This is a genomic window from Photorhabdus aballayi (assembly GCF_026153155.1).
Lineage (GTDB): Bacteria > Pseudomonadota > Gammaproteobacteria > Enterobacterales > Enterobacteriaceae > Photorhabdus > Photorhabdus luminescens.
This window is the reverse complement of record NZ_JAPFCD010000013.1, coordinates 1-57671: the sequence shown is the minus strand read 5'-3', so window position 1 is coordinate 57671 and position 57671 is coordinate 1. Positions and strand designations below refer to the sequence as shown.

Below are 57671 nucleotides of genomic sequence, written 5' to 3'. Positions count from 1 at the left end.
TGCTAATACTTTCTAAATCGATATCGATATGAGTACCAAATTGTTCAACAATTTCTTCGAGACAAAGACTAAGAACTTTTATCATGTTCAACTCTTTATGAGCTTTACCAGGCGCCGCGCTGTCAAACAAGAATAGCTTAGATACTTCATGACCATTTAACTCAAGTTGCCTCGCCATCTCAAAAGCAATAATTCCCCCGAAAGACCATCCCCCAAGCACGAAAGGGCCTCGCTCTTGAACTTTTAGCATTTCATCAATATACATCGAAGCCAGAGTTTCAACGCTATCTATCGATTCATGCCCCCTTTGCTTGTAAAGTAACGGTGATTGGAAAGCATAAAGCGGATTAGCTAACATTGTGGCTAATGGGATATAGCACATTGCGCTACCACTTAGAGGATGAACGATAAATACAGGCTTATCATTAAATTTATTTTTTACAAGCGGTATTAAAATACGGTTTTCATTGTCTATATCATTACTCTTTATTTTTAATGCCAAAGATTCAATATTTCCTCCATCATATAACGTATCTAAAGATAAATTCTTGCCAAAAGTTTTATTAATCTCGGAAATTAAACGGACTGCTCGAAGGGAGTCACCACCACTTTCAAAGAAATTTATATCTAATGTTGGTTTTTTAAATCCGACAATCTCTTCCCAAATAAGACAAAGTGATAGTTCTACATAGTCTCGCGGATAGCGTAAACCGCCACCTTCATCACCCAGATCTATTTCAATCTGATTAAGTTTATTCCTATCTATCTTACCATTGTTATTTAATGGCAAAACATTTAACGCCTTAATTACCGAAGGAACCATATAGGCTGGTAGATTTTCTAATAGATATTTTCTTATGGTATTTATTGGTGTATTGTGATGACCTTCGTAAAACTCAAAAAATGCGACTAAACGTTTATTTCCTGGTGATTCCTCCTGAACCAAAACAATAGCAGCTTTTATCAATGGATGTTTTCTTAATATATTTTCTATCTCTCCAATTTCTATTCTAAACCCCCGGATCTTGACTTGATGATCCGTTCTCCCCATGAACTCTAAATTACCATCAGGTAAGTATCTAACGATATCTCCAGTACGATAAAGTTTGTCAAATCTTATATCAGAACCTAATCTGTTTTTTAGAAAGTGACGTTCCGTAAGTTCTGGACTCTTCCTATAACCTTTTGACACACCAGCGCCACCAATATATAGCTCACCTTTAGCTCCGATTGGGAGAATTCTTTGTTCGCTATTTAAAACATAAAACTGCGTATTTGTGATCGGCTTACCAATTGGAACCCTCTTTGCCTCTTTACTGAGTTTTTTAACATCAAACCACGCAGATGAGCATGTCACTTCTGTTGGACCATAAGCATTGATAAAGCCTTTTGGTGGAGTTTTACTTTCCAAAACACATCGTGCTTTTGTCGGATCAAGCGCTTCACCACCAACAATGAGTAACTTAAGCCCACCAAAACTTTCCGGCAACTCGGTAGCGATCGTATGATAAAGCGCAGTAGGAAGATAAAGCATGGTAATTTTCTGTTGTTTAATAAAAGCGGAAAATTCCTGTGGGACTAGCTTTATAGCATCAGGAACCACCGTAATAGATGCTCCATGTAATAGCGGCGTCCAAATTTCCCATGTAGAAATATCAAATGCAAAGTTATTAACTTTTGCAAAAACATCTTCTTTATCGCACTCCATATGATTAGTGTCACAAACCAGTGCTGCAACATTATAGTGCTGAGTCTGGACGCCTTTCGGGATACCTGTCGAGCCTGATGTAAAAATCATATATAAAATGCTATCAGCCGGAATCGAGTGCGAAGGGTTTGTCTCCTTATACTCATTGAATAACTGATATTCTTCATCCAGCAATATTAAATCAATGCCACAATGTGCAACTGTTTTCGCAAGCGTTGATTGAGTTAGAATTACGACTGAATCACTGTTTTTCACTATAAAATCAATTCTAGCGGCAGGAAGTGCAGGATCTAATGGCACATACCCGGCACCGGCCTTTACAATTCCTAGCAAACCTACAAACATTTCAATAGATGGCTGAACACAAAGACCAACCAAATCAGTAGGATTAACGCCAGAATTATTTAAATAGTGTGCTAACCTATTAGCTTTTTTATTTAATTCTTCGTAAGTTAAATATTTATCTTCAAACTTAATTGCAATATTATCAGGATATAGTTTAACCTGCTGTTCAAAAATTTCACATAAAGATTTATTTGTTGCTACAGGCCCTCGCTCATTATTCCAATCTTTAATAAGATTATTTCTTTCTTCACCATCAACTAATTCAATATAATCAATATTGCGATCTGGGTTCATCAAAATATAGTTAATCGTTTTTATATAATAACAAAAAAGTCGACTTACTGTACCTTTATCAAAGAGATCGATTTTATATTCTATATATCCATTAATAGAACCTACATCCGAAAATAAAGCCAAACTCAGGTCAAATTGAGAATAACCTGGATTTAATAACAGTTCTTGAGGTACTGCCCCATCGATATTAAAGTGATTTCTTTTTCCATTGTAAAGAGAAAAGAAAGTATTAAATAATGGGTTTTTATTTTTTTTACGATTATGGCATGTTGCTGCAACAACTTCATCAAAGGGAATATCAGAGTTTTCAAATATATCAGCTAATTTATTTCGTATTGATTCAAGATAATTTAAAATTGTTGTCTGTTTAAAACCATTATGTCTTGTCACCACAACATTGGCAAAGTTTCCTATGATATTTTCAATAATACTATGATGTCGCCCAGCTACAACGGTTCCAATAGTGAAGTCATCTTCACCGCTGACAATATAAATAAGGACCGAAAAGGCAGTCATCATAATCTCAAATTGGGTAAATCCATTATTCTTTGAAAATTCATCAAGTTGGGTCACAATTTTTTCTGGTAATTGAAAATAGAACCTACAACCTTTATCACTAATATTAGTTGGAAAAGAACTTCCGAGTGTGATGTCAACTTCGGAAGGTGCCCCTTCTAGAATATTACGCCAAAAATCCAGTTTTCCGCCACGCCTCGATTCATCCATAAAAGTGTTATACCAGCGCATATAGTCAATAGGTTGGATCTCTATCTCAGGTAGAGATATACTTTCTCCTGTTGAATAATAAGCATAAAGTTGGTTAAGTTCATTGGTAAATATATTGGCAGAAGAAGTGCCATCAGCAATAATATGGTGAAAATTCCAGAAAATAACATGTTCATCATAATTACTAATGAATAACACCCTAAATAGACAATCTTCCTCTAAATTAAATGGTCTGGTCGCCTCCTTCTCTATGATTTTTTTAGATTCCTTTGAAAACTGTTGTTCAGATATATGATCAAAATACCAGACATTGAGTTTAAATTCTGAAATCGGTACAATTTTTTGATAAGGAATACCATTCAATTCATAAAATGTAGTTCTTAAAGACTCGTGACGTTTGAAAATATCATTTAATGCCTTCTCCAAACTACTTAAGCAAACTTTTCCTGACAACCGAAATGCTTCAGGGCAATTATAAGCCGAAGAGTGCGGATTAAGCTTATAGAGATACCAAAGGTTTTCCTGTGTTCCCGACAAAGGAATAGCACCTTCCCTTGATGTTGAAGTAGGCTTTTCTACATGGATATTGATACCTTTCTCTTCAATAATCCTTGCTAATCCTTGTACTGTTGAGTTTTCCAGGAAATCGCTCATTTTAATATCTGTTGAAACAGTCTCTCTCAACTGAGTAAGTACCTTCACAGCAGTCAAAGAGTGACCGCCAATTTCAAAAAAATCAGCATTTTCATCGTTGACTGGTCTATCAAGCACCTCTTGCCATATATAGCGCACCTTACCTATAGTTGAAGAAAGGTCAATTTCTGAAGCGTCTATTTTATGCAAATCAGCAACTTCTGGCAGGGCTCGGATATCCAATTTACCAGTTGAAGTTAAGGGAAGAGCTTTTAATTCGACAAATAAACTTGGCACCATCTCCTTTGGCAAACGTTTTTTTGCAAATTGTCTAAGCTCACTTTTATCGACTGTCGAACCTTCAAATGATACATAATAAGCAACCAGGAATTGATTAACCTTATCTTGCCCCTGATTTCTTAATGCAACCCTTAGTTGCATAATAGATGCATGACTTTCTAATACATTTTCTATCTCACCAGGTTCTACTCTAATACCATTGATCTTAATCTGCTGATCAACTCGACCTAAAAATTCCAACCCACCTCCAGATATAAAGCGAGCTTTATCACCGCTTTTATACATGAATGAATCTTTATCCTCTCCCTCGGTAAACGGGTTTCTAATAAACCGAGATTCTGTCATTTGCGGCCCTGATAGATATCCATTTGCAAGAGGCTTTCCAGCAATATACATTTCCCCAGGTACACCAATTGGGACTTGTTGCATATCATGGTCAAGTATATATACCTGCCTGTGTGGGCAAGGGAGACCAATATAAGTAGAGGATTGTTGTTCACCTATTCTGCATTGCCAGTAACTGGTATCAATAACTGCCTCTGTTGGCCCGTAAAAGTGATACAGGTTTACCTTTATCTTCGAATGTATACTTTCTCTTACGTTGTTTGGTAATAGCTCCCCGCCAGTAATAATGCAAGTTAAAGAACAACATTTTTCAATATTTTTCTCATTAATGAGTAGACCAAGCTGAGTAGGTGGAATTTGAAGATGAGTAACACCATAATGAATAACTGTATTTATGGCTTCCTTTGGATCCCAATTAAATTGATTGTCACCATTGACAATCAATGCACAGCCCACGGAAAAAGCACCAAAAAGCTCCCATATAGCAACATCAAAATTCGGGGCGGCTGAATATAGCAATCTATCACTTTCACAAAGATTCAAAATTGCCCTACGGTTTTCAAGTTGCAAACAAAGCGCACGGTGACTAACCATTACCCCTTTAGGCTCACCCGTTGAACCAGAGGTAAAAGAGATATATGCAATAGAATCAGGTGTAGCTTGGTTACTAACCAAGATAGAACGCAAATTACCAGATTCTAATTCGCTATCAATCTCAATAACATACTCGCCAAATTCCTGTACAATATTTGCTAGTGAACTCTCACTCAAGATGACTGAACACCCCGTATTAGAAATTATCTTCCGATTTCTCTCCACAGGGTGCCTTGCGTTAAGCACAACAAAAGCGGCCCCCATCTTAGCAATCGCCAATAAACCAGCTATAAAGTAGGGAGATCTCCCCATACAGAGACACACAACATCACAAACCTTTACACCAGCCTCTTGCATAATAGCCACTATCTGATTCGTTTTTTCCTCTAATTGCCGATATGTCAGGTTTTCATTAGGGCCGACTAATGCTATACCCTCTGGATTTAACGCCAGACATTGATAAAACAACTCAGGTAACGTTTTATCTCTACTTTTAGCAATACTCTCTATACCACTATATTTTCTAATTTCCTCTTTTTCACTATCAGGAATAATCGATAAATTCGCTACTGATCTATTCGGTGTCTCAATTGAATCAATTAATTCAATTAAGTTATTTGCCCTTCTCTTGATCGTATCTTGACTAAAAGTAGCAGAATGAATCCATGAAATGGATTGATCAGTATTTTTATCTGCTAAAGCAATACAAATATCAATACCATCCAGATCTTTGTATTGCAGTGGAAGTCCAATACAAAAACAAACTGTCGTTGTAGCCAAACTCATTAATGGAGAATCATTTTTTGATTTCTCAATGACATCCATAATCGCTTCACTCGGAGTCGACCACTGTTTTACTTTACCGATTAGGGTCACTAAGTTACTTTCAATTGAATCGTTGGGTTTATATTGATAAGTGAACAGATATGTTGAATTTTCCTTGACATTGAAAACAAGTATCGAGATAGATTCTTGATTAGAAATTCTGGCTAATAATACAGAAAGCGAAGTCAATATGACTTCTACTATAGATCTTTTATTTAGTTTAGCTATTCTTTTGACTTTACTTTTTATTTTTTCATTAAGTAAAATCGTCGTACTACTTTTCGTCAATGTAAACTCTGAAGATAATAATGAGTCTTTTATAAGATTTGTTAATGGCACTTCATCTTCTTTATTATCATTATAGAATTCAGTAGCTCCATTAGTAAATCGGCTTTCTTTATTATTGATGCATTCCTTGGAAAAAAAGAGAGTGGTCTTATTGAGATCTGTCACAATCGTTTCATCTAAAGAACCAATATCAAAATCATAAGCATTAATCTTTTCCAAAATATAATCTATCTGATTTCCAGGTCTTATTCTATTTAAATCATTTTTAATTAGAATCAATTCTTGGTTATAATTATCCTTTATCCAGTCAATTATAGTATCCTGCTCTAAAGGATATCGATGTTCTATACAAGCATGTAAAATAGCCCAAACTCCAACTCTACCAGCATAATAGTAGGTTGCTTCGAGTCCTTTCTCTTTGGTTTTGCATAATCTTGTGATCTCATTTATTGATGAATACAATTTGCTCCAAACTTTCTTAGCACCGAGTTTTTCAACAAAATAAAATTCATTTTCTGGATCTTTAGTTGCTAATATCGCACCTATCTCCATTAACAATGTTTCCGTTGGTCCTTCGCCTATTCTCAAAAATCGACTATCTCTCAATAAACTGGAGGCCAAATTTCTTTCATCTAACCCTCTTGCCCCCATCAATTGGACTAAATTATCTGTCGCTTTCCAGACAAATTCAGATCCTAAAACTTTTGCCGCAATACATAAACTCGCAGGAACAAATACGCCATGATCGAAATCACCACATGCTTGATCAGATATTGCCGTCACACTTGTTATCGCATTAGTTAACCAATTCAATTGTAATTCTGTCACTGGGTTATTTATCAGTAGCCCTGTACTGATTTGACGCAGGGAAGCAAATCTATACATCAATTGGACACACCGCTTCATTACCCCAATAGCTAAAGAACTCGCTAGTGTACGCCCAAAAAGCAAACTACTTGCAGCAACTTGCATGCCTTTTCCCAATTCACCTAATCGCTGAGTATTTCGAACCACAACGTTATTAAAAGTGACGGTACGTAAATCAAGACCTTGGACTCCCAGATAATTCTGTTCACCGCCAACTTCTATACCTGAGGCAGATGCTGGAACGACAAAGCAGCTAATTCCTGATTCATCAGCAGATTGATGTTTTGCAAATACAATAAATACACCAGCAATAGAAGCCCCGCCCAGCCAACATTTACTACCATTCAGCACCCAGGAATCATCGCTATGCTTCGTCAGAGTGGATTCCATATTTCGCGGATTCGAACCCGCTGCCAGTTCACTCAATGCAAAACATCCAATCATCTCGCCTGTTGACACTTTCGATAGATATTCCTGCTTTATTTCCGGACTAGCATGTTTGAATAGCAAATAGCTACATGAATGTTGGAGTATAGTAAAAGCTGCAAGGGTAATATCTATAGCCGCTAGTTGTTGGATGATTTGAGAGGCCTCTGAAACAGAAATATCGATGCCATTGAACTCTATAGGTATTTGCATGCCAAAAAGCCCAAGTTTCCCTGATTGATAAATAAATTGCTTCGATATTTCTTTGCCTTTGATTATCTCATCATCTGATTTAGCAGTTAATCTAATCCAATCTAATAACTCTTTCACTTTGGGATTAATCTGGGTCTTATTATTATCTGGGCATTTTTTATTGCTACCTTTTTCTATCAGAGACTCTTTTTGACAGTTTAGTTCAATAACATCTTCTCTTACTTTCATTTTTCACCTAACTCCTATTAATATTTAACTCCTAAGATACGGACAATAATAAAATCAGCAAACATTCAAAGAGTATTAACAGTTAAATAATCAAGGTATCTCCTGTATATAGGCTAAAAAAGATAATGTTATTTTTTATTCCAACTAACATTACCTTAATTGCCTTTTCTATTTTAATTATCTGGATGAATGATAAACCCCATTTCTTCCATTAAAGGAACCATTTGCCATTCAAATATTTCAACGCCAGAAAAATCTAATGTTCTCACATCTATATTAGATATTTCCGCATTCCTTAAATCAGCTTTAAATATGGATAACCCATCATACCGTGATGGAGAAAAAATAGTATTCGTTAGATTTGAACCTTCAAGGTTTACTCCTGACAATACAACTGAAACTAAATTGCTTTCTGATAAATCACACTTTTCAAGATATACTCCTTCAAAATCTGAATATTTAAAGTTTGATTTTATTAATGTTGCTGAACTGAATATAACTTTTCGACTGACTACTTTTGTAAAATCGGCAAGCTCAAAATGGCACCCTAGCGCCTGACACCTATCAATTGTTATATCAAATAGCTCAGCACGATAAAAATTACTTGTTGAAATATCACAGCAAACAAACTTTGAACTACGTAAGTCCGCACTATGAAAATCACAACCTTTTTGACTGTCTTTATTATAAAATAATGTATTTTCAAACTCACCATTTGAAATATTGGCTTCACTAAAGTCACAGTTAAATACTTGACAATTTATTAAACGTAAACCACTTAAATTTGCACCTGAAAATTTCGAATCAGTGATAACACAGCCTTTAAACACTAAATCTGGCTGATGCTCATTACTCCAGTCCAAATTATTAAATTTTCTACCTTCAATTATATCTGTTTCTTCTGAAATATCTAAACTAGACTCAAACATAAAGCTTCTCACAATACAATGATTCATACTGGCTATCACGCTATCTAAACCATAAATTGTATGATAGAAACGAATTTCGGCAAATGATTTTCCAATGAGATCTTCAATTCTGTACCCATTACCTTACCTCCCCTTTAAATTTGTATATACACATCAATTTAGATAGTATTTGTTGAATAGGTCACGGAAATTTCGAAGAAGACAAATGGAAGGTTGAAATATACAACATCAGTAAAGTGTAAGTTCTGACGAAAACTTCACATTTCTATTAATATTGCCTCTCAAAATATTACCTGTATAAACAAGTTAGCAGGAAAACCACCTCCTTTCCTCTCTACCCAGAACAACAAGGTTTTTTAATGATAAACTCACCCGGTAGCTTACCTTGACTCTGGTAAGCTACCGCCCTTAGATTACTGGCGATCTAAATGCCATATATACCCGTTATCTTTCAAATTGCCTCTTTGTTGGCTGCACTCACTCACCCCGGCCACATCGTTCTCTATGCTCCCGGGGATTCGCTCCCTTGCCGTCTTGATGCATCTTGAAATCCATAGGGTATAAATACTTTACGAATAACTTTTCAGTCTTATATAGATTATTTAGGCAATCGAGCTTAATTTAATACAACGCATCTTAAGTAAAGTTTCAAACTTACTTAATTCAATTAGGCACCAATTTTTTATCTGTTATCAATCTTTATTTTGTAAATTATGTAGATGTTGTAAATATTCATGGCATGTTGGTAAGCTATTTATCATATTTTCTGCTTTCATATAATGGTGCAATAACATTTCATCCGCTTCATCAGGCATCATTAATGACAATGCCGGTTTGCTCCTTATTGGACCTGAACTCAAACCCAGAATCATGGTATTCCACGAATATTCTTCAAAACCATGATAGAAAGGATAAATAGTTTCTTTATCCAGCAAATGATCTTCCGCTAACATTATTTTTTTTAAAAGCTCTTTAGGTAATTCAACATTTTTCCATTCTTTCCAGTACACGGTATCATTACGCTGAGCTAATGAGAAATGGAGCAATAAAAACTCTTTAACTCCATCAACGACACGATTAACTCGCGTATTGTACTCTTCAATGAGTAGCTCATTATCGCTACTTCTTGGAAAAAATCTAACGAGCTGCTCAATTCCATGTTGAATGAAGAAAATTCCCGTTGATTCTAAAGGTTCAACAAATGCGCTTGATAACCCAATCGCTACGCAATTCTTTACCCAAGAACGATTGCTACGACCAATTCTCATTCTAATATGATTTGCGACACACTCTGCATTTTCATATGGAATGGATTTTCTTAATTCAGTTTCAGCTTCTTCAGGACTTTGATATTTATCACAATATACGTACCCATAACCATTCCTCTTATATAAAGGAATCGTCCAACGCCATCCATTGGACATCGTACGAGCTGTTGTATATGGCTCAATATCACTCGTATCCTCTCTAGGTACTCGTAATGCTACTGCTCGGTTATTTTTTAGCACATCTGAAAAACTGACAAATGGCTCGTTCAATGCCTGGTTAATCAATAATCCTTTGAATCCAGTACAATCAATATAGAGATCAGCTTTAAGTTTTCCGTGTATTTTTGTTTCCAGATATCCTATATTTCCATTCTCATCAATTTCTATATGAGTCACATCATCTTCTATATGGCTAACACCTCGATTCATTGCATAACGTTTTAGAAAACTCGCAACGCCATCCGCATCAAAATGATAGGCATATGGGAACTGAGCCCTCTGTTCTGCTAATGTTGATTGCCCAAGCGACGCATCGGAATTTTGCGCAAAAAGCGAACCATCTAACTTCCTGGGAGACCGCTTTGCCTCACAAAGATGAGGTGTCAAAAAAGTCGCATAGTCAAAATTTTGGTCTGTAACGCCTTTCCTTAACCACCATTCAGAGATAGGAAAACCCTTAACAACTTCCCAGCGTTCAAAGGGATGATAGAAATGATTACCTTTCCCATCCCAATTCTCGAATCTAATACCTAATTTATAACTTCCCGCACATTCAGCTAACCATTCACTTTCATCTAATCCAAGATAATCAAAGTAATGACGGACTGTACTGAATGTAGCTTCTCCTACACCTATTTTCTTTACCTTTTTCGATTCTACGACTGTAATATTGACATTTTCAGCAAATGCTTTTACTAAATAAGCCGCAGTCATCCAACCAGCCGTACCACCGCCGACTATTAATACTGATTTTACCATGTTACCTCTACTTATAAATATATTAAGATAAAAGCACACGAATGAATAATAAATTCAATTACCTGAATTTATACCCATAATTAATTTAGCAATAGAGATTAAATCTATTTTACATAAGATTCTTTGAAATTTATTATTTAAACATTATAGTTCCCTTTTACATGATAACTTAACTTTATTGGACAATATCAGCCTTGTACCAAAACTGTAAACCTTATTAAGTTGATTTTGTGATCATTATTGTAACAAAATATTATAAATTATCGTTATTTTTCTTTATGATTTACATTGAAATCAAAGATGATATTTTATAACACATTGATATTAATATACTATTAATAAGAAAACCAATAATCATGCAAAACCATTATAAACATCATATTTTTCGTTTTTTATCGAATTACACTACCCAAATTTTAAACAAATCAATAGTAACTTGTTGCATGACATTATTATTTCGGAACTACATTTTATTTTACCATAAAGTAATCATCATTACTGAAAATATACTAACGAATCGTTTTTTAGCTATTATATAGAATTTTACAAAAACAACATTAATATTAGAGGACATCTTTCAATGGAACATTTTATTCATTATTTATCATCTATCGAAAGCCTAAAAATATTTTACCTTTCATTTTTTCTATTAGTTATGCCAGGACCAACAAATATATTGATATTATCTTCTGGGTTGAAGAAAAACTGGAAAAAATTACAGAAAATAATAACTATTGTAATGTTGGGTTATTTGATTTCCGTTAGCATCTTAGGTTTTACCTTAGCATTTATCTATTTATATATCCCCTGGATTACTGTTTTACTGAAAATTTTATCTGCAATTTATATTGCCTTTTTATCAATAAAAGTTTGGAAATCTTCATTAACCACTAGTTGCTCAGATGAAATAACTCTCAAAGACATATTTATAACAACATTACTTAGCCCAAAAGCATTCGTACTAGCCTCTTATATTATTCCCTCTCATGCTTTCGAATTACCTATTATATACTTCTCCTCAATGATAATTTTACTTTCAATTCTATATCCAATTTCCTGTTTATGGGCATTATTAGGAAAGACTTTACATTTTTCTCATACGCAAAATAGTTATATACAACCTAATTATTTCTTTAAAATCGCATCACTAACTTTAATGGCTTTTTCCATATCACTACTTTATTCATCAAATTTAGAGTATATTTCTAAATAACTTTGTTTAGTTCAAGTCGTATTTTTCCTACTAGTATAATTAGAGAAAAATATACACTAAAAAGAACAAAAAAATTAAAGCCGGAGAATATCCGGCCTTAACTCTTTATTCCTTAACCACACACAAAATTACTTTAACTGCATCGCATCACGTATCGTGAAGAACAGATCTGTCTGGTCAGTCAGGCCCACAACATTAGCTGCCTGAGGACCATAAGCGGCCACCCTGAGTTGAGTACCAGTATGTTCCTGTTCCTTACCCTCAGAAGTACCATAGTTAACCGCCATCACCCCACCATCTTTAGTGATTAGTGCCTGAGTCAGCCCCGGAGATTTTATATGGGCTTCAATAATCTGACTGGCGTGAGCATGATCGGCGGTGACAATCACTAATGTATCACCGTGTTTACGCGCATATTGCAAGCCAATTTGTACCGCCTTATCCAATTCGACCGTTTCACCAATCTGACCACAAGGATTAGCTTCGTGATCCTGCTTATCAATAGAAGCGCTCTCCACTTGTAAGAAGAAACCATTCTTATGTTCTTTTAACAGGTCAATGGCTTTCCCCGTCATCTGCGCCAACGTCGGCGCATCAGGATTCCGTTTCGAGTTGACTTTACAAGTCACTGGAGGATTATCAATATTACCGTGATGAACTGCTTTAGGTCCTTCCCAGGCAATGTCCATATTGTCTTCATGGAACAGGCCCAATAACGGTTTTTTCTGATCCGCTCTAGTAACGGATGCCAGTGATTTAGCATCCCTAACTAACTGATAACCCTGTTCCTGAGCCTGCTGTTCCAGCGTTTTATCCTTACCAGCGCCAGCAACCGATTTCTGGGCGAAAACCTTGGCGCCTCCACCTAATGTGACATCAGCACGAGCCGCTAATAATTGCTCTGTAATAGAACCACGCCCGCCATTTTCTAGCGCATTAGTTGGACATTTTTTTATTGTCTCTTGTGGGCCGTAACAGTAACGGTCAGTGACATGCGCATACTGTGCCGCTGGCGTTGCATCCTGTATCCTAGCCGTCGTTATGTTGCCTGTTGCTTTACCATTCGCTTTTGCCAGCTCAATCAGGGTCTGATGATCTTTACCAAATACATCGACACTCAACGCGCCATTATAGGTTTTTATACCAGAAGCCCAAGCGGTGGCAGAAGCGGCTGAATCCGTCGCATAGTTGGGTTTACGCGTCTCTTTATCCAGAGAATAGTGAGTGTATTGGCCAGTAAATGGCAAGGCATCAATTCCTTTGAAAAATCCACCCGCACCTTCCGCATAGTTACGGGCAATAGTAATCTCAGAATCCCCCATACCATCACCAATAAACAAAATAACGTTCTTAGCTTTATGATTATTTATTGCTGCTTTTAATGCCTCAGTCTGGTTTTGAGTCATACGGCGAGCGCCGCCAAATTCCGTAATATTACCTTTTACCGCCCGGCTTTCCGCCATAATTTGATTAGCATTTTGATCACCAGCCGCCGACACCGGTAAGCTAACACCTGAAATTAAGGCAGAAACCATAACTGCAACCAAACTTTTCGTATACTTGTTAGACATTAAGATTTCCTTATTAAAACGCAATCGGAATAAAAATCATCGTTATCTGATAAAGGGATACTAAATAAACTATGTGACAGTTATGTGAAGAAAATAGAATTCATTCACCATTTTGCTACCAACGACCGGGTTCCGTGGTACAAGGTTTCACACCACGAAATATAATTATGACCACTAGAAATTTCACTAGATTCAACTGGATAGCCTTTCTGTAATAACGTCTCTTTCAGGCGACGATTATGATATAAAATGCCCTCCAATTCCCCCACACGGGTTTCAAACAATCCCGCTTGTAAATAGAAACGCAGTGGTTTTTTCTCCGCTTTGGCAAATTCACGGGTCAACCATTCAGGCTTTTCTCCCTGAGGCGCCCACCAATACGAACCAGACATACTGAGAACATTGCCAAACAACTCAGGATGATTAAACGCCACCCATGAAGATGCCAATCCACCATAACTGGAACCTGAAATAATGGTACGTTCTGCTGGCACTTTAATACCCTGAGCAGCCAGCCACGGTATCAACTCACTCGCCATAAATTCAGCAAAATTAGGATTGGGCGGCAATTCCTGACCTCGACGCGCACTATCCAGGCTATCAATAAACACCACATACATCGGCGGGATCTTTCCCTGTTCAATCAGGGAATCGAAAAATCTATCAATATAATACTGTTTACGGTAAATCTTCCCATCAAACAGCACCAACATGGCAGGCTGTTTCATCGGAGTAACCGGTTGATAAATCGCAATTTCCCGACTATTACCCAAAATCTTGCTCTCAAGCTGATGAAGTTTAGTGACTCCTTGAAAAGGCAATTGTTTGAATTGTGCGATATCACACAGAGTCGGTCTTAATGCCAGCAATGAATCATGGTTAAATGCATCTTCTGATACCGCCGGTACGACATTTTTATTCAACGGATCGGCTTGGGCAGTAATTAAAATCGACCTACGCTGTTCGTCAACCGTGCCTTCAACCTGCGGTAAATCCGGCGCCAATTTATATTGCATCAAAGTATCTGATGGAATGATATAACTGTGAAACCAAACATCAGTACCGGCCAAATGCGACATCGGATCATGATCGCCACTCGGCGCCCCCAGAATAAAGACATTCGCTTTTGCTCCACGCCACAGGAAAGTGACGCGCTTATTCTTATCATCATAATCTTCAATCAACGGAGCGCCCTTGCGGGTTATTTCTCGCCAGAAGGCATGGGTACTTTTTCCTTGTGCGACTTCAACTTGGAGTTGTTTCAAACGCGGGCTTTCTGGTTGTTGTCTGGCGTCATTATCCCTTGGGATATAAGGTGGAAATGACAATGTAAGCTGCCACGGCGCTCCTGCTTTGCCCTTGGCTGCCAACCGATATTTTCCCGTCCGAGGAACAGTAAAACCAATTGACTGACGAGCATCTATCGGATTATCAGTAAACAACGTGCGAATATGTTGTTGGCGCCTCTTCTGCACCACCAATTCTTGCATACCCAATGCCGATCCCCGGACATAATATTCAGGCTGCATTTTAAATTCAATACACGATACTCCCTGAGTATTAAAATTCCCGCTTATTGCTTGCTGGTCTTGCTGAAATTTTATTTGGTAACACTCAGAGGCAAAGACATTAAAGGAAGCCATAAGAGCACATATCATTATGTTTATTTTCATTTTTTCTCTCTTTTAATGGTTGATTATTGATATTCAATTTTTTGACGCGGCAAATCATGCACTAAATCCTTATTTAAGAATAAGAACAATTACTATTATTAATAGAATAAATTGTGTATTAACTTCCATTAATAATATATAAACATGTTAAAACCTTTCAGAGAAATGATTCTCTAACATGATGAAATAATTTACGGATGGATATATACCCTATGGATTTCAAGATGCATCGCGACGGCAAGGGAACGAATCCCCGGGAGCATAGATAACTATGTGACCGGGGTGAGTGAGTGCAGCCAACAAAGAGTCAACTTGAAAGATAACGGGTATATAAATAACCCCATATATTGAGATGATATTGGTTAAATCTCCCATATTTTAAAAGATTAAATAACAAAAAAACGGGATGTAATCTATCCCGCTCCTTCAAATCTTATAAAAATAAAACAAGTTAGTTGCATCTAAATTAAATACAAAACTCAGCTCACATCTATAGAATCTAAAATCCCTCTGCTCATACTCTTAGCAAAATCCCAATCATATTCATCATAAAGGCGAGACAAAGCAACATGATGCGCTCCTGAATAGAACATCTCATATTGAGTATGACGTGATGCAAATTCAGACCCGATAGCATCCCACACTAATTTCAGTAATTTCACTCGTTCAATAGGCGCCAGTAAAGTTGAATATTGTGTTTTTTCTATTAAGTCACGAATTTCTGGGTTTGCTAAGTCAATATAATTTGACGGTAACATAATCACGCCACCACCTGAAAGATTTCTGATGCTTTCTATCACCTTTGGATAAGTTGACTGCAATACAACCTGGCAAGCATATAGTTGTAATCGATTGGGAATATAATACTCATTATGTCGATCAGGATTACTAATCAAACCACGAAAGAGCCCTTCAATATTAGCGGCATAGCAAGCAAGTTCAGCTAATGACTCACGAACCGCGGGAAACTCATTGATGCCTGTAGCTTCAGTAAGTTGATGGGCCAAACCCGTTAAAAAATGCAGCTTAACGGCATACCGAGCCATACCCTGAACATCCATTAAAACGTCAGCGCCAGTTGCCTGAAATTGTCGGCGGCACATATCCGTATTTTTATAAACAAAAACTCTTTCCCACGGAACAAAAACATCATCGAAATAAACGACAGCATCATTCTCGTCAAACTGATGCGCTAAAGGGGAATCAAATTTATTACTGCCTGTTTCATAGGATTTTCTGGAAAGAATTTTTATTCCCTTAGTATTCAACGGTAATGCAAAAGACAGAGCATATTTATCATCAACACCCTCTTTGAGTGGATTAAATACGCCAACAACAACTTCTTCCGCAAGGACGGCTGCTGTTCCTAACATCTTTGCCCCGCGAACAATTATTCCTTGCGGTTTTTCCTCCAACACACCAAGAGTATGAAATACGTTTTTTATATGTTCACTGGGCGTTTTGGATCGATCGCCTTGTGGATTGACTAATGTAAAAGCCAAATAAATATCTTTATCACGGGCATATGAATAGTAATTTTTTAACGCCTCGGCCCTATCCTTGGAATATTCCTCAAATACTTCCAGATAAGTCATCATTCCGGTAAGAGCGGCAGAAACATGATCTGGACTTCTACCTAACCAACCACAACTTCGCATCGCCCAGGCATACGCAGCCTCACCTCTGGCAATTAATTTCTCTCGAGTGGTAGGAAGTTCCCAATATAAACCAACGCGTTTACCGACAGAAGTTTCGAACGTCATTCGATCAGCGTGTTCTGCCTGATAATCATAAAGTGAAGCTACCGTTCTAATTGCATTCCGAAAAGCAGGGTGATCCACGTGATTAGTGATCTTTTCTCCATTCAGAAAAATGGTTCTTCCATCACGCAGACTTTCAATATACTCCTCACCTGTTTTAGATCTAGACATTAACTATTTCCTCCGAAATAGAATTGATTTTAGGTAAATCGATCTTCAAAAGCGCGACAACCCCTTGCCTTGCTATCGAGCATTGCCACTTAAGTTTTTCTATCTACTCTTTTTATTTTCCGCCTAGTAAGTATAGATTGGATAATAACAATTCGATGAAAGATTTCACTAAATTTGCCTGAGTATCTGTGATCTCTATCTTAATTTGATATATTATGCATACGATTCACCCTACCATTATTCTATCTTAACCATCAACTTATTAAGGACTGGTCGCCGGCTCCGGTATTATAATCCCACGTTGCACGGCAGGCCTTAAGGCAATACGTTCGTGCCATGCACTTAGATATTCATGGTGACTAAAATCAAAATCAATAATTCTGGCAATATGAGTCCAGCCAAAATTGGCAATATCAGCAATGGAATACTCATCTCCGGCCAAAAAGGGACGATCACTAAGCCGTTTATTCAGCGTAGAGAAAGCTTCTTCCGTTAAGCGACGATAGCGCTGTATAGCCGTATGATTTTTTTCAGTCGCGAATATTTCAAAGTGAACCCGTTGTCCCAATATCGGCCCGACGCTAGAAGAATGAAACGTTAACCACATAATCGCCTCCCAACGGCTTTTAAATTCTTCCGGCAATAATTGGTTAGTTTTAGCAGCCAGATAAAGCAGAATCGCCGACGACTCAAAAAGCGTTACATCCGTACTTTCATCAACAAGTACAGGTATACGCCCGTGGGGATTTAACTGTAAAAACTCAGGCTCTCTATTTTCATCCTGATCAATTCGTACATGCTTTAATACATATGGCAACCCCAACTCTTCCAAAGCAATTGTGATCTTATATCCATTTGGAGAACTATCAGTGTATAAGTAGATCATCTCGCTATATCTCCCCTCAAGATAAATATTTAATAATTTAACTGCTAAAATATCACTCACATTTAAAATATTACTCTGTTATAGAGAATCAAAATTTAATTTCTCTCTATACCGCTAAGTAAATGAAAATATCATTAATTCTCAGAAATTGAAAATGAATATCACGGTGTCCATTTCTACACGCATAAATAAATTTTATTGATTTATTGTGTTGTCGGTAAAGGAAGTAAACATCAAAGTACGCAAGAAAGCCATTGATCTTCTTGCGGTCAATTAATAATAGGAAACCACAATGACATATCACAACAACTCAAATTAGTTCCAAGCCAATGAACATGATTCCACGCAGTCATCAGACAGAGCAGACTGCTCGACAAGCCAATCAATAATATTAACAATTTCAGGTCGAAACAGGGTTTCTGGTAATGTCACCGCATAATAAGCAAATCGGGAAGGCCATTTTTTTCTAATGCGACTTTAAGCCGGCCGGAATGCAATTCCTCTTCAACGCAAAATTCGGGCACCAATAATAGGAAAACAGGTTATATTGCTTTTCGCCCGATACCTCCACCCGCATTAGGCCAAGATTTACAGCGGATTTTGCTAACAATAACCAATACCTGTGTAAATGCGCTCATCAATCAGACAATTTAGTTCAGCTCATTCAGAGCAGATAAAGCCGTCTGCCGGAAACAATCGTAAGCTTCTGCCCAAGGTATTCTACTATGCTCAAAGACCATCGGGATCACAAGTTGTTGATAACGTTGTTGATAGATGGGATTACTTCCCAACTCTTCCAACCCAGCTCTCAGCTCATCAATCGGCGAAATCTGAAACTGAGGATACTGGCGGCCATAACGCTGAATATCCTGTTCAATAGTTTGTTGTACAAAACCAGCAAGTTGACGGATATCCGTTCCTATTGCATTCACAATGCAGTAGTTATCATGCAGATGACGAACCAGTGACTCGTCATCTTTTCTATCAATATTACGCATAAACGCAGCAGTCCGTCTCAGCATAGCTATCAGCTTGAGTGCTGATAATCGTCGTGCAAGGGAATGCTTCAACCGCCTGACCTTTTCCTGTTAGTTGCGTGACAAATGAACGAATATCGCGCTGTTCTGCCGCTTGCAGCAAATCAGACTCTATCAACTCCAGTTTGATAAATGGCCTTAGGTAGGGAGCCTGTACAACACGTTGGGGATAGCGGACCGAAATATCATTGTAGCGATATTCATCCCGTGTGATCTTCGGGTTGTTATCATCAATCCCAAAAAACCAGATGCTACAATAGTCGCTGATATCGTCTGAACAATATCCTTTCTGATATTTTTACGCTGAGATCGAGAGTACTGAACACCCACCAAAAATTCAGGCTGTGGAACCAGTTTGATATCCACATCTTCCGACATCCGGTCAAGCGAAATTCCGGCTTTTGCCAACGCTGTTCCACCAGCAAATACTAGTTTATAGGTATCAAACGCTAAAGGCTGTAGCAGACGAAGCAGTTCAACAATATAGTAATCTTTTTCTACAATAGAAACAGCACCGATACCTAGCACATCAGCAACATCTGCGAATAAACCTGATAAATCATCCATTTAACCGGCTGTTCCCCACCGATAGCACTCGTTTGAAACGGAGTGTGGTTTTGATTTGGGTATAAGCGGGAATCTGTGTTGATTTACCGCCAGTATAAGCAGCAGAAGCTCCATCCAAACGGTATTTCACCTTTAAACGCTCTAGTGCTTCAAGAATAACCGCATCAGAACCTCCCGGAGAAGCAGGCATTATTTTCCCAGTAATACTGTTTTTTCGAGCCTTGGTGTAAACACCGTATCCCACTTTCAGCAATTGACCTTCTTTGACCAAACTACGCAGTATCCTTCCTACCTGATCGTAACCAGCAATATCTTTAAAGTCGTCACGGATGAACACATAACGTTTTGATCGCTTCAAACGAGCCTGAATACGTTCTTTAATAATCATGAGGGACTCTCCAGAAATCATGCTCGATAAGCGTAGCAAACAAACGACATCTCGCGCTGTAAAATGTCAGATCTTTTCCATGAGTTGCTTAAACATCAGTAAGGTACTGAGCAACAAATAACGCTGCTCAGAAGTCAAACGCAAATAACGACGACTGGCCGGCAATCGGCTAACAACCTCAGAAGCGGCAAAATGTTCTACCTCAAATTGCCATTGCCCCTGATGAATATTCAAAACGAGATCCCGAAAATCCAGTTCCACTAACGTTTCGCCAATTAATGGATACTGATTAAGTAAATCAATAATCTGTTGCCCAAACTCTGCACCATGACAACAGTAATAAGTCACGGTCTTTCGCCGAAATATCCCCTTTACCTTGGCTTTAATAACGATTCTTTCCTTGAGTGAAGTGATTCCCTGCAAACGAAAACAACAACTCACAATATAGGCCAGAAATAACGCCTTCGGCTTTTCATAAACCTCAATCTGCAATCCATCAGGTAACGTCACCTGCAAACTTTCTGCTGATAAGCGCTCACAACAGTAAGGCGACAAATTCTGTTCCAGCCGATTTAACGTTATACCTGCCTGATAACCGACAGGATAGCGGGGTTTATTCAACCGCCGCCAAATACCATTAATGAAGGGAACGAAGTGGCTCAAGTTGCGCCTCCGGCAGTTCACCCTTAGCGAAAGTATGCGAAAGTACCTGTTCAACGGGTACGGGTTTAAACGGATTCACCCGTTGTACACAGAGCGTCCAAAACAGGGCATAGCTGGCGGTCAGACCCAATATGATGGCAAATGGAATATACACATCACCGGGATTCATTCCCGGAGGTGTAATGTGAATGATCGCCAAAATAATGCCTACACTAGAGATAATTTGAGGTAATGGGAAAAAGGGCGATTTATAAGCACGATGTAAATCAGGTCTGCGGATACGCAACAATATCACGGAACATGTCACCAGCAAATAAGCGACACACCAGGCACATACGGCAGCTAATACCAAAGGCATAATCCGGTTCAAATCACCTTGAATAATAAAGGCATGCAAACAGGGGATCATTACCGCAACCAAAATCCCAAAGACTGGCGTTTTAAAACGCGGATGTAGATAAGCAAAAATACGCGGTAATGCGCCATCCAATGCCATACCATAGAGAATACGCGGTACCGCCGCCATCAGGGTATTAATCGTTGCCGCTCCCGCCAGTAATAACCCAATACCAATCCAATATTTACCAAAATCCCCCATCACCTGGCCAGCAAAAGCAGGAATAGCCATTGGCGTTTCCAGCAAGCGAACGTTATTCTCCACATCCACCAGCACATTTTCTACCTGATGGCTGATTGACGCGCCATATAAGCCCATACAGACAGCCACTCCACACAGGCCCGTTATCATTGCTCGCGGCAGAACTTTGGCAGAATTTTTAATTTCCGGCGCCATTGGCGTCACCAGTTCACAGCCGACAAACATAAACATCGCCATACCGACCAGACTCAGCACCCCCAAGGGCTCGCTCAGATTAAGCCCCTCGCCAAACCAACTCTCCAGCGGCACAGCAAACGGCATTAATAATCCGCAAATACTGAAAATAACCAAAGTACTCCACATGCAGAATGTCAGCACAATTTCAACTTTACCGAACGCTTCAATACCCAACGCATTAAGTAATCCAAACGTAATCACTAACCCAACGCCAACCATCCATGAAGCGTTATAACTCTCCACCATCGTATTAAGGCTGTCAAAATTCACTAATGCCATAACACCGGAGAGGATAGTTTCTGCTGTACCCGCAAAAATATGGACAATCAAATAAGCCGAGAGCGCGCCGGTAATCGCCCAGAATCGCCCCATGCCACAAGAGATATAGTCATAGACAGAACCGGAGGTAGGCAAAATAGCTGCCGCCTCAGCAAACGTCGTCACTTGGGCCTGCATCATGATAAAACTGATCAGCATTGCCAGTACGAAAGTATCACCGCCAATCCCAAAACCACTGGTCACGGTCAGAATAACTGGGCTTGCCATGATCACCCCGACAGAACTTGCCAGTGCGGTAGGAAACCCCACCACTCCCTTTTCAATATGCGAAGTCAGTCGTGTTGACATCTTCATTTATCTTCCCTCTTACTTCTGGTCATAAAAATAACGCTCACAACGATTCATTTGTGAATTTTTTGTAAACGTTATTGAGGATAAATACACTATAGAAAGTGAAGAGGAATACCGACCATCGTCCTAAAGAACGATACCTAAAGAGGGATTAATAACTGAAAAAGTGTAACGAAAAATACCAGAATACAGAAAAAAGCAAAAATAATTACTTAAATATCAATCAATAAAAATAAAATCGCTTAGTTAATACATTAAGAAATTATTTCAGATATATACCAAAACATCTGTTCTTAGCAGATGATCATCACGTTGAGAAATTTCATTTATTGTAATCTATATCACGTTATTAATATGTTTATTTTGTGTTAATTCGGAATTTTAATTAGCATTTGATTAATTCTTAGTATCGATTTATCCAGTTAGATATTATTCTAAAGGGAGAACTTTCTTGTCTACTGTACTACCGAATAGCCGTGAAAATGCTTTAATCTACAGTTGTTTAAATACCATTGCACATTTGGTTCCTATCTCAGCCGCAGCATTCTATCTGGTGAATAATGAATTACGCCCCGAAAATTACATTCTGTACGGCATTTCAGACGAAACCCACCAGAATTATCTGGCTCATTTTCAGCATTTAGACCCATTAAAACCAGCTAATTATCAACAAGATGACATTAATATGGTTGGCATGGATCAGAAAACACTTACCAAACATAATAAATATTACCATGAATTTATGCTGCCAAATAACATACAGGACATTGCCGAAATATTTATCCGTCAACACAATCGAATTATTGCTGGCGTCTCTTTATTACGAGATACTCTATTTACACCAAAAGACTTTAACCGCCTCAGTGCTATTTTGCCATTAATTGAATTAGCTGTCAGAGACTTGCTGCCTGAAACACCCACTATTCTGACCGCTAAAGAACAAGAAATTATTAATTTAATAAGAGAAGGATCAAGTAACAAACGTATTGCACAGATACTTAATATCTCCTTATCTACTGTTAAAACTCACTTGCGTAATATCTTTGCCAAAACCAAAGTGACTAATCGTACTGAACTGGTTTCCAGCGGGTTTATTACTCGGCATTTGTGATTGGTAAAAATTCGGCCAATGTTGGCAAAGGTACAAGGCGAAAGACCCAGATTGAGTCAAATAACATTACTATTCGCCTCATTTGGTGAGTAGAATAGAAGCCCTATTTGACTCACAGGTGACGTAAATGTGGATATGGGAACAACCAAACTGGCCTGAACTTCATTGGAATGCCGACACTATTGCACCATTACTGCGAGATGTGCATTTCAACCAAGGATTGTTATTAGGCAAATCGGACTACGAAGACACCAATCAAGCATACTCTATTCAAGCGAAATTGAAGGAGAAAGATTGAATGCGGCTTCGATACGTTCATCATTGGCAAACAGGTTAGGCATTACGGAAGAAAAACCTTATCCAATCGTAGAAAAGAGTGACGGCATTACAGAGGTCGCCCTTGATGTGATAGAAAATAGCCACTCCGATTTAACTCTTGAACGTATACTCAAGTGGCATCAGTTAATATTCCCCGCAGGCTATACCATATTCAATCCTATACAAGGAGGTAAATTACGCGAAGGGATGATAGAAGTCGTATCCGGTCGTTTGGATAAGCCAACGGTTCACCTTGAAGCTCCACCACCAGAAAAAGTGGTTGACGAAATACTCCAATTTATAACGTGGTTCAATCAATCCCGAACAGATACCAGCCTTGATCCCATTATTAGGGCTGCAATTGTCCATTTATGGTTTGTAGCAATCCACCCTTTAGAAGACGGAAATGGACGCATTACCCGGTTTTTAACCGATCTTGCACTTGCTCAAGCCGAAAACCGCTCAATTCGTTTCTATGCAATGTCGGTAAGTATTTGCCATCATCGTAAGGCGTATTACGAAATTCTTAAAAACACTCAGCGTGGCGGCTTAGATATTACTGACTGGTTGGTTTGGTTTCTGAAAATATTGAATGAGACCTTAACAAACAAACTGCAAGAAATTAATCAGGTTGTGCAAAAAGCTAAGTTTTGGCGGCGAATAGATCAAACACAACTTACCGAAGAACAGACGAAAGTACTAAACCGTATGCTGGACGGCAATTTTGAGCAAGGCATTAGCAGCAGTCAATATCAAAAGGTGGCGAAGGTCAGCCGCGCTACTGCAACCAGACACTTGGCGCATTTGGTTGAGCTAAGTTGTTTAGAAAGCACCGGAGCTGGTGGTCGTAGCACTCGTTACGTTATTAATCACAAAGGATAAATCCGCAACTTACAACAGTTATATTTTTATAAACCATTGTGTTGCTTTTAAAGGGACGAGTTTCCTCCACATCAGGTAAGTAATGAATACGACCATTAGTCTTACCAAAGTAATCAACAAATATTAAAACTATATATTGAATAAATAATACATTTCTGTACATTTTAAACTATTCATAACGTTTCCAGTCTGATATGAAGCACCAAACACACTGAGCAAGTTTCCAGTGTGTTTATCACCTTCTCTACTTTCGATTAGTAGAATTCACATACTCTATTAGTTAACCTTTTTCTGCCAAACCTCAGGGAACCTATCTATTTGACTAACCCAACAAGATAAATCAGGAACTAACCAATTAAGTAGTTTATAACATTCGGCATGATACTCATCTATTGGTGGACTCAACCACAACACTGGCTCGTGGTGAAATATTCTATTTCTTAACCTCCTTATTTTATTTAGTGACGAAGAAATAGTTTTTCTTTTACGAAGCATTTTAGGGCAATAGGGAAAAGCTAATCGCAATGATTTCCACAACAATACTTCATATTTGATATTAAATAATGTTGTCCAAAAACCAAAGGTTAGTTCTGCTATTATCTTATTGACATCATCAGATCTGATTCTGTTCTTTACGTTAATGATTTCAGTATAAAGATCTTTGAAAACGGCATCGCCTTTCCAACTTTCATACCAATCACAGCGTTGATAAAACTTCTGTAAACTATAATTCAAGCTATTCCTTAAACTTATTTCTATAACAGAAAAGACTGGGACAAAAGATTCAGATAGTTTTATATTTAAAATATAACACTGGATTGCTTGATGTTTATCACCTTGCGATTCTTGTAAGTAACGAGCTAACCTTGCTGTAGAGAAATATAACTGTAGTTTTTCCCACTCCATGATTCATCCGGCCCTTTCCTTATTGAATTCTGGTGGTTGGGTAGTATATAATCAACTCGCTGCCCTGAGAAGCCCTCTCCTGGATAAAATGCCAGTGATGACCTTAGGTTTGACAATGGCCCCTCTCAATCAAGGGGCCTTCCTTATTTTGATCCGAAGATCAAATCAGTAACGAACCATCACGGATTTCAATTCAGTATAGTGCTCAATAAAGGCGCTACCGAATTCACGACCAATACCTGAGGATTTAGTGCCGCCGAATGGTAATGCCGGATCGAGGAATGTATGCATATTGACCCAAACAGTCCCCGCTTCGATACGCGGGATCATGCGCATGGCTTTGCTGAGATCATTGGTCCACAAACTCGCCGCTAAACCAAATGGCGTGCTGTTCATCAATCCAATCAGCTCTTCCTCATCGTTATAGCTGAGGAAAGTCCCAACAGGACCAAACGTCTCTTCCTTCATCAATGAATCTTCTGGGCTGTTAGCACGAATCACCGTTGGCGCCACAAAGAAACCCGGTCCGGCCAGAGCATGACCACCGTAAACAATCTCACTGCTTTCTTGACGAGCTTGTTCAAACAAGGACAGGATCTTGTTATAGTGCGCTTTGTTTGCCAGCGGCCCCATTTCTGTTGATTCATCCAGAGGCGAGCCAATTTTCATTGCCGCAAGTCTTTCAGACAACAATTTCAGCACATCATCCATATGGCTTGCAGGAATATAGAAACGTTCCGCTGCCGCACAAATCTGCCCTTGATTGAGATAACCGGCCTCCAGAACGCCATCGACAATTTTTTCAACAGACATATCCGCTAAAAACGCCGCGCCGTTTTTACCGCCCAATTCCAGAGTGGCGCGAGTCAATCCCTGTTCCATTGCTGATTTACCGACAGCAATACCCGTTGGCACCGATCCGGTGAAAGTCACCTTGGCACATAACGGATGGCCTATCAGTGCAGGACCAAGCACCGAACCAGAACCATTAATCACATTAATGACACCATCAGGGATACCCGCTTCTTTGGCTAATTCAGCCACTTTGAGCATGGTCAATGGGGTGTATTCACTGGGTTTCAATACAATAGTACAGCCACAAGTCAGGGCAGCCGCCATTTTCCAGATGGCAATCATGATGGAGAAATTCCACGGAATAATCCCTACCACAACACCAATCGGCTCGCGACGGGTAAATGCCGTGTATTGTTCACCCTTAAAAGAGGGCAAGGAGACATTCAAGGTTTCACCGCTGATCTTACTTGACCATCCGGCAAAATAACGCAGGAACTGAGCGGAGGAATCAATTTCCAGCATTCGGGACAACTGGATGGTTTTACCAGAGCAGAGAGTTTCTAACTGCGCCAATTCTTCCCGATGGGCCAGTAATAGATCTGCCAGACGATTCAGGCAGTGACCGCGCTCCATCGGCGAAGTTTGGGCCCATACCCCATGAAATGCCGCCTGTGCCGCTTGCATAGCAGCATTGACTTCCGCTGCACCGCCTTGATTAACAGTTGCAATGACTTCATCAGTCGTAGGATTTATGACAGAAAATGTTTCACTCCCCTGACCAATGGCTGATTGACCATTAATATAATGCCCATGATTATGCTGCAAAAAGGTCGTAACTGACTGTAATAAGTTAATATCACTCATTATTTACCTCTATCAAATAAGTGTTTTTTTAACCTTTACAAGCCAGATAATGCTTCACAAAACGGTCAACGGTGATTTCCCACAACACTTCAGTTCCTTTCGGCGCAAACCAGGAATCTCCAGGATGATATTCAATGGTTTCACCGCTCTTCACATCGGTCAATTTTACTGAACCTTCTGTAACGGTTGCATGCTCATCAAACTGATATACCATACTAAACTTGCCACGAGTACAGGCGAAAATCCCACAACTCAGGCTATCCGTTGGCTCACCAAACACCATTGCCATACTGGCCTGCGGCTCGCCTTCCAACACAGTCGCTCCCAGATTGCTTACGCTACCAATATCCAATAATTCAGGCAGAGGTTTGTTCAATAAAAGTGATTTAATCATGATGTTCTCGTTCCAAATAAAATAATTTATGAGTTTTCAATGAATACTACTGATATCAATAAATTAACGGCGACCTTTCCAGAACCCTGACGTTTGATGCCAAATCTTGCCCGCAGACACCATAAAATGTCGCAATTTATCTTTGCCAATAATATTTACATGAGGAATTGAACTCATCAGATCATAACGCTCAGATCCTTCGCTCATCCCTTCGGCCAATACTTTACAAACGATATGGCTTGGCGTGACCCCGAAACCAGAATAGCCCTGCACATAGAACACATTATTGTGCTGCGGCAGAGAACCAATCTGTGGGAACAAGTTCGCACTGCAACACAACGGCCCTCCCCATGCCAGTTCAACCTTCACGTCTTTCAGATAGGGGAAAACTTTCAGCATCAAGTGACGATTCCAGGCTTTCAAATCAGATGGGATATGTTCAATGAAAGGGGTTGCACTACCGAACAAGAGACGGTTTTCCTTCGTCACACGGAAGTAATCAATAACCGGGCGAATATCACTGTATGCACCGCGAATCGGGCTGATTTTCTCAATTAAGTCATCCGATAACACTTCCGTCATTAACTGGAAGGCATAAGTGTTAACCACCTTTTTATAAATATATGGCTCAAGGCCACTATTAAGAAAAGCGTTACAGGCCCAAAGCATCTTATTGGCGCGAACCGATCCCATCGCGGTACGAACCGTTACTCTAGAACCATATTCAATGTTCAGCGCCTCACTGTTCTCAAAGATTTTTACGCCCAAATCTGTCGCGGCTTTTGCCTCTCCTAACAACAGGTTCAGGGAATGAACATGCCCGGCCCCCATGTGCTTCAACGCACAAGTATAAACATCAGAACCGATCACCTTTTTCACATCAGAGCCGGTGTAAAGCTCAATATCTTCATCAGGAGAAACCGTCTTAAAATCTTGCAACCAGCTACGTAATGTCTTTTCCTGTCTCTTATTCATGCCAAGATAGCTATAACCACGGCAGAGATCAGCATCAATATTATATTTAGCAATACGATCACGAATGATGCCCGCACCCAAATTGCTGATCTGAAAGATCGTTTCCAACCCTCTCTCGCCAATATGGCGCTTGATCACCGCCAGATCATGACCGATACCCGCCATAACCTGACCACCATTACGACCTGTGCTGCCATAGCCAAGATAGCGACTTTCCAAGATTGCAATATTGGTGATACCCTTCTCCGCCAGTTCAAGCGCAGTATTGATACCGGAAAATCCACCACCAATAATCACGACATCGACATCCAGATCTTCTTGTAATGCCGGAAAACGAAGATCATATTTCTTAGTCGCAGCGTAATAAGTTAATGAATCAAGATGATTGTTCATGTGATAGCCCAATTAGCATCCAACATAATCACCGGATTATCTGTAGCACAGAGTCACATCACCATGTCCCTTTAGGGATATTTGCAACACAGTTTTAACATTTGTGACTCAGGCAAAATAACGGACGGGAGTGGGAACCGTCATAAACAGACTAAAAAGCTCCGCTTGTGATCTAATTTGTAGTTTTTGATAAATATTTTTCCGATGATTTTTTACCGTCCCCGTACTGATAAAAAGTTTCTCGGCAATCTGTGGTGAACCTTTACCTTGCAATATTAACTCCACAATCTCACACTCTCTCGGAGTCAAGGCATGACGAGTCTGAGTATCCAGATAAACCATTTCAGCAGCAGGAGCTTGCTGCGTCATTTCATCATGCAATCGCGCCACACTGCGGACAATTTCCAACGCAGTTTTCAGGCTTTTCCAATGCTGCTTCTGGATGAAAAATGGCTGATTTTCCTTACCAAAAAACAGACCAAGTTGTCTTTTAGGAGAGAGCTTCAATAAAACCCCTGTTTCATCCTGCCAACCAGTCTTACGATAAAAATTCAGATAATAATCAGTATGATAAAATCCTGAAGGGATAAGTTCCCATAAGGTAAATAGATCGGTATCTGCACCATTCATCAGCGCCTGATAGAAAGGATCTTGCAGATAAGCGCCCTGTTGATAAATCTGATTTATTGCATCACTGTTTTTCTTCTCGGTTTTACTCAAACAACGGGGAGGAAAACCTTGCTCGAAGGCATAGACAATAGCGTTATCAAAAGCAATAAATTGTTCCAGCCAAGTCAGTAAATTAGGATAAAATTCACTGGTTGCCACCGATTCAATCACTGCTGATAATCTATCTACATGAATATCCATTCAAGCCCTCGCAATTATTCATAAATTAATAATAAATCCGAAGCAGATATAGCCCGCCAATTCCATAGCGAAACTATATAAAAATCACACTCAAACTGGATGCACAACTTAATTATTGTTTATACGTTAATCAAATCACAATTATGAAACATTTTACTAATTATTTATGAGAACACTCACCCAGATCTAAGATTTTGTCACGGAATAGACGTTTTAACTGGATTATCCTCATTTTTTATATCACTTTCTCTAACAAGGAGTAAAAATGACCACCAAAAAAATTATTCTTGATTGCGATCCAGGACATGATGACGCCATTGCGATGTTATTAGCGCATGGCAACCCTAATATTGAACTATTAGCCGTCACGACGGTTGTCGGTAATCAGACACTAGATAAAGTTACTCACAATGCACTGGCAATAGCGCATATTGCTGGTATTACCGGCGTGCCCTTTGCCGCAGGTTGTCATCGCCCATTAGTCCGTGATATCGAAACGGCATCGGATATTCACGGTGAATCTGGTCTGGGCGGCGTGAAGTTGCCTAAACACTCTCGAACTCTTGATCCCCGTCACGCGACGGATCTGATCATTGATACCATCATGTCTCATCCGCCCAAAACGGTGACATTGGTTCCCGTTGGCAGCTTAACTAATATTGCTCTCGCCGTCCGTAAAGCACCGAAGATCGTTGAGCGGGTAAAAGAAGTAGTATTAATGGGTGGCGGATATCACACCGCCAACAGAAGTGCAGTGGCAGAATTCAATATCAAAACTGACCCGGAAGCCGCACATATTGTTTTCAATGAAAAATGGCCGTTGACAATGGTCGGTCTGGATCTGACACATCAAGCGCGAGCCACATCAGAAATCACCAAATCAATTTCACGTATCAATAATAAAGTGTCTCGGTTTGTCGTAGAACTACTGGATTACTATGGTCAAAGTTATCAGAAGAGGCATGGTTTCAACTGTCCTCCAATACATGATCCTTGTGCCGTCGCCTATGTTATTGATCCTACCGTGATGACAACACAAAAAGTCCCCGTCAATATTGAACTAAATGGTACCTTAACTGTGGGCATGACTGTAGCGGATTTCCGTCATCCAATACCAGAAGATGGCCACACCCAAGTCGCAGTTAAACTCGATCAACAACGATTCTGGCAATTGGTTATTGATGCGTTGAAAAATATCGACGATACCTGCGATTAAGCTGGCAAATAACCGCAGGTAGGGAACGATAATTAAAGCCGTTACTTTCAAAATATTAAACGGCTTTTAACGCCGCTCTAAGTCGCGGATATCGACGAGCCAAACGCCAACGCAATCTAAATCCCCGGGCATTTTTCCAGATCATTGACCAAATACCGCGCCCAAACAATTCATGAACCATTTGTTGTTTTATCGCCGAGGATTCTATCTCATTAATGGTATGCAAAATCCCTAGCCCCTCTTTCGCGATCTGCCAATGACACGCCGGCGCTTGCTTAACTTGCTGTGGATAACGCTGATTAATATCATTAAGCATCTCCAGGATTTTCATATAATGATGTGCTGTCCTCACCTTAATACGATCATCCGCAGGAGCATGGGACACCGAAGAAGAGTGGATCAGATAATCATAAAAAGATTCATCAATATATTGCACACGATTTGCCGTCAGCAACAGTTCTGTCGTCCACGGAATATCTTGATGATGCAACCCCGGTTCAAACTGATAATGATGTTTTGCCAGAAAAGCCCGTTTATAGATATTTAACCAAGTTACATGCAGGAATTTGCGTGAGCTCAGTGCTTGTTGCAACCATTCTGGTCCACTCAGAACTGCGGTAGAAGAGAGGCGATCGGAAGGAAAAATCTTTCGAGCCGGCCGACCATCATCATAAACATAATGACCGTTGCAAGTAGCAATATCCAGATCATTATTCTGAGCAATCTCTAACAATCGGTTATACATACCCGGATAAATGACATCATCAATATCAGGGAAAGCCACATAATCACCTTTGGCTTTCGCTAATCCCGTATTACGGGCAACAGAAACCCCTTTATTTTTCTGCGTGATAATTTCTGTCTTTGGGAGTTTTTCGGCATATTGTTCAATAATCTGGCGACTATTATCCGTAGAACCATCGTCAATCAAAATTAACTCAAAATCAGTTAGCTTTTGCCGAGATAAATTGACAAAAAACTGCGGTAAAAATCGTTCTCCATTATAAATAGGTACGACAATGCTGAGTTTTAGTGATATAGACATAAAATCAATATATTCCTTTAGCCCAAAGGTGTTACTTTTTTATATTAATGTTATCTGGATATTTATCAGGGATAATAATTTCCATATATAAATATAAATCTAATAAATATTTATTAACTTTACATTACACCTAAAAATAAGATAGTAATGATTCATAGTGATTTTTATTTTAAATCGTTATCATTGATATACACTATATAATTAAACACATCCAGATAATTTATATTTTAATGCTACATCTATTACCAATTAATTATTATATCAATATCGCCATTAATAAATTTTACCGTTCAAATTTATCAATAGCCGATATTTTCATCAACATTACCGTTGAAACTAATAATAGTTCAACCGCAATTAAACAATTACTCACTACATTTCACATCAACTAATATAATGATGTTATTGTTTACCTTTGGTTTTAGTAAGTTGGGTTTCACCAGCCCCTAGATTTTCATCTTCCACTCTCTAGAAAAGGAATCTAATATTATGAAAAAACAGGAAAAGATAGCCTGCCGGGCAATTATTACCGCCAGCTTGCTGACACTGATAACGGGCTGTAGCCATATGGAAAAAATTCATATGCCAGAAGAAAATAAACCCGTCCTTTCTACTAAGCTGAACATCCATCAGCCTACATCGATCATTGTTCCTGTCACTATCTCCGGTAAAGAATATCAATTCTTGCTGGATACTGGCGCCAGTTATACCTTCATCGATAATAAGCTGGCAAAAACGTTGACACAAATCACACCAGAATCAAAAATTCCGGTTACATTCCACCGTATGTTGTCTGATGGACTGGTTACAACCAGTGAAAAACGTTTACACAAAGCTGACCTCACATTATGGCAACCCCTGGCAATTACCCTCGGCAATTATACGGTGCCGGGTTCCGATCCCTGGATTGGCATTGATATGAACCTTTTTAATCAGTCCCTTGGTCAGGATCTGGATGGTATTCTTGGAATTGACACTTTTCGTCAGCTAAATTGGGAAATAAATAACCTGAACCACACATTGACAGTATGGCGCCATGCCCCTTCAATCCTAAATTACCAACAATGCGAACCTTACAGTGATAACTATGGCAGATCTCCCGCAATCCAGGTTTCTAATGTTGTTTTTAATATAGATACCGGGGCCGATTACAGCTATGCTTCTCAGGAATTTATTGAATACCTGAAAAAAGAGCATAAAGATAAAATTTCTGAAGGAACCAGTGTCAAATACGCTTCCGCAAGTGGGCTTGATAGTGGTAAAGAGTACCTGATTGATGGTTTTTATTTACAGCAATTGCCAGTGGGTCGCCTGAGAATTGGTGAAAATAAAAACGATCTATATAATCTTGGTATGAGTTTCTTCTCGCGTTTTGATGATTATCTGTTTATCCCAAATAAAATGCTGCTCTGTTTTAACGCCAAAAATTTCACCCGTTATGACAACCCACTACTTCGCACGATCGCAATACGCTATTTTAATAACAAAGTAGAAATATTTTATAACGATGCCAAAGATATTGAAAAATTTGGATTAAAGAACGGTGATATTGTACTGGAAGTTAATGGTCAACCAGCCCTTCCCAAGGATATCACCTATCTTCGTAATCAATTGTCAGAAACACCATCGGGTAAATTGACAATAAAAATTGAACGGAATGGCACCCAGAAAATTATAACCATTTAATAAAGCCATTTATTGGGGGAGAACTTATATCTCCCTCAATAAACTTATTCCCCAATTTGGTATTTATTCTGTTTATAAGCAAGATAGGTTTTAGGTAAATTCTTTTCTTTCAACGCCTGCCATATTGCCAACGCCTGTTTTTTTCCTTTCCCTTTATTTTCCGGATCAGCAATAAAATCACTGATAAAATTATTCAAACGAGCAGAAGGGATCTGTGGGAGCCTGCCTTCCTGCTGTTTTAAAGAAGCCAAGTGCTCGACCAAATCGCTATAGGTAATTTTATTATTATTGACAATTTGCGCCTTACGCCAATGATTCAACCAATACCATTGGCCGGATTTATCTGGTAATGGCCCATATTGACGGTTCACCTGTTCTAATAAGAAATTTTTCGTTTGCTTGTCACTGACATAATTTATCACCAAACTTTTTAGGGTGAGTAAATCTCGACCTGCACGATCCCTTTTATTAGGAATAGCAATAGGCAAATCGCCAGAATAACCAAATAGCCGTGACCGAATATGTAGCTCAAGTTCATTCTTTTTTAAGTGACTTGCTGCAATTCCTAAAGATTTAGCAAACTGCCGAAGTTCAGTTACGTAAAAATAACCATTCTCAAACGCTTCCTGACTCATGCCTTTATGCAATTTACTCACAGTGACATTCCCTTAATCGTATTTGCCAGTTACCGTCAACCCATTTGCTCGACCTTATTAAGGTTAGCACGGTAATTCTCTCCAACAGTAAGAAAATTTCTAAGAAATGAAGGGGAAAGCAACTGTTAGCCTTTTGATTTAGTGCTGAAATCAAACAGATCTGTTAACTCAATCTGTAAACCATTCGCAATAATATTGATGATTTCCAGCGTAGGATTTCTAACCCCACGCTCAATACCGCTGATATACGTCCGGTCGATTCCACATTTATCGGCAAAAGCTTCCTGAGACATGCCAGACGATTGCCTGAAATACCTAACTCTTTGTCCAAAAAGGAATTTTATAGCATTTGGCTTTTTCATCCGATAAGTATCGAATTATGTTACTTATCAGACCACGGACTATGAGTCACTTTTTGCGACAAGTTATGTTATCATATGTGACTTATAGTCTACTATGTAACGACTTACCTTTTCATATCAAAGCTATCCGTAATGCGGAGGATTAATAATGAGAAATCAGGACTGGCACCCAGCAGACATTATCGCCGAGCTGAAAAAACGGGGAACATCATTAGCCGCTGTTTCAAGGAAAGCAGGGTTAGCATCATCCACCCTTGCTAATACCCTGCAACGCCGCTGGCCCAAAGGTCAACGGCTTATTGCCGCGGCTTTAGATTGCGATCCCGCTGAAATATGGCCTTCGAGGTACACAAAGTAAGTGGCTGTAGATCAAAATGGAGCAGTTTATCAATAAGATAAGCTGCCCCGATCTACTTTATACTTAAAATGTGTTTTTGAGGTGTGCTATGAAGCATAGAATTAACGTAACCGTTGATAAAGAAAATTATCTGATCCTAAGTTCAGCCGGTGTAAACATTTCGGGTTTCGTTAATGAAATCATGACCAGAGAAGCTCAACGAATCAAAGCTGAAAGTTGGAAAGTAGATAATCGCAAAGGAATGGAAGAAGTTGCTCAATTTATTGAACAATATGGCTCATTTGCTGATGAAAACAGGAACTGGTAAATGCAATTTGTTGCTTATAAATACAAACGGAGCGAAAGCAAATACAGTATGTTTGTTGATGTACAAAGCGACATCATTGAGATACCAGGAAGGTGTAAAAACTCAATACCCAAATAAAGTCGACTAACTCTTTTTCTCTGCATCAAAGTCAAACAGATCTTTTAGTTCGATCTGTAAACCACTTGCGATGACATTGATAACTTCAAGCGTGGGATTCCTGACGCCACGTTCAATACCACTGATATAAGTGCGATCAAGCCCACATTTATCGGCAAAAGCTTCCTGAGACATACCAGATGCTATTCTGATATATCTAACTCTTTGCCCAAAAATGGATTTTATAGTGTCAGGTTTTTTCATTCGATAAGTATCGAACGGCGTTACTTATCAAACCACGGACTATAAGTCACGTTTTCCTGTAACTCATGTTACTAATATGACTTACCGCAAAAATACGATGAATGATGTTTTTAATAACCACGTGATCAATCAATATCATGGCACAAAAGGCACATATAGCTTCTCTTATCATTGACTTCCTTGATCTCTATAAACACTATCGCCTTTGTCTGGAAAGACACCAAACAAACATAACGTTACAAACTAAAAATATGAAAAATTTTTAAATAAATTTACCAATCTAGCCGCAGGTATTATCTTAATCTTTATTTATTAAGCACGATTTTTGCGCGTATAAGCCGCTAATACAGTACGTTCTGACTGTTCCAGATAGCTTTTTAACTCAGAGGCCGCACTTTCTGGTTCACCTTTCTCAAGTAACGCCAAAATATAGGCATTCTGATCAATATAAGGAGCATAAAAAAGTTCAGGATCGTTCAGATAACCAAAAGCCAGACGCAATTCCGCAGAAATATGCCCATAGAATGTTATCAGCCGTTCACTGTCAGTCAGTTCAACAATAGCGGAATGAAATGCCATATTTGCGGTGCCAACGCCGATCCAGTCCTGAATATCACGACACTGTTTCGCCATTTCAATTGCCCTACGCATGTGTTCAACCGCAGGATGCATAGGGTAAGATTGCGCTAATGCCTGGCATTCAATGAGCCGTCGGACCCGATAAATATCAATAATGGAAGCAATACTCGGTGTGGCGACGAAAACACCACGGTTAGGTTCATATCGCAGTAACCCTTCCTGAGTCAGTATCCGAAAAACCTCACGTAATGTATTACGCGATATCTCAAGTTGTTCGCTCAAAACCGTTTCTGACAGTCGTTGACCGGGTGATAGCTCTCCAATAATCAGCTTTTGCCGGATAATATCTGTTACTTTTTCACTTAATATCTTAGGAGCGGAATTATCTTTTTTCATAATGGTTAGTCGAAAGGGCGTATGATGACCCAATCCAGCCACGAATTACCAGTCTTAAAGCAGTAAAAGGATGGCAGGAATCTTCACACATTCACCTACTGTCAGCAAGCATAGGGATCTAACCCGCTTACTGTTTTCTACGCCAGAATGATTATTGCCTCACGATAGTGCATTAAACGCACCATCATGGAGCATCATTATTGTAAACAGTGATCTGCATTTCATTTCTATAATTAAAAAATAATTTTATTTGCCTATTCTTTCGCCTCATCCTATTTATTGTTCAACAATATAAAAACAATTATTTAACAACAAATACAAATCATCCAACGATGGTACGTATATTGCTTAGATATAAATTTATCTATCACACAGGAATTCAGCCTATGACGACACAGCAAACAACCGTGATTTTTATCCACCGAGGTGACACAACATGCAACAGATTGTGAATCTATGGCCGTTGATTGGCATCGCAGTTATTGTCGTGGGCTTTTTACTTAGGTTTAACCCGGTATTGGTGGTGATTGTCGCAGGGATAATTACCGGGTTAGCAGCACATATGCCGATCACAACAATTCTGGAGAAGCTAGGTTCCGGCTTCCTTAATACCCGAAATTTGCCATTGATTTTGTTGTTGCCGCTGGCAACTATCGGCCTTTTAGAACGGCACGGTTTAAAAGAACGGGCTCAGACTTGGATTAGCAATATTAAAACAGCAACCGCCGGACGTTTGCTGATCATCTATCTGTTCATTCGTGAAATAACCGCAGCACTGGGCCTGACCAGTTTAGGTGGACATCCACAAATGGTGCGTCCATTGCTAGCGCCAATGGTCGAGGGAGCTACGGAAAACCGTCATCATGACCTGCCTGACGATGTACGTTATCGCTTGCGGGCCATGTCCGCAGCAACCGACAATGTTGGCCTGTTCTTCGGTGAAGATATCTTCGTCGCCTTTGGCGCAATCATCTTTATGCATAACTTTATGCTAGAGTCTGGCGGCATCCAGACAGAGCCGCTACATATCGCTATGTGGGGAATTCCTACCGCCGTCTGTGCTTTCCTGATCCACGCTTTCCGCTTGTCTCGTCTTGATCACCATATCGCTACCGAGTTGGCAGCACTGAATGGTATGAACAAAAATCGAAGGAAGGTGGAGTAATGTTTCAGCAACAGTATCTTTATTGGCTGGCAGGTGTGATCCTGCTGGCAGTAGCAGTCATGTCCTGGCGTGATCGCACCAACCCTCGCCGTCTGACCACCAGCTTATTCTGGGCGCTATATGGCATCGTGTTTCTGGTAGGTGACTGGACTTACCGCTTAATAGCATTATGGGCAGATAACGAAGCTGAGGCCCAAAAAATACTGCATATCAGTGTGGGGCTGATCGTTGTGTTGATGGCGCTGACGGCAGGTTTTGGCGGGGTGCGACTAGGTAGCTACCATCAACGCACACCTCAACAACGGCAGGAAAGCGCCTCCCGTTTGAGTAATCGTCTATTTCTTCCCGCACTAGCGATCCCTATCGTCACCGTGGCAGGCGTATTACTGTTTAACCACGTCCCTGGATTACAACAAGCACTGTTCGGTACCGGCAATCATGCCACGTTGGTGACGCTATTTTCCATGACAATCGGCTGCTTAGTCGGATATGGCATTGCACTAAAAATGACGCGTGAAAGCGTAGCTCAATCAACCCAAGAGGCGCGTCGCCTGCTGGATGCTATCGGCTGGGCGTTTATCCTGCCACAGATATTAGCAACGTTAGGGCTATTATTTACCGTAGCAGGTGTCGGTACCGCAATTTCTCACCTGACAGAACATTATCTGGCGGTGGATAACCGATTGATCGCGGTGGCGACATATGTACTCGGCATGGCGTTATTGACGATGATAATGGGCAATGCTTTCGCTGCATTCCCGATTGTCACCGCCGGGATCGGCATTCCCATTCTGGTACTGCAACATGGCGGTAATCCGGCGGTCATGGCCGCCATCGGCATGTTCTCAGGCTATTGCGGTACACTGATGACCCCAATGGCCGCAAACTTCAATATCGTTCCTGCCGCACTGCTGGAATTACCAAATCGCAATGCGGTCATTAAAGCACAAATTCCCACTGGAACGACGCTGCTGATTGCCAATGTTTTTCTGCTCTATTTTTTGATGTTTTTGTAAGGAGAGATCCCATGAAAACCATTCTAATTACCGCTTTTGAGCCTTTTGACGGTGAAACCATCAACCCATCGTGGGAGTCGGTCAGGCAATTGCAAAACCAACAGCTCTCTGGAGCACATATTGAAACGCGCCAACTACCATGTGTATTCAATACTTCTCTCACCAACCTGTACGCAGCCATTGATGAGATACAACCTGAACTGGTCATTGCGGTGGGACAAGCAGGCGGCAGGCCAGATATCACGGTGGAACGCATAGCGATTAACATCAACGATGCACGTATTCCCGATAATCAGGGCAATCAACCCATTGATACGCCTATTGTGGCAACCGGACCGGCGGCCTACTTCTCCACCCTACCGATCAAAGCGATCGTCAGTGGTCTACAAGCCGCAGGTATCCCTGCTTCGATTTCACAGAGTGCCGGTACTTATGTTTGCAACCATGTCATGTATGGCCTACTGCACCATCTGGCACTGACTTATCCCAACGTGCGTGGTGGATTTATCCACATTCCCTATCTGCCTGAACAGGCGGTAAAACACCCCGGTACACCAAGTATGGCTCTGGAAACAATAACAACAGCCCTGAAAATCGCTATCAAGCAAGCATTAGAAAACAGTAAGGACATGGTTACTGGTGGAGGAACGACACATTAATTCAGCGTCCATCGGCGTAGCGGAAATTGCCTATCTGTAGAACTGATAAGCATCCTGAATTTTTTACTCCTTTTTTAAATATCACTCTATTGGGGTCCTGACTATGAACATTATTGATTTAAACAGCGATCTTGGCGAAAGCTTTGGTCAATGGAAAATGGGCGACGATAACGCCATGCTGAGTATTGTCACCAGCGCCAATGTCGCGTGTGGATTTCATGCTGGCGATCCCGCCGGGATTCTTCAAACTTTAAAATCTGCCCATAAAAATCAGGTAGTGATCGGCGCTCATGTGTCTTATCCAGATCTTGTCGGATTTGGTCGCCGTAATATGGATATCTCCAGTAATGAACTGATCGCAGATGTTATTTACCAGATTGGCGCGTTGAAAGGTTTGGCTGCGGCGGCAGGAACCACCGTAAGTTATGTTAAACCGCACGGTGCGCTGTATAACACCATTGCCCATGATGAATACCAAGCCCTTGCGGTTATTACGGCGATTCGTGAAGTGGATGACAATTTAACGCTGGTTGGATTAGCCGGCTCAAAAATATTGGATTGGGCGAGAGAAAAAGGTTTGCGTACCGTTGCGGAAGCCTTTGCTGACCGAGCTTACACCCCACAAGGCACGCTAGTTTCCCGTCGGGAAAAAGGATCTGTGCTTCATGACGCTAATGTCGTTGCCCGGCGTATGTTGCAATTGGTGACCGAAGGGGGAGTTGAAGCCATTGATGGCAGCTTCACCCGTATTCAGGCAGATTCCATCTGTGTTCATGGCGACAGCCCAGACGCGGTAGAAATGGCACGTCAGGTGAAATTAACCCTGCAACAAGCCGGGATCACTGTACGCTCCTTTATTTAAGCAAAGTAGTATTTAATGCTCAGGAGTACCTAGTGCGTTTTTTACCTGTTAATTTAGATGCCATTATTGTCGAGCTTCATGATCTGAATGAAACGCTGGCGTTATTTGATTCACTTAACGCCCGACCTATTACAGGCATAGAAGAAATTATTCCGGCGGCCAGAACATTGTTGATTCGATTTCGCCCCAATGTTGTTTCCACCGCCAAACTTGCCAGAGAAATCAATAGTCGCAACCTGAATGCACTGGATAGAGCAACAGGGAAACTCGTTGAAATTCCGGTGTATTACAAAGGTGAAGATCTGGCTGATGTGGCAGAAATCCTCGGCATCACCACCCAAGAAGTTATCAAGCGACATACAGAAAGTCAGTACACCGTTGCTTTTACCGGATTTGCCCCCGGATTTGCCTATTTAGTCACAGATTCAGATCGTTTACATGTTCCTCGCCGGATAACGCCAAGAACCCGCATTCCTGCGGGTTCCGTCGGGCTGGCCGGAGAATTCAGTGGGATATACCCTCAAGCCAGTCCCGGAGGATGGCAAATCATCGGCACCACGCCAGAGCGCATGTGGGATCTCTCTCGTTCTCCCTCTTCCCTGTTACAACCCGGTTTCCGGGTACGTTTCAGAGATCAACGCAAAGGCGCAACAATTGCTATCACTAAACCCGAAAACCCAATTGCGCCCATAGACGACATTCTATCTTCCCAAGTTGATCAACACTCCTCGCTGGAAATCCTAACCACTGGAATACAGACACTTTTTCAGGATTTAGGACGTTCAGGGCAGGCAAGTTCAGGTATTTCCGCAGCCGGAGCGCTAGATAAAACAGCGCTGAGAAGTGCAAACCGTATTGTCGGTAATCCTTCGGATAACGCATGTCTGGAAATTGTTCAAGGAGGGTTAAGCTTTATCTCTCATGGCAATGCCATTATCGCTGTCACAGGCGCTGATTGCCCAATCACTGTTCAAACAGCATCTGGCCGCAAGTTTCAGGTTAATGGCTATCAACCTGTTGATCTGAATGAAGGTGATAAAGTAGCGCTAGGAATGCCCAAAGCAGGAGTGCGTTCTTATTTGGCAGTACGTGGCGGTTTCGCCAAGCGACCAATTCTCTCCAGCCTCTCTTACGATACGCTGGCACATGTTGGCCCCAAGCCAGTCGCTATAGGTGATACTTTGGATATTCTTACTGTTACACAGGGTTCTGCGGTATCAACGGATGAAAGCCCAGCTTTCAATATGCCTACTTCTGACGATATCGTTACACTGGATATCATTCTGGGCCCACGCACCGACTGGTTCACGGCAGAAGCGCTATCCTTGCTAAAAAGCCAACTTTGGCAGGTTACACCACAATCTAATCGAGTCGGTATTCGTCTATATGGAGACACGCCATTATCGCGTCTTAACCATAAAGAGTTACCGAGTGAGGGAACTACTACCGGCGCAATTCAGGTTCCCGCCAATGGTCAACCGGTGCTGTTTTTAGCAGATCACCCTTTGACCGGCGGCTATCCCGTCATTGGTTCCGTTGCCAGCTATCATCTCGATCTTGCGGGACAAATTCCTGTCAATGCCCGTATCCGCTTCAACCCAATCACTGAATTTCACGAAATAACTGAATTTCACGAAATAAAAAAGAGCGATTACCGCTCATGAGTACCGCAATGACCATGAATATTAAAAACCATCACACGAAAAAAGTTTTGATTGCTAACCGCGGTGAAATCGCCGTCCGTATCATCCGTGCCTGCCGGGATTATGGTCTACAATCCATCGCCGTCTACGCTGATTCGGATATCAATGCACAGCATGTACAATTGGCTGATGAGGCCTATAGTTTAGGCGGAAACAGCCCCGCTGATACTTATCTTAATATTCCTCAATTGTTGGATATTGCGAAACGTTCAGGCGCCGACATGGTACATCCCGGATACGGCTTTCTGGCTGAGCGGGCAGAATTTGCCCGTGCAGTCATTGATGCAGGCTTGATCTGGGTTGGCCCTGAACCAGAGACAATTGATATTTTGGGTGACAAAGTTAAAGCACGTAAAATTGCCCAACGTGTAGGCGCGCCACAGGTTTCAGGCACAGAAGAACCGGTAAAAAACGCAGAGGAAGCTCTGGCGTTTGCCGAACGATATGGCCTGCCAATTGCAATTAAAGCAGCATATGGCGGTGGCGGACGTGGCATGAAAGTGGCATGGCGGCTCGATGAAGTCACTGAACTCTACAATTCGGCTGTCCGTGAAGCAACCGCGGCCTTTGGTCGTGGAGAATGTTTCATTGAACAGTTCCTGGATAAACCTCGTCATATTGAAGCGCAAATTCTGGCTGATAAACACGGCAATGTGGTGGTACTTGGTACACGTGATTGTTCACTGCAACGGCGTAACCAAAAACTGGTAGAAGAAGCGCCGGCCCCATTTTTGACCGAACATCAGCGCCAGCGTATTCATCAAGCGGCACAAGATATTTGTACCGCAGCCCATTATATCGGAGCCGGTACGGTGGAATTTCTACTCAGTGCAGACGGCGCCATTTCCTTTCTGGAAGTCAATACTCGCTTGCAGGTCGAACATCCCGTCACCGAAGAAACCACCGGGATCGACATTGTGATAGAACAATTTCGGATTGCAGAAGGTAAACCTTTATCATTGACCTCAACGCCCATTCCTTTAGGCCATTCTTTTGAGTTCCGTATTAACGCCGAAGATGCAGGGAAAGGATTTTTACCAACGCCCGGAACTGTGACGCTCTTTTCTCCCCCTTCCGGCCCAGGTATAAGATTGGATTCTGGCGTTGCAGCAGGTTCCACCATTCCTGACACCTTTGATTCGCTGATGGCTAAGCTAATCGTCACCGGAACAACCCGCCAACAAGCTATTGCCCGTGCGCGACGTGCATTAAAGGAATTCACTATTGAAGGCGTTGCATCAGTATTGCCTTTTCATCGAGCAGTAATGGAGCATCCTGATTTTATTTCCGATGACACATTTAACGTCCATACACGCTGGATCGAAACTGACTTTATCAATGATATAAAAATATCTCCGCGTCAGGAAAACCCTTACCCAGAAAAGGTAATACACACTTTTATTGAAATTAACGGCCGTCGGCATGAACTTGGACTCCCCGCCGAATTATTACAAAGGCTTTCATTGCCTGCTTCTGGGCAAAATCCCATCACTGAGAGCAAAGGTAGTGAAGCTGAGGAGCCAATGACAGCATCTAATCCTGTCTCAGCACCAATATCCGGCGTCTTACAATCCTGGTATGTGCAGGAAGGCGATAAAGTTAAACAAGGTGATGTCATTGCGGTCATGGAAGCAATGAAAATGGAAACGCAACTCACCGCACATCGTTCTGGGAAAATCGTTATTTATGCAGAAGAAGGCAATTATCAACAGGCAGGAAACGTGCTGGCAAGTATTAACGATGATTAATAATGATGATAATCGCCAAATTAGCCACAATTAATTGGTTAATTTGATATACCCGTCATCTTTCAAGTTGCCTCTTTGTTTCTTGAAATCCATTGGGTATACATAAATTCACATTACCCAATATAACATCAAATTGTGCGGATAATTTCCGTACAATTTTAATAAGGAGATTAAAGTTAAAATGCAAGTAATATCGTGAAAAAGAGGCTAATTACCTCCTTTATGAATAGGAAAAAATAACTATTAAGGACAATATTTATCATTATTTCCTTAATGTTGACCATAAGATAAACAAATCACCTCACAATGTAAAACCTGTTTGTTTATTGGAGCAAACGAAATATTAATAAAAATCTTTTTTATCCAAAACAAATTTTTATTAAATATTTTTAATATCATATTTTTCACTTTAAAATTAATGAATTATTAAAACCAATAATAAACGTGAAAATATTCTAACAAAAAAAGAATAAAAAATCATAATTTCCCCATGATTATTGATTGGTAACAGCCATATATACTTATCTAGTGAATGATAAATGACATGATAATTTTCGACTATTTTCACATATATTTAAACAATAAGAAATCATTCGCTCATTATAAATTATCAGCTATAAATAATGCAGGGATTTATTTTCTATACTTGGCAATACAAATAAGCCAACTAAACAAAAATCAAAATAAAACAAGTAGTTAAAACATTTCCCCATATCGACAAGATATAAAAAATTTAACAAGAATAAATCAATGAAAATGTTATAGGCCATATACTACACATGTTGATATTTTCAATAAATATATTAAATTCAGCCTATTATTTTATTTCAACCATAGAAATATTATTTCATAAAAAGATAATGTTACTCATTTAATAATTATTCACATCCACATGATAATTGTAAAAATATATACATCTATTTGAATAGTATATAAACTCACTATTACAATAATATCATAACATTAAATAATTTAATTGTTTTACATTTCCTTTACAATTATCAACACAATTTAAAACTATAATAAATTCATATATGTTTTTACAAACACATTTTTATATGGATTAACATCACAATTTCAACATTACTCAACAAAATAATAACTCAAATAATTGCAATTACCATTAAACAGAATACTATATTAATAGTGGAATAAAATTTCCATTTACAATATTTTCCTAATGGTTCAAGAGAAGATCAAGATAAAAAACAAATTCAGAAGCATTGATTAGAAAGGAAAAATATTCGTTACTTTAAATTATAATAATAGTGACGGCTAAGTAACCGGGAGAACAATGTGATAACAAACGATTACGAGTTGATGACCGCGCCAAACAGTGTACCAGTAAAAATGTGGACTTATGGTGTACCGGTAGAAGCGGAAGCTCGTGAGCAACTGTTGAATACGGCAAAAATGCCTTTCATATTTAGCCATTTAGCGGTTATGCCTGACGTACATCTTGGGAAAGGTTCAACCATCGGCAGTGTCATCCCGACTCGTGGAGCGATTATTCCTGCCGCGGTAGGCGTAGATATCGGCTGTGGCATGATGGCAGTACGTACCTCATTGAATGCCAAAGATTTACCGGACAACCTATATGCGATCCGCCATGCTATTGAAATCGCTGTACCACATGGACGCACGGCAAACCGTACCGGTCAGGATAAAGGCACCTGGCAGCAACCGCCAAAAACCGTCGATCGCCATTGGAGCGTGTTGCAGGCCGGGTTTAAACGGCTAACCGATAAATATCCACAATTACTGAAAACCAATAACCATCAACACTTAGGGACACTAGGTACCGGTAATCATTTTATTGAGCTGTGTCTGGATGAATCTGACCAAGTATGGGTAATGCTGCATAGTGGCTCCCGCGGTGTAGGAAATGCTATTGGCAATCTATTTATCACCCTTGCCCAACAGGACATGAAACAGCACATCGCTAATCTGCCTGACCGTAACCTGGCCTATTTTGAAGAAGGCAGCCGTCACTTTACCGATTACATGGAAGCGGTCGGTTGGGCGCAAAACTTCGCCCGCCATAATCGCGAAGTCATGATGCAACATACACTGGCAGCACTGGCGACGGTAATAGCAAAACCGTTCACTGCCACGATGGAAGCGGTAAATTGTCACCATAACTATGTACAACAGGAGCAGCACTTCGGCCAAAACGTGTTAGTAACACGCAAAGGCGCAGTCGCTGCACACCAAGGCGTCATGGGCATCATTCCTGGTTCAATGGGCGCGAAAAGCTTTATCGTGCGCGGTCTGGGAAACGAAGAGAGTTTTTGCTCATGCAGCCACGGTGCAGGACGAGTATTAAGCCGCACGGCAGCGAAAAAACGCTTCACAATAGAGGATCAGAAGCGTGCCACGGCACACGTGGAATGCCGCAAGGACAGCGACGTCATCGATGAAATTCCGATGGCCTACAAAGACATTGAGGCTGTAATGGCCGCTCAGTCTTCACTAGTAGAAATCGTTCACACCCTGCGTCAAGTGGTTTGCGTAAAAGGATAATCAAGATGAAAGAAAAATTTGGTATCAGTGACATCATGAAGCAGCACATATGCCAAAAACTGGCGCAACTTGAGACAGAGCTGCAAATACGAATACTCTACGCCTGTGAATCAGGTAGCCGCGGTTGGGGATTTGCCTCGGCAAACAGTGATTACGATGTACGTTTTATTTATGTACATGCGCCATCATGGTACTTACGCGTCGATCCCTCTCGGGATGTTATTGAGCTACCGATCAGCAACGAGCTAGATATCTGTGGTTGGGAACTGCGTAAAACTTTAGGGTTGCTGAAACGAGCCAACCCGACATTGATGGAATGGGCAGACTCACCGGTAATCTACTACGAAGACGTGGAGTTTATGGCGGCGCTACGTGCCCTATTACCAGACTATTTCTCCAACAACAGAGCGCGATATCACTATCTGTCGATGGCGAAGAAAAACTTTCGTGGTTATCTGCAAGGCGAGAAAATTCGGCTGAAAAAATACCTTTATGTACTACGCCCATTGCTGGCGGTACGTTGGATCGAAGCCGGTAAAGGCGTACCTCCGATGCGCTTCGACACCCTGCTGGCCGGAACTGTTGCAGACACAGCGCTGATGCAAGAGATACAGACTCTACTTGCCATCAAGCGTAACGCTGACGAAACGGAGTATAGCCCACGTTTTAAGCGCATTCATAACTTTATCTGCCGCGAATTGGATGATTCAGTTACCCGCTGCGAACTCAAAGACAAAAAACACCTCACAGATACCGAATTGGATCGACTTCTGATGCGTACAGTGCTTCACCATAGTAATAAAGAAGAAGGAGAATACATGTTAAAAAATGGATGAAAAATCATATCGATATGACATTTCAGCAATCAATAAAGTTGAATGTTTACCAAGGTCAGAAAGCAGGGTTTCCCACCCTGCTCCAGAAATAAATATATCAACTCTCTATTTTGGACTGGAAGATTTATGGAGAAGAAACAGATAGTTATAGAATCATTAACCTAAAATAATATGGGGCACAAATCGTGATGTATCTTTCGTGATCCTGCCAATATCTTCCCTGACCGATAGACCCGCAGGCGCATCATTAATAAGCCAACTACCGATAAGAACATGGCTATTACCGATCTTTGGCAACGAGGTGTATTGCTGCACAACATAACCCTCTTCACCGTAAGGACCATCTACTTTTTCAACCACTTTGCCATCTTGATGAATACTAATATTCGCACCCTCACGGCTGAATATCGGCTTCATAACGTAATGAGTCAGACGCTTGGCTTGCGGATCATCGGCAAAATAAGCTTCAAGCAGATTTGGGTGTCCGGGAAACATCTCCCAAAGCAATGGCAAAATTGCCTTGTTCGAAGTGATAGATTTCCACATTGGCTCAAACCAGTTAACACCGGCGGTAACCAAGTGTTGAGCGTATTCTTCACGAAACATGAACTCCCACGGGTACAACTTGAATATAGAATCTATAATCTTGTTATTACTATCCGTAAACTTACCACACTCGCTGAGTCCAATGTCCTCAATGTAGACAAACTCAGTATGAATACCGGCATCTCTAGCACAGTCAGCCATGTAATCAACCGAACCTTTGTCTTCTTCTGTGCCCTTACAGCAGGCAAAATGAAGCGTGTTGAATGGCAAAAAGGGTTTCAATTCACAGAAGCGATTAACAAGCAACTCCTGGAGTAAATTGAACTGATCGGCAGCATGAGGCAATTCGCCACGGTTAACCTTATCTTCCAGCCACAACCAGCTAAAAAAGCCATGTTCATAAACTGATGTCGGCGTATCTGAGTTAATTTCCAATAATTTCGCCGGGTTTTTACCATCATAAGCAAAATCGAGGCGACTATAGAGGCTTGGATCTCTGCGCTGCCAAGATGCACGAACCAATGACCACATTGCTTCTGGAATTTGGAATTTAGCCATCAACTCATCACTGTTGACTACTCGCTCTACCGCTTGAAGACTCAACCGGTGAATTTCCGCTGTCGGCTCTTCAATATGCTCTTCAATTTGCTTGAGAGTAAACTGATAGTAATGGTCTTCCGTCCAGTACGGTTCATTATCGATTGTGTGGAAACCAAACCCAAATTCTTTTGCTCGCGCTTTCCAGTCATGACGAGGTGTTGTTGGGATCTGAAGCATGACGTTAACCCTTTGATAATGCTTATTTGAATCTTGGAAACAATCATCGCACAAGTGCTTAATACAGCAATAATGACTCTATGCAAAACACTGATAACAAAAAGCCCGAGAATAAAATGTCAGCGCTGGTTAACCCCCCCAACTGTATTTAGCGGAAGATGTTGAACCAAAACCCCCAGAAGATTTGGTGGTAACGATTGGCTTACTATCATAGCCAGAATAACGAGAATCACTGTTTTTAAACTTTTGCTCATTTTCACGTATCAAGCGCTCTCGATACATTCTCTCTTTATGCTTACGCGCTGAGTAATCACCGATTTCACCAACGACCCCAGATGTAATATAAGAAGTTGATCGGGAGCCCAGTATAGGGTTTATACCTGCAACGACATATGTTCCACCTTGAGAAACTTCTTTCTCAATTGGCAAACGAACCGTCTCCAGCGGATGCAAATAACGTCGGTTCATCTCGTACTGGATGTTGCTAATATCGGAATAAGCGCCAATGACCTTACTATCAGCGAAAAAAAGCTTACCGTACAAGTCGCTATAGCCTGACGTTGAAGTAAATAGCGGCTGGTAAAACACATTACGGTACTTTTCAGCCATGTCGTATTGGTTAAACTGTTCTGGCTTCACCTCCGCCATCATAAAAGCGGCCATCTTCGGTCGATAACCTACAGCCCCCGGCATTGCTTCACACTCACCGTACTCAAGCTCACACATGGCTTTCTTACGAAATTTCTGCGAAGTGCGTTCCGCTTCACGTAATGCCGCCTGGTATGTGGTTTCACACTGAGCAGCGATCGTATTCTTTGGATTATTCTGACAAGACGCCAAATCCTTATAGATATTAATTGACAGTTCATCCGCCGATTGACCGCAACCCACGAGTGAACCCACACTGAGCGCCAATGACGTGAATGAGAACCCACGCCAATATTTACGTTTACTCTCAATGTTAATGGCGGTGCTGCGCATTCTGCGCTTTTTGTTGCCGTTCGTCATACGATCCCCAAATCAGTAAGTCATGCAAGCTGCATTTAAAAGACCAACAGAAATTGACACCGCCGCCAGCACAACCGCAGCCGGGACCTCATTATTCTCGATGCGAGATACAATCTTTGGCATCATAAATATGCGAACCATGAAAAAACCAGCAATCTGGGCCAACAACGCAATAACACTCCACATCACGAAATCAATGACGCCAACAGAGTTGCTTGCCGCACTTGCAATGGCGATGCTGTAACCAACCAGCGCACCGCCAAGCGATATCGCAGCGGCTGTGTTTTTCTCTTCCTTGATCAGTTTCCACTCATCATGCGGAGTAATTATTGTGTAGATAAATTTGAAAACGATGAAAAAAACCAGCGCCAAACCAAAACACAAACCAAAATTGCCTACACCATGCATAAATTGAGTGAAAGCCTGTTCTTCATTTTCCAATGTGATCATTTATGCCACCACTTTAAAATCAGTTTGGTTAAGTTGAATACCGGTGCTCAATACCATCAATCTATCCAGGTGATTCCCGACAACTTTTTCTTCGCCCACAACTTGAAGCTCTTCTGTGCGGTTATGAGTAACCTGACGCGTATACACCATCACAAACTGATCAGTTTCGGTTATACGCCCCTCTTTACTGTAAGTTTTCTCAGTCACAGCCACAGGCTTAACATTGTCCCATAACCGAGAGAACTGGGTGCCGTCGAGATCATATTCCCCATTTGGCGTGACAATCCCGTTTTTAATCAGCGCATCCCATTGAGCTTGTGAATCTACCGGTTTAGTTTCGTAAAAGTACCACAGGCTCACTTCTTTCACGCCGTCATCCCCATCCCCTTCTTGCAGCACTTGAAGGTAACCTTCATCATCCGTGTAATAACGAACCAAACGCACGTTATCACCTAAATCGACAACCCCAACGGAACATATAAGCTGAGTTGAAGCCGCATTTTCGATTGTTAGGTCAGACTCAATCAGTTTTAGCATCAGCGGATCTATCTCAAATACACCACCAATACGCAAACCTAATACTTCCGGCACCGTTGGAACAACAGGCGCAACTGCTTTACTCCCGAACGCGTTCTTAAACGCATCTGCGATTTTGGAAAGCATAAAAACGTCTCTTGATAGGAAGATCCCACTTTAAAAGCAGGATCTTGATTTAACAACTGAGTATTTACTTGCCAAGGATACGGGCAAGTTCATCTTCTGCGGACGACGTAGAGTTTGACGTTATGCCTGCCTCTTTAAGCTTTTTATCCAGATCGCTAGAAGTCATACTATCGTGAAGCTCTTGTTGAGCTTCGAACTGCGCCGCTTTCTCAGCCTGACGTGACTTGATACGCTCAAGGGAATCAAGGGCGGTAGATGTTTTTGACGAGGCGCCAACAACAGAGCTTTGAGTCGCAGCCTGAGCTCTCTGCACTTGTTCAGTTGCCTTAACCAAATCAACCTGATTCTCAAGCTGAGACACCTTCTTCTTCGCTTCTTGCACATTGTGTCGGTGCGTCGTTTCAGCCTTCTGGAACGACTCAAACAACGTTTGCTCTCTTTCCAGCTCGTCACGCAGAGTCGCAACTTTCTGAGCACACTCCAGAGCAAGCCCATTGTCACCTTTACCCGCAGCAGAGCGAGCATACCCCTCGTACTCTGTAATACTATTTTTGATATCAGAAACCTTTTTCTCCGCCATTTTTCGCTTAGCAATAATGCTAACCAGGCTTTCATCCGCACGGCGGATTTCTGCTTTTGCTTCTCGGATTTCCTGATCAAGAATCGTCAGTGCGTTGCCATCAGCGACAGATTCTGCCGCGTTATTTACCGTTCCTTTAATTGCCTTAAAAAGCTTTTTCCATACATTCATTGACCTTTCCCCTACATTGTTATTTTAGAAACTCAGAATACGCATCAAGAAGCTCAGTGATGTTGGCAAACAGCATAGAGACTTCGATGACAACGCTTTCTTGTTTTGATTCTGATGACAATGAACCAAAAGCGGTATAGTAAGATTGGCCATCTACTTTAGTTATTCCAACTGAAGTCAGAGGCATCATTTTATGTGTTTCTAAAATAAACTGATTTAAAGAAGCGGGATCTAAAACATTCTCTTCCGAAAACAGTAATGCTTCCACTGTAATTTGTCTTCCACAAATAGCCAGATGTGCTTTAATTCCGTCTTCGTTAGTAATTGCAAGACATTCACCTATTTGCTCTACAGTCCAGTTGTTACCAGATTCATTAAGAGCTTTAATCACTTGATTTAATTCCAAACTATTTACTCCACTGGTTTGTTTTATCATTAAAATCAGCATATTAAGTTTAAATTATCATCAGATTATACATTTTTCAATAAGTATTGCGTTAAAATAACCCAGTATTAAACCTGCAATATTCATAAGTGTGGTAAATACTAAAAACGCATAAAACCTTAAATACAACATATTTACTGAATATTATTAAAACCTTATACCATTTGCTAAGTGGCCTTGTGCTATCTCAATACCGCCTGCACAAAACACCATGAGAGTACTCGCATGAAAAAACTTATCTTGGTGGATGATTAAAATCACGCTTAACTAAGGTTGCTTTATCGCCCTGGCGTATCACAGTAAATAAAATGGAGAATTGCAGGGTAAAATAAAAATTCCCAGTAAAATCAATTGATATCGATAAAAGTATCCATTTTGGTTATCAACTCATTTAACCTTCTAATATTGAAGCTAAAATCTTTTCTACTTAGCGCTTTTTACATTCAACAGAGATTAACCTTATACATTAACTATCAGATTTAACCTTTATTTACCGCAATAATCTTTTCATCATCATTTTAACTATCTGTTTTCACTTTATTTTAAAACCTAAGCAAGCCGATTTATACAATAAACAGCAAAGCGATAATTATATACCTAATAGATTTCGAGTTGCAGCGCGGCGGCAAGTGAACGAATCCCCAGGAGCATAGATAACGATGTGACTGGGGTGAGTGAAAGCAGCCAACAAAGCAGCAGCTTGAAAGATGAAGGGTATAGATATTAAAAGAGTGATAAGACGTTTATATTTTCATTATCTTACATTGAGATATCTTTTAACTACAGATACTTCGGTTAACTGGTAGCAAAAACTTATCGGATTTACCCAAAAGCATTCAGCCTATAAGGCACTCAGTTAAATCAAGTTTAATATCTATCAACGATAACCACGATGTTATTTAACATCCGAGAATATGTTCTACCTTCTCCTTTTTGCCCTCGCTTTACTCACTTCCCAGACATACCGATTAAACACTTTTTCGGTTAGTCCCAACCAAAAAGCCAGGACTTTACCCGCAATCTACGGCTCCCTTCATTTTTAAGGGAGCCCGCTTTAATCATTCTTTAATGTGGACAGATTTACCATGAAAAGTAACAACCTGCCCGGCTATAACTTTATAACGTTTACGGGTTTCTATCTGATTATTGACTTCAACCAGACCTTCAGCAATAACCGCTTTAGCGCTAGCGCCGCTTTCACTCCACCCTTGAAACTTCAACAGATCACACAACGCCACATGAGGGTGGCCTTCTAAATAAAAAATTTCCATCAACAACCTTCAATTTTTTCCACATCGTGGTATTCCTCGCAGGCTTGCAAGGTATTCTGGATAAGTGTCGCGACTGTCATCGGGCCAACTCCTCCCGGAACCGGAGAGATCCAACTTGCTCTCTCTGATGCAGTGTCAAAATCAACATCGCCGATAACTTTTCCATCCTCCAGGCGATTAATCCCGACATCAATAACAATAGCGCCGGGTTTAATCCACTCGCCGGGGATAAAGTTTGGTTTACCGACCGCCACAATGAGCAAATCTGCATGCTCCACATGATGACGTAAATCTTTAGTGAAACGATGAGTCACCGTAGTGGTACAGCCAGCCAGTAATAGTTCCAAACTCATTGGACGACCAACAATATTTGAAGCGCCGATAATGACCGCATTCAGCCCATAAGTGTTGATTCCACAACGCTCAAGCAACGTTGCGATACCGCGCGGAGTACAAGGACGCAGCTTTGGAGCACGTTGACACAAACGACCAATGTTATAGGGATGGAAGCCATCAACATCCTTATCGGGCCGGATACGTTCCAGAACTTTGACGTTATCAATACCGGCAGGTAAAGGGAGCTGAACCAAAATTCCATCAATTTCTGAATCGTTATTGAGTTGATCGATAAGATTCAACAACTCTGCTTCGCTGGTGGTATCTGGCAGGTCATAGGAACGGGAAACAAACCCGACTTCCTCACAGGCACGGCGTTTGCTTGCGACATAAATTTGAGAAGCAGGATTTTCACCGACTAACACAACGGCAAGACCAGGAGCACGTCTTCCCGCAGCAACACGTTGCTGAACACGCACTGCGACTTCACTTCTGATTGTCTGCGCAATCGTTTTCCCGTCAATAATTTTTGCTGGCATGTACGAATAAATCCATAAATCAAACATTGGGATACAGCCTATTTTGTCAGAACATGAACGTGATGTCAGTTTTATTGATAATCAGAAAATAGCCAGATGAAGATTTATAAGCAGAAAAGCCATTGACTCAAGGAGTTGTCACCGTATAATCTCTCCCCGCATCAGAGCATTACTGATGCAGCTCATCTCTCAAAATGCGCCCTTAGCTCAGCTGGATAGAGCAACGGCCTTCTAAGCCGTAGGTCACAGGTTCGAATCCTGTAGGGCGTGCCATCACAAAGTCTCCAAACGTCTTTTAAAGTCTACAAATTCCTTAAAAAACAAAGAAAACCAACAAACTACAATCTATTGATGTCTACTAGGGTATGTTGAAATCTACAGATCTTTGGGGGCATAATCGGGGGCATTGTTAGGTTCAATCAAAATAGATGCCCCCAAATGAAGTTGACAGCCAGACAGATAGACACCGCTAAGCCCAAAGACAAATCGTACAAACTCTCCGATGGTGGGGGCATGTACTTAGAAATTTTCCCGAATGGTTCCAAATGTTGGCGGTTAAAATATCGTTTTGCTGGCAAAGAAAAGCGATTGGCATTTGGTACTTACCCTACCGTAACCTTGGCAGAAGCCAGAAACAAAAGAGAAGACGCCAAGAAAATATTGGCAAATGGCGATGATCCGGGGCTGGTCAAAAGACAGGAAAAAAGGGAAAAGGCTCTCATCGTAAATAACAGCTTTGAAAAAATTGCCCTTGAATGGCACGCCTACAAGCTCCCTAACTGGTCAAAGGGATATGCAGAAGACCTTTTAGAAGGCTTCACAAAAGATATTTTTCCTTTCATTGGCAAACACGCCATCACCGATATCAAACCTTTAGACATGCTCACAGTCCTGCGTAAAATGGAACAACGCGGCGTTCTCGATAAGTTGAAAAAGATCAGGCAGGCATGTAATCAAGTTTTCAGATACGCAATTGTCACGGGAAGAGCAGAATATAATCCTGTTGCTGAATTGGCTGGCGCATTAGCAACACCGAAAGCCAAGCATTTCCCACATTTGAATGTTGATGAATTACCCGCATTCTTACAAGCATTGTCCTTCTACAGCGGAAGTAAAATTACTCAAATCGCGACCAAATTACTTTTGCTTACAGGATTGAGAACCATAGAATTGCGCGCTTCTACTTGGACAGAAATTGATTTTGATAAAGCAATTTGGGAAATCCCTCAAGAGCGCATGAAAATGCGTAGACCTCATATCGTCCCGCTTTCTGAGCAGGCTTTGGCTTTGTTGAAAGAATTAGCAGCGATCACAGGTCGATTTAACTTTGTTTTTCACGGACGGAATGATGCAAGTAAGCCAATGAGTGAAGCTGCCATTAATCAGGTTCTTAAACGCATTAGTTATGATGGCAGAGCAACAGGCCACGGATTTCGCCATACCATGAGTACAATTTTACATGAACAGGGCTATAACACTGCATGGATTGAAACACAGCTTGCACATGTTGATAAGAACAGTATCAGAGGAACATACAATCACGCCCAATATTTGGATGGTCGCAAGGAAATGCTGCAATGGTATGCTGACTATATGGATATGTTGGAGCGAGGTGAAAATGTGCTGATCGGAAAATTTGGTAAAAGAGCGTAGTGGATAGGTTCCATATGTTAATCTGTATCAACTGAACATTTTAGGATGGTTTTTAAACAATGCTGATGGATGAATATTACTGTTTAAATTGGTTTGATATCGAGAAATATGAAAAATATGTTCATTCTTTAAACCATGAACAATGGTTTCTGGCTTTGCAAATACGGCATGAATATTGGAATTTTCCCGCAAAAATAAAAGAATTACATTCTTTCTATAAGGAAAATAACTATAAGTCAGATATTATTGATGACAAGGTTGAAAAATATAATCAATTTATCAATGATATTGAAATTAAAACTGTTTTATCTCTTGATTATTTGAATTCTAACAAAGAATTTCTTCGTGAATATATGGAGTTGCCATTACATACGATGAGTGATGTTGATCTCCAACTTGCCGCCCATCAGCATTCCATTGGTGATTTATCATCTGATGAATTCATACATAAGGTTCTCATTGAGAAAGATGAAAATTATGTTAATGACAACGTCCTTATTTATAAAGGAACCGAAGATAGCCGTCCTGAATGGTATCTTAGTGTTAATCTGGCTGCAAAAGATGATGTACTTTATCAGGCATTCAAACAATTTTTAGCTGAAGAAAGACGAAAAAAGAAGATCTTCCCAAGGAAAGATATCTCTGAGGTTGAGATTAAGAAATTTATTAATCTTAGATTACTACAGTACCTTGATTTGATTATCTACTGTTCAGCTAAAAATATAGTGATAAGTAACGTTGTTTTTGCTCAAATACTTTATCCAGATATTTATGATACTAATCCAATAGATCGACTGAGAAAAACCATGCCGTCTCTGGCTAAAGAAGTGATGGAAGGTGATTGGCTTGTTGCATCGGAACTTAAATTGTCTCTTGTGAATAGGGTAAAATGATTTTTCTATGGAATGGAAATATCACATTTTCATTCCAACTAAAATTTTCAGGTTTTTATTCCGACTGAAATTTTTTTTATTTCATGACTCGTTTAATCTAATTATTTTCAATTAAATAGCTCTGTAGACGTTAAAAAATTACAGGAGTTATTTTATGCAGCACAATCTTATTCGCTTATCTGAAGTTAAACTCCGTACTGGATATATACCCGCTTAACTTGAAGATGTAGGATTCAGAATCTGAAAATTGTCATTAATACGGCGTGACAGACTCCCGGCAAGTTCCGGTAATATTTCCGTAAAAAAGTGATGTATTGCCTGCCTGAACAAGGCCGCCGAGGCGAAGTAACGATTATTTCTGACTTGTTCATTCATCACTTTCCACAGCCTTTCTATCGGGTTCAGATTTGGGCTGTAGGGCGGTAAGTAATGAAGTTCAATATTCATCACATAAGCCCAGTCTTTCACCAACTCACTCCGGTGATAACCGGCTCCGTCAAGGATAATATGAACCTTCTGACTGGCCGGATAGGTTTCACGCAGGGCAATGAAGAATTCTGCTATGTGATAACTGTCGATACGATCATATTCGCGTACGACTGTTTTGCTGATATCGGCCAGATTCAGGGCTCCCATCAGGTTCAAACGGGTACGGCTTCCTGTGGTTTTCACTACGGTTTTCTGGCCTTTACGCATCCAGCCATAAGCCAGTTTCGTCCCCTGAGTGGGATGGACGCCATCAATGAACAGGATGGGCTCATGGTCTCCGGCTTCCTGCTTGAGTTTCCCGTAGGTTTCTATAAAGGCCCGCTGCTGTTCCGCGTTGAACTTGTGTGGCACGCCGGTCGGTTTTTTATCACTGAATCCATTATGGTGCAGCCATTTATTCATGCCGGGAACGGTGTAACGGATATCCCACGCTTCTTTGACAAGGCGGATAACCGCCTGTGTGGTGGGCAGAAGATTCGCGGTCAGATAAGCGATAAGCTCCTG

Annotated in this window: 45 protein-coding genes, 1 tRNA gene and 3 pseudogenes (1 of these 49 running past the window's edge); 19 read left to right on the top strand and 30 right to left on the bottom strand. The window is 40.5% G+C overall.

All coding sequences use genetic code 11. The features are described 5' to 3' along the window. From OO184_RS09295 to OO184_RS09285, 3 genes are all read right to left on the bottom strand, one after another. Positions 1-7792, bottom strand: partial view of a non-ribosomal peptide synthetase gene (locus tag OO184_RS09295; RefSeq protein ID WP_265378931.1) — the 5' portion only. The gene continues 377 nt to the left of window position 1, outside the view; 7792 of the gene's 8169 nt are visible here — the first part of the coding sequence; it begins with the start codon at positions 7790-7792; its stop codon lies off the left edge, out of view. A gap of 173 nt (positions 7793-7965) precedes the next feature. Then, positions 7966-8721, bottom strand: coding sequence for a pentapeptide repeat-containing protein (locus tag OO184_RS09290; RefSeq protein WP_265378930.1), 756 nt, complete (start codon positions 8719-8721; stop codon positions 7966-7968). A 692-nt stretch (positions 8722-9413) separates the two neighbouring features. Continuing rightward, positions 9414-10967 (bottom strand): tryptophan halogenase family protein, encoded by a 1554-nt coding sequence (locus OO184_RS09285; RefSeq protein ID WP_265378929.1) that lies wholly within the window; start codon positions 10965-10967, stop codon positions 9414-9416. 580 nt (positions 10968-11547) lie between these two features. Between OO184_RS09285 and OO184_RS09280 the strand changes: the two genes are divergently transcribed. Further along, positions 11548-12180, top strand: a complete 633-nt coding sequence (locus tag OO184_RS09280; protein ID WP_265378928.1) for a LysE family translocator — start codon at positions 11548-11550, stop codon at positions 12178-12180. A gap of 128 nt (positions 12181-12308) precedes the next feature. Here OO184_RS09280 and phoA read toward each other — a convergent pair whose 3' ends face one another. The 8 genes and pseudogenes from phoA to OO184_RS09240 all read right to left on the bottom strand — a co-directional run bounded on the left by phoA (position 12309) and on the right by OO184_RS09240 (position 22364). After that, a complete protein-coding gene (gene phoA, locus OO184_RS09275; protein WP_265378927.1) occupies positions 12309-13751 on the bottom strand; it encodes an alkaline phosphatase in 1443 nt (480 codons plus the stop codon). Positions 13752-13855: 104 nt separating this feature from the next. After that, on the bottom strand, positions 13856-15394 hold the full coding sequence (locus OO184_RS09270) for an alpha/beta hydrolase-fold protein (protein ID WP_265378926.1): 1539 nt from the start codon (positions 15392-15394) through the stop codon (positions 13856-13858). A 509-nt stretch (positions 15395-15903) separates the two neighbouring features. Next, a complete protein-coding gene (locus OO184_RS09265; RefSeq protein ID WP_265378925.1) occupies positions 15904-17355 on the bottom strand; it encodes a 4-hydroxyphenylacetate 3-hydroxylase family protein in 1452 nt (483 codons plus the stop codon). Positions 17356-17617: 262 nt separating this feature from the next. Further along, positions 17618-18241, bottom strand: a complete 624-nt coding sequence (locus OO184_RS09260) for a glutathione S-transferase family protein (RefSeq protein WP_265378924.1) — start codon at positions 18239-18241, stop codon at positions 17618-17620. Between the two features lie 650 nt (positions 18242-18891). Then, positions 18892-19845 (bottom strand): annotated as a pseudogene (locus OO184_RS09255) (nucleotidyl transferase AbiEii/AbiGii toxin family protein). After that, positions 19838-20233, bottom strand: a complete 396-nt coding sequence (locus tag OO184_RS09250) for a DUF6088 family protein (RefSeq protein WP_265378923.1) — start codon at positions 20231-20233, stop codon at positions 19838-19840. Before OO184_RS09250 ends, OO184_RS09255 begins: the two are co-directional and overlap by 8 nt. 66 nt (positions 20234-20299) lie before the next feature. Further along, a complete protein-coding gene (locus OO184_RS09245; protein ID WP_265378922.1) occupies positions 20300-20896 on the bottom strand; it encodes a DUF3156 family protein in 597 nt (198 codons plus the stop codon). Further along, entirely contained in the window at positions 20871-22364 is a 1494-nt protein-coding gene (locus tag OO184_RS09240) for an APC family permease (RefSeq protein WP_265378921.1), read from the bottom strand. Before OO184_RS09240 ends, OO184_RS09245 begins: the two co-directional genes overlap by 26 nt. A 448-nt stretch (positions 22365-22812) precedes the next feature. Between OO184_RS09240 and OO184_RS09235 the strand changes: the two genes are divergently transcribed. Beyond that, the gene (locus tag OO184_RS09235; RefSeq protein WP_265378920.1) at positions 22813-23472 is read left to right on the top strand and encodes a response regulator transcription factor; all 660 of its coding nucleotides are present in this window, start codon (positions 22813-22815) and stop codon (positions 23470-23472) included. A gap of 127 nt (positions 23473-23599) precedes the next feature. After that, positions 23600-24672: pseudogene (locus OO184_RS09230) on the top strand (Fic family protein). Positions 24673-24948: 276 nt separating this feature from the next. Here OO184_RS09230 and OO184_RS09225 read toward each other — a convergent pair. From OO184_RS09225 to OO184_RS09205, 5 genes are all read right to left on the bottom strand, one after another. Then, on the bottom strand, positions 24949-25578 hold the full coding sequence (locus OO184_RS09225; protein WP_265378919.1) for a hypothetical protein: 630 nt from the start codon (positions 25576-25578) through the stop codon (positions 24949-24951). Between the two features lie 165 nt (positions 25579-25743). Beyond that, the gene (locus OO184_RS09220) at positions 25744-27237 is read right to left on the bottom strand and encodes an aldehyde dehydrogenase family protein (RefSeq protein ID WP_265378918.1); all 1494 of its coding nucleotides are present in this window, start codon (positions 27235-27237) and stop codon (positions 25744-25746) included. 28 nt (positions 27238-27265) lie between these two features. After that, positions 27266-27631, bottom strand: coding sequence for a cupin domain-containing protein (locus OO184_RS09215; protein ID WP_049582896.1), 366 nt, complete (start codon positions 27629-27631; stop codon positions 27266-27268). A 63-nt stretch (positions 27632-27694) separates the two neighbouring features. Beyond that, on the bottom strand, positions 27695-28999 hold the full coding sequence (locus tag OO184_RS09210) for an NAD(P)/FAD-dependent oxidoreductase (RefSeq protein WP_265378917.1): 1305 nt from the start codon (positions 28997-28999) through the stop codon (positions 27695-27697). A 108-nt stretch (positions 29000-29107) separates the two neighbouring features. Then, the gene (locus OO184_RS09205; RefSeq protein WP_265378916.1) at positions 29108-29869 is read right to left on the bottom strand and encodes a response regulator transcription factor; all 762 of its coding nucleotides are present in this window, start codon (positions 29867-29869) and stop codon (positions 29108-29110) included. Positions 29870-30134: 265 nt separating this feature from the next. On the opposite strand from OO184_RS09205, the gene uriH reads away from it, so the two are divergent. Then, positions 30135-31085 (top strand): uridine-preferring nucleoside hydrolase UriH, encoded by a 951-nt coding sequence (gene uriH, locus OO184_RS09200; protein WP_265378915.1) that lies wholly within the window; start codon positions 30135-30137, stop codon positions 31083-31085. A 55-nt stretch (positions 31086-31140) separates the two neighbouring features. Here the strand turns inward: uriH and OO184_RS09195 are convergent, their stop codons facing one another. Then, positions 31141-32130 (bottom strand): glycosyltransferase, encoded by a 990-nt coding sequence (locus OO184_RS09195; RefSeq protein ID WP_265378914.1) that lies wholly within the window; start codon positions 32128-32130, stop codon positions 31141-31143. Positions 32131-32619: 489 nt separating this feature from the next. Here OO184_RS09195 and OO184_RS09190 point away from each other — a divergent pair, with 489 nt between their 5' ends. Continuing rightward, positions 32620-33816: an aspartyl protease family protein gene (locus OO184_RS09190; protein WP_265378913.1), complete on the top strand. Its 1197-nt coding sequence runs from the start codon at positions 32620-32622 to the stop codon at positions 33814-33816. A gap of 44 nt (positions 33817-33860) precedes the next feature. Here the strand turns inward: OO184_RS09190 and OO184_RS09185 are convergent, their stop codons facing one another. Together OO184_RS09185 and xreR1 (OO184_RS09180) are read right to left on the bottom strand one after the other, a co-directional pair. Next, complete coding sequence (locus OO184_RS09185; RefSeq protein WP_265378912.1) at positions 33861-34472, bottom strand: hypothetical protein; 612 nt, start codon at positions 34470-34472, stop codon at positions 33861-33863. A gap of 125 nt (positions 34473-34597) precedes the next feature. Further along, the gene (xreR1, locus tag OO184_RS09180; protein WP_265378911.1) at positions 34598-34834 is read right to left on the bottom strand and encodes a cell morphology transcriptional regulator XreR1; all 237 of its coding nucleotides are present in this window, start codon (positions 34832-34834) and stop codon (positions 34598-34600) included. A gap of 148 nt (positions 34835-34982) precedes the next feature. Between xreR1 (OO184_RS09180) and xreR2 the strand changes: the two genes are divergently transcribed. From xreR2 to OO184_RS09165, 3 genes and pseudogenes are all read left to right on the top strand, one after another. Further along, complete coding sequence (gene xreR2 / locus OO184_RS09175; protein ID WP_265378910.1) at positions 34983-35192, top strand: cell morphology transcriptional regulator XreR2; 210 nt, start codon at positions 34983-34985, stop codon at positions 35190-35192. A gap of 88 nt (positions 35193-35280) precedes the next feature. After that, the gene (ccdA, locus tag OO184_RS09170) at positions 35281-35499 is read left to right on the top strand and encodes a type II toxin-antitoxin system antitoxin CcdA (protein WP_265378909.1); all 219 of its coding nucleotides are present in this window, start codon (positions 35281-35283) and stop codon (positions 35497-35499) included. Further along, a pseudogene (locus tag OO184_RS09165) lies at positions 35500-35592 on the top strand (CcdB family protein); the annotation flags it as partial. A gap of 30 nt (positions 35593-35622) precedes the next feature. On the opposite strand, the gene xreR1 (OO184_RS09160) reads toward OO184_RS09165, so the two are convergent. Continuing rightward, complete coding sequence (xreR1, locus tag OO184_RS09160; RefSeq protein ID WP_074525094.1) at positions 35623-35859, bottom strand: cell morphology transcriptional regulator XreR1; 237 nt, start codon at positions 35857-35859, stop codon at positions 35623-35625. Between the two features lie 312 nt (positions 35860-36171). Then, positions 36172-36834: a GntR family transcriptional regulator gene (locus tag OO184_RS09155; RefSeq protein WP_265378908.1), complete on the bottom strand. Its 663-nt coding sequence runs from the start codon at positions 36832-36834 to the stop codon at positions 36172-36174. A gap of 436 nt (positions 36835-37270) precedes the next feature. On the opposite strand from OO184_RS09155, the gene OO184_RS09150 reads away from it, so the two are divergent. The 8 genes from OO184_RS09150 (at position 37271) to OO184_RS09115 (ending at position 47346) form a co-directional block, all read left to right on the top strand. Continuing rightward, the gene (locus OO184_RS09150; protein WP_265378907.1) at positions 37271-37999 is read left to right on the top strand and encodes a DUF969 domain-containing protein; all 729 of its coding nucleotides are present in this window, start codon (positions 37271-37273) and stop codon (positions 37997-37999) included. After that, positions 37999-39015, top strand: a complete 1017-nt coding sequence (locus tag OO184_RS09145) for a DUF979 domain-containing protein (RefSeq protein ID WP_265378906.1) — start codon at positions 37999-38001, stop codon at positions 39013-39015. Before OO184_RS09150 ends, OO184_RS09145 begins: the two co-directional genes overlap by 1 nt. An 11-nt stretch (positions 39016-39026) precedes the next feature. Then, positions 39027-39674 carry a pyroglutamyl-peptidase I gene (gene pcp / locus OO184_RS09140; protein ID WP_265378905.1) on the top strand — a complete coding sequence of 216 codons (648 nt, stop codon included), beginning with the start codon at positions 39027-39029 and terminating at the stop codon, positions 39672-39674. A gap of 103 nt (positions 39675-39777) precedes the next feature. Further along, positions 39778-40536 (top strand): LamB/YcsF family protein, encoded by a 759-nt coding sequence (locus tag OO184_RS09135; RefSeq protein ID WP_265378904.1) that lies wholly within the window; start codon positions 39778-39780, stop codon positions 40534-40536. 32 nt (positions 40537-40568) lie between these two features. After that, complete coding sequence (locus OO184_RS09130; protein WP_265378903.1) at positions 40569-42200, top strand: 5-oxoprolinase subunit B/C family protein; 1632 nt, start codon at positions 40569-40571, stop codon at positions 42198-42200. Positions 42201-42208: 8 nt separating this feature from the next. Then, positions 42209-43987 carry an acetyl/propionyl/methylcrotonyl-CoA carboxylase subunit alpha gene (locus tag OO184_RS09125; RefSeq protein WP_265378902.1) on the top strand — a complete coding sequence of 593 codons (1779 nt, stop codon included), beginning with the start codon at positions 42209-42211 and terminating at the stop codon, positions 43985-43987. 1296 nt (positions 43988-45283) lie between these two features. Next, positions 45284-46510: an RtcB family protein gene (locus tag OO184_RS09120; protein ID WP_312023692.1), complete on the top strand. Its 1227-nt coding sequence runs from the start codon at positions 45284-45286 to the stop codon at positions 46508-46510. Positions 46511-46515: 5 nt separating this feature from the next. Beyond that, entirely contained in the window at positions 46516-47346 is an 831-nt protein-coding gene (locus tag OO184_RS09115; RefSeq protein ID WP_265378901.1) for a nucleotidyltransferase domain-containing protein, read from the top strand. Between the two features lie 156 nt (positions 47347-47502). On the opposite strand, the gene OO184_RS09110 is transcribed toward OO184_RS09115, so the two are convergent. The 8 genes from OO184_RS09110 to folD form a co-directional block, all read right to left on the bottom strand. Next, positions 47503-48669, bottom strand: coding sequence for a glutathionylspermidine synthase family protein (locus OO184_RS09110; protein ID WP_265378900.1), 1167 nt, complete (start codon positions 48667-48669; stop codon positions 47503-47505). 129 nt (positions 48670-48798) lie between these two features. Next, positions 48799-49677, bottom strand: coding sequence for a DUF1190 domain-containing protein (locus OO184_RS09105; protein ID WP_265378899.1), 879 nt, complete (start codon positions 49675-49677; stop codon positions 48799-48801). 12 nt (positions 49678-49689) lie between these two features. After that, positions 49690-50127, bottom strand: coding sequence for a DUF350 domain-containing protein (locus OO184_RS09100; protein WP_088373577.1), 438 nt, complete (start codon positions 50125-50127; stop codon positions 49690-49692). Next, complete coding sequence (locus OO184_RS09095) at positions 50128-50790, bottom strand: YjfK family protein (protein WP_265378898.1); 663 nt, start codon at positions 50788-50790, stop codon at positions 50128-50130. It lies immediately after the preceding gene. A gap of 64 nt (positions 50791-50854) precedes the next feature. Further along, positions 50855-51541 carry a PspA/IM30 family protein gene (locus tag OO184_RS09090; protein ID WP_265378897.1) on the bottom strand — a complete coding sequence of 229 codons (687 nt, stop codon included), beginning with the start codon at positions 51539-51541 and terminating at the stop codon, positions 50855-50857. Between the two features lie 19 nt (positions 51542-51560). Then, a complete protein-coding gene (locus OO184_RS09085) occupies positions 51561-51977 on the bottom strand; it encodes a DUF2170 family protein (RefSeq protein WP_049583355.1) in 417 nt (138 codons plus the stop codon). 1067 nt (positions 51978-53044) lie between these two features. Beyond that, on the bottom strand, positions 53045-53257 hold the full coding sequence (gene ybcJ, locus OO184_RS09080) for a ribosome-associated protein YbcJ (protein ID WP_265378896.1): 213 nt from the start codon (positions 53255-53257) through the stop codon (positions 53045-53047). Further along, positions 53257-54132 carry a bifunctional methylenetetrahydrofolate dehydrogenase/methenyltetrahydrofolate cyclohydrolase FolD gene (folD, locus tag OO184_RS09075; RefSeq protein ID WP_265378895.1) on the bottom strand — a complete coding sequence of 292 codons (876 nt, stop codon included), beginning with the start codon at positions 54130-54132 and terminating at the stop codon, positions 53257-53259. Before folD ends, ybcJ begins: the two co-directional genes overlap by 1 nt. A 196-nt stretch (positions 54133-54328) precedes the next feature. On the opposite strand from folD, the gene OO184_RS09070 reads away from it, so the two are divergent. The 3 genes from OO184_RS09070 to OO184_RS09060 all read left to right on the top strand — a co-directional run bounded on the left by OO184_RS09070 (position 54329) and on the right by OO184_RS09060 (position 56678). Further along, a tRNA-Arg gene (locus tag OO184_RS09070) sits at positions 54329-54405 on the top strand. A 165-nt stretch (positions 54406-54570) separates the two neighbouring features. After that, on the top strand, positions 54571-55785 hold the full coding sequence (locus tag OO184_RS09065) for a tyrosine-type recombinase/integrase (RefSeq protein ID WP_265378894.1): 1215 nt from the start codon (positions 54571-54573) through the stop codon (positions 55783-55785). A 59-nt stretch (positions 55786-55844) separates the two neighbouring features. Further along, the gene (locus OO184_RS09060; RefSeq protein ID WP_265378893.1) at positions 55845-56678 is read left to right on the top strand and encodes a DUF6387 family protein; all 834 of its coding nucleotides are present in this window, start codon (positions 55845-55847) and stop codon (positions 56676-56678) included. A 213-nt stretch (positions 56679-56891) separates the two neighbouring features. Here the strand turns inward: OO184_RS09060 and OO184_RS09055 are convergent. Continuing rightward, positions 56892-57671: IS630 family transposase (locus tag OO184_RS09055; RefSeq protein WP_265378892.1), on the bottom strand; the 780-nt coding region annotated here is incomplete at its 5' end.

Excerpts from the sequence above, each read along its gene's own strand:
- OO184_RS09290 (WP_265378930.1), bottom strand. The coding sequence starts at position 8,721 with ATGTTTGAGTCTAGTTTAGATATTTCAGAAGAAACAGATATAATTGAA.
- OO184_RS09285 (WP_265378929.1), bottom strand. The coding sequence starts at position 10,967 with ATGGTAAAATCAGTATTAATAGTCGGCGGTGGTACGGCTGGTTGGATG.
- OO184_RS09280 (WP_265378928.1), top strand. The coding sequence starts at position 11,548 with ATGGAACATTTTATTCATTATTTATCATCTATCGAAAGCCTAAAAATA.
- phoA (WP_265378927.1), bottom strand. The coding sequence starts at position 13,751 with ATGTCTAACAAGTATACGAAAAGTTTGGTTGCAGTTATGGTTTCTGCC.
- OO184_RS09270 (WP_265378926.1), bottom strand. The coding sequence starts at position 15,394 with ATGGCTTCCTTTAATGTCTTTGCCTCTGAGTGTTACCAAATAAAATTT.
- OO184_RS09265 (WP_265378925.1), bottom strand. The coding sequence starts at position 17,355 with ATGTCTAGATCTAAAACAGGTGAGGAGTATATTGAAAGTCTGCGTGAT.
- OO184_RS09260 (WP_265378924.1), bottom strand. The coding sequence starts at position 18,241 with ATGATCTACTTATACACTGATAGTTCTCCAAATGGATATAAGATCACA.
- OO184_RS09250 (WP_265378923.1), bottom strand. The coding sequence starts at position 20,233 with ATGATTATTAAAGAACGTATTCAGGCTCGTTTGAAGCGATCAAAACGT.
- OO184_RS09240 (WP_265378921.1), bottom strand. The coding sequence starts at position 22,364 with ATGAAGATGTCAACACGACTGACTTCGCATATTGAAAAGGGAGTGGTG.
- OO184_RS09225 (WP_265378919.1), bottom strand. The coding sequence starts at position 25,578 with ATGGAGTGGGAAAAACTACAGTTATATTTCTCTACAGCAAGGTTAGCT.
- OO184_RS09220 (WP_265378918.1), bottom strand. The coding sequence starts at position 27,237 with ATGAGTGATATTAACTTATTACAGTCAGTTACGACCTTTTTGCAGCAT.
- OO184_RS09215 (WP_049582896.1), bottom strand. The coding sequence starts at position 27,631 with ATGATTAAATCACTTTTATTGAACAAACCTCTGCCTGAATTATTGGAT.
- OO184_RS09210 (WP_265378917.1), bottom strand. The coding sequence starts at position 28,999 with ATGAACAATCATCTTGATTCATTAACTTATTACGCTGCGACTAAGAAA.
- OO184_RS09205 (WP_265378916.1), bottom strand. The coding sequence starts at position 29,869 with ATGGATATTCATGTAGATAGATTATCAGCAGTGATTGAATCGGTGGCA.
- uriH (WP_265378915.1), top strand. The coding sequence starts at position 30,135 with ATGACCACCAAAAAAATTATTCTTGATTGCGATCCAGGACATGATGAC.
- OO184_RS09195 (WP_265378914.1), bottom strand. The coding sequence starts at position 32,130 with ATGTCTATATCACTAAAACTCAGCATTGTCGTACCTATTTATAATGGA.
- OO184_RS09190 (WP_265378913.1), top strand. The coding sequence starts at position 32,620 with ATGAAAAAACAGGAAAAGATAGCCTGCCGGGCAATTATTACCGCCAGC.
- xreR1 (WP_265378911.1), bottom strand. The coding sequence starts at position 34,834 with ATGAAAAAGCCAAATGCTATAAAATTCCTTTTTGGACAAAGAGTTAGG.
- xreR2 (WP_265378910.1), top strand. The coding sequence starts at position 34,983 with ATGAGAAATCAGGACTGGCACCCAGCAGACATTATCGCCGAGCTGAAA.
- ccdA (WP_265378909.1), top strand. The coding sequence starts at position 35,281 with ATGAAGCATAGAATTAACGTAACCGTTGATAAAGAAAATTATCTGATC.
- xreR1 (WP_074525094.1), bottom strand. The coding sequence starts at position 35,859 with ATGAAAAAACCTGACACTATAAAATCCATTTTTGGGCAAAGAGTTAGA.
- OO184_RS09155 (WP_265378908.1), bottom strand. The coding sequence starts at position 36,834 with ATGAAAAAAGATAATTCCGCTCCTAAGATATTAAGTGAAAAAGTAACA.
- OO184_RS09150 (WP_265378907.1), top strand. The coding sequence starts at position 37,271 with ATGCAACAGATTGTGAATCTATGGCCGTTGATTGGCATCGCAGTTATT.
- OO184_RS09145 (WP_265378906.1), top strand. The coding sequence starts at position 37,999 with ATGTTTCAGCAACAGTATCTTTATTGGCTGGCAGGTGTGATCCTGCTG.
- pcp (WP_265378905.1), top strand. The coding sequence starts at position 39,027 with ATGAAAACCATTCTAATTACCGCTTTTGAGCCTTTTGACGGTGAAACC.
- OO184_RS09135 (WP_265378904.1), top strand. The coding sequence starts at position 39,778 with ATGAACATTATTGATTTAAACAGCGATCTTGGCGAAAGCTTTGGTCAA.
- OO184_RS09125 (WP_265378902.1), top strand. The coding sequence starts at position 42,209 with ATGACCATGAATATTAAAAACCATCACACGAAAAAAGTTTTGATTGCT.
- OO184_RS09115 (WP_265378901.1), top strand. The coding sequence starts at position 46,516 with ATGAAAGAAAAATTTGGTATCAGTGACATCATGAAGCAGCACATATGC.
- OO184_RS09110 (WP_265378900.1), bottom strand. The coding sequence starts at position 48,669 with ATGCTTCAGATCCCAACAACACCTCGTCATGACTGGAAAGCGCGAGCA.
- OO184_RS09105 (WP_265378899.1), bottom strand. The coding sequence starts at position 49,677 with ATGACGAACGGCAACAAAAAGCGCAGAATGCGCAGCACCGCCATTAAC.
- OO184_RS09100 (WP_088373577.1), bottom strand. The coding sequence starts at position 50,127 with ATGATCACATTGGAAAATGAAGAACAGGCTTTCACTCAATTTATGCAT.
- OO184_RS09095 (WP_265378898.1), bottom strand. The coding sequence starts at position 50,790 with ATGCTTTCCAAAATCGCAGATGCGTTTAAGAACGCGTTCGGGAGTAAA.
- OO184_RS09090 (WP_265378897.1), bottom strand. The coding sequence starts at position 51,541 with ATGAATGTATGGAAAAAGCTTTTTAAGGCAATTAAAGGAACGGTAAAT.
- OO184_RS09085 (WP_049583355.1), bottom strand. The coding sequence starts at position 51,977 with ATGATAAAACAAACCAGTGGAGTAAATAGTTTGGAATTAAATCAAGTG.
- ybcJ (WP_265378896.1), bottom strand. The coding sequence starts at position 53,257 with ATGGAAATTTTTTATTTAGAAGGCCACCCTCATGTGGCGTTGTGTGAT.
- folD (WP_265378895.1), bottom strand. The coding sequence starts at position 54,132 with ATGCCAGCAAAAATTATTGACGGGAAAACGATTGCGCAGACAATCAGA.
- OO184_RS09065 (WP_265378894.1), top strand. The coding sequence starts at position 54,571 with ATGAAGTTGACAGCCAGACAGATAGACACCGCTAAGCCCAAAGACAAA.
- OO184_RS09060 (WP_265378893.1), top strand. The coding sequence starts at position 55,845 with ATGCTGATGGATGAATATTACTGTTTAAATTGGTTTGATATCGAGAAA.